The 56,281-nt window shown below is 64.2% G+C and carries 54 protein-coding genes, 1 tRNA gene and 1 pseudogene (1 of these 56 cut by a window edge); 29 read left to right on the plus strand and 27 right to left on the minus strand.

Going from position 1 to position 56,281, the window contains the following annotated elements; all coding sequences use genetic code 11:
* Positions 1-137: 137 nt before the first annotated feature.
* Together glpD and GR158_RS17550 are read right to left on the minus strand one after the other, a co-directional pair.
* Positions 138-1,628 carry a glycerol-3-phosphate dehydrogenase gene (glpD, locus tag GR158_RS17545; protein ID WP_371731738.1) on the minus strand — a complete coding sequence of 497 codons (1,491 nt, stop codon included), beginning with the start codon at positions 1,626-1,628 and terminating at the stop codon, positions 138-140.
* 124 nt (positions 1,629-1,752) lie between these two features.
* Positions 1,753-2,523 (minus strand): DeoR/GlpR family DNA-binding transcription regulator, encoded by a 771-nt coding sequence (locus GR158_RS17550; protein ID WP_160872007.1) that lies wholly within the window; start codon positions 2,521-2,523, stop codon positions 1,753-1,755.
* A gap of 137 nt (positions 2,524-2,660) precedes the next feature.
* Here GR158_RS17550 and GR158_RS17555 point away from each other — a divergent pair, with 137 nt between their 5' ends.
* Positions 2,661-3,431: an SDR family NAD(P)-dependent oxidoreductase gene (locus GR158_RS17555; RefSeq protein WP_134651413.1), complete on the plus strand. Its 771-nt coding sequence runs from the start codon at positions 2,661-2,663 to the stop codon at positions 3,429-3,431.
* A 12-nt stretch (positions 3,432-3,443) separates the two neighbouring features.
* Here the strand turns inward: GR158_RS17555 and GR158_RS17560 are convergent, their stop codons facing one another.
* Positions 3,444-4,439, minus strand: coding sequence for an MDR family oxidoreductase (locus GR158_RS17560; protein ID WP_134651411.1), 996 nt, complete (start codon positions 4,437-4,439; stop codon positions 3,444-3,446).
* Between the two features lie 101 nt (positions 4,440-4,540).
* Here GR158_RS17560 and GR158_RS17565 point away from each other — a divergent pair, with 101 nt between their 5' ends.
* The 6 genes from GR158_RS17565 (at position 4,541) to GR158_RS17590 (ending at position 11,652) form a co-directional block, all read left to right on the plus strand.
* Positions 4,541-5,434, plus strand: a complete 894-nt coding sequence (locus GR158_RS17565; protein WP_160872008.1) for a LysR family transcriptional regulator — start codon at positions 4,541-4,543, stop codon at positions 5,432-5,434.
* A 183-nt stretch (positions 5,435-5,617) separates the two neighbouring features.
* Positions 5,618-6,097, plus strand: coding sequence for a formate dehydrogenase subunit gamma (locus GR158_RS17570; RefSeq protein ID WP_134651407.1), 480 nt, complete (start codon positions 5,618-5,620; stop codon positions 6,095-6,097).
* The gene (locus tag GR158_RS17575) at positions 6,094-7,650 is read left to right on the plus strand and encodes an NADH-quinone oxidoreductase subunit NuoF (protein ID WP_160872009.1); all 1,557 of its coding nucleotides are present in this window, start codon (positions 6,094-6,096) and stop codon (positions 7,648-7,650) included. Before GR158_RS17570 ends, GR158_RS17575 begins: the two co-directional genes overlap by 4 nt.
* Positions 7,651-7,654: 4 nt before the next feature.
* Positions 7,655-10,534 (plus strand): formate dehydrogenase subunit alpha, encoded by a 2,880-nt coding sequence (gene fdhF / locus GR158_RS17580; RefSeq protein ID WP_160872010.1) that lies wholly within the window; start codon positions 7,655-7,657, stop codon positions 10,532-10,534.
* A gap of 8 nt (positions 10,535-10,542) precedes the next feature.
* Positions 10,543-11,376 (plus strand): formate dehydrogenase accessory sulfurtransferase FdhD, encoded by an 834-nt coding sequence (gene fdhD / locus GR158_RS17585; RefSeq protein WP_160872011.1) that lies wholly within the window; start codon positions 10,543-10,545, stop codon positions 11,374-11,376.
* Positions 11,377-11,385: 9 nt separating this feature from the next.
* On the plus strand, positions 11,386-11,652 hold the full coding sequence (locus GR158_RS17590) for a formate dehydrogenase subunit delta (protein ID WP_160872012.1): 267 nt from the start codon (positions 11,386-11,388) through the stop codon (positions 11,650-11,652).
* A 49-nt stretch (positions 11,653-11,701) separates the two neighbouring features.
* On the opposite strand, the gene GR158_RS17595 is transcribed toward GR158_RS17590, so the two are convergent.
* The 4 genes from GR158_RS17595 to rocF form a co-directional block, all read right to left on the minus strand.
* A complete protein-coding gene (locus GR158_RS17595) occupies positions 11,702-13,468 on the minus strand; it encodes a PAS domain-containing methyl-accepting chemotaxis protein (protein WP_160872013.1) in 1,767 nt (588 codons plus the stop codon).
* Between the two features lie 380 nt (positions 13,469-13,848).
* Complete coding sequence (locus GR158_RS17600; protein WP_134651395.1) at positions 13,849-14,325, minus strand: chemotaxis protein CheW; 477 nt, start codon at positions 14,323-14,325, stop codon at positions 13,849-13,851.
* Positions 14,326-14,459: 134 nt separating this feature from the next.
* On the minus strand, positions 14,460-15,665 hold the full coding sequence (gene rocD, locus GR158_RS17605; RefSeq protein ID WP_160872014.1) for an ornithine--oxo-acid transaminase: 1,206 nt from the start codon (positions 15,663-15,665) through the stop codon (positions 14,460-14,462).
* 15 nt (positions 15,666-15,680) lie between these two features.
* On the minus strand, positions 15,681-16,616 hold the full coding sequence (gene rocF, locus GR158_RS17610) for an arginase (RefSeq protein WP_160872015.1): 936 nt from the start codon (positions 16,614-16,616) through the stop codon (positions 15,681-15,683).
* Positions 16,617-16,751: 135 nt separating this feature from the next.
* Between rocF and GR158_RS17615 the strand changes: the two genes are divergently transcribed.
* A complete protein-coding gene (locus GR158_RS17615; RefSeq protein ID WP_134651389.1) occupies positions 16,752-17,192 on the plus strand; it encodes an Lrp/AsnC family transcriptional regulator in 441 nt (146 codons plus the stop codon).
* A gap of 9 nt (positions 17,193-17,201) precedes the next feature.
* Here GR158_RS17615 and GR158_RS17620 read toward each other — a convergent pair whose 3' ends face one another.
* The 3 genes from GR158_RS17620 to GR158_RS17630 form a co-directional block, all read right to left on the minus strand.
* Positions 17,202-21,371, minus strand: a complete 4,170-nt coding sequence (locus tag GR158_RS17620) for a translocation/assembly module TamB domain-containing protein (protein ID WP_160872016.1) — start codon at positions 21,369-21,371, stop codon at positions 17,202-17,204.
* 103 nt (positions 21,372-21,474) lie between these two features.
* On the minus strand, positions 21,475-23,397 hold the full coding sequence (locus tag GR158_RS17625) for an autotransporter assembly complex family protein (RefSeq protein ID WP_160872017.1): 1,923 nt from the start codon (positions 23,395-23,397) through the stop codon (positions 21,475-21,477).
* A 257-nt stretch (positions 23,398-23,654) separates the two neighbouring features.
* Positions 23,655-23,918, minus strand: a complete 264-nt coding sequence (locus GR158_RS17630) for a YMGG-like glycine zipper-containing protein (protein WP_064331830.1) — start codon at positions 23,916-23,918, stop codon at positions 23,655-23,657.
* Between GR158_RS17630 and GR158_RS17635 the strand changes: the two genes are divergently transcribed.
* Positions 23,905-24,171 carry a hypothetical protein gene (locus tag GR158_RS17635; RefSeq protein ID WP_160872018.1) on the plus strand — a complete coding sequence of 89 codons (267 nt, stop codon included), beginning with the start codon at positions 23,905-23,907 and terminating at the stop codon, positions 24,169-24,171. The two genes, GR158_RS17630 and GR158_RS17635, sit on opposite strands and share 14 nt — an antisense overlap.
* Positions 24,172-24,384: 213 nt before the next feature.
* Complete coding sequence (gene hemA, locus GR158_RS17640; RefSeq protein ID WP_160872019.1) at positions 24,385-25,599, plus strand: 5-aminolevulinate synthase; 1,215 nt, start codon at positions 24,385-24,387, stop codon at positions 25,597-25,599.
* Positions 25,600-25,615: 16 nt separating this feature from the next.
* Here the strand turns inward: hemA and dxr are convergent, their stop codons facing one another.
* Entirely contained in the window at positions 25,616-26,791 is a 1,176-nt protein-coding gene (gene dxr, locus GR158_RS17645) for a 1-deoxy-D-xylulose-5-phosphate reductoisomerase (RefSeq protein WP_160872020.1), read from the minus strand.
* A gap of 190 nt (positions 26,792-26,981) precedes the next feature.
* Here dxr and GR158_RS17650 point away from each other — a divergent pair, with 190 nt between their 5' ends.
* A complete protein-coding gene (locus GR158_RS17650; RefSeq protein WP_134651379.1) occupies positions 26,982-27,698 on the plus strand; it encodes an META domain-containing protein in 717 nt (238 codons plus the stop codon).
* Positions 27,699-27,718: 20 nt separating this feature from the next.
* Positions 27,719-28,102: a CAP-Gly domain protein gene (locus tag GR158_RS17655; protein ID WP_134651377.1), complete on the plus strand. Its 384-nt coding sequence runs from the start codon at positions 27,719-27,721 to the stop codon at positions 28,100-28,102.
* A gap of 12 nt (positions 28,103-28,114) precedes the next feature.
* On the opposite strand, the gene GR158_RS17660 is transcribed toward GR158_RS17655, so the two are convergent.
* A tRNA-Arg gene (locus tag GR158_RS17660) sits at positions 28,115-28,191 on the minus strand.
* A gap of 75 nt (positions 28,192-28,266) precedes the next feature.
* On the minus strand, positions 28,267-29,439 hold the full coding sequence (locus GR158_RS17665) for a M20 aminoacylase family protein (protein ID WP_160872021.1): 1,173 nt from the start codon (positions 29,437-29,439) through the stop codon (positions 28,267-28,269).
* 131 nt (positions 29,440-29,570) lie between these two features.
* Here GR158_RS17665 and GR158_RS17670 point away from each other — a divergent pair, with 131 nt between their 5' ends.
* Complete coding sequence (locus GR158_RS17670) at positions 29,571-30,686, plus strand: D-alanyl-D-alanine carboxypeptidase family protein (RefSeq protein WP_134649416.1); 1,116 nt, start codon at positions 29,571-29,573, stop codon at positions 30,684-30,686.
* Between the two features lie 30 nt (positions 30,687-30,716).
* On the plus strand, positions 30,717-31,889 hold the full coding sequence (locus GR158_RS17675) for a GTP-binding protein (RefSeq protein WP_160872022.1): 1,173 nt from the start codon (positions 30,717-30,719) through the stop codon (positions 31,887-31,889).
* A gap of 127 nt (positions 31,890-32,016) precedes the next feature.
* Here the strand turns inward: GR158_RS17675 and GR158_RS17680 are convergent, their stop codons facing one another.
* The 5 genes from GR158_RS17680 to GR158_RS25190 form a co-directional block, all read right to left on the minus strand.
* Complete coding sequence (locus GR158_RS17680) at positions 32,017-32,265, minus strand: sulfurtransferase TusA family protein (protein WP_134649414.1); 249 nt, start codon at positions 32,263-32,265, stop codon at positions 32,017-32,019.
* Positions 32,262-33,737 carry a murein L,D-transpeptidase family protein gene (locus GR158_RS17685; RefSeq protein ID WP_160872023.1) on the minus strand — a complete coding sequence of 492 codons (1,476 nt, stop codon included), beginning with the start codon at positions 33,735-33,737 and terminating at the stop codon, positions 32,262-32,264. Before GR158_RS17685 ends, GR158_RS17680 begins: the two co-directional genes overlap by 4 nt.
* A gap of 192 nt (positions 33,738-33,929) precedes the next feature.
* Positions 33,930-34,883 carry an acetyl-CoA carboxylase carboxyltransferase subunit alpha gene (locus GR158_RS17690; protein ID WP_134649412.1) on the minus strand — a complete coding sequence of 318 codons (954 nt, stop codon included), beginning with the start codon at positions 34,881-34,883 and terminating at the stop codon, positions 33,930-33,932.
* Between the two features lie 78 nt (positions 34,884-34,961).
* Positions 34,962-35,909 carry a site-specific tyrosine recombinase XerD gene (gene xerD, locus GR158_RS17695; RefSeq protein ID WP_160872024.1) on the minus strand — a complete coding sequence of 316 codons (948 nt, stop codon included), beginning with the start codon at positions 35,907-35,909 and terminating at the stop codon, positions 34,962-34,964.
* A complete protein-coding gene (locus GR158_RS25190) occupies positions 35,906-36,055 on the minus strand; it encodes a hypothetical protein (RefSeq protein WP_134649410.1) in 150 nt (49 codons plus the stop codon). Before GR158_RS25190 ends, xerD begins: the two co-directional genes overlap by 4 nt.
* A 129-nt stretch (positions 36,056-36,184) precedes the next feature.
* Here GR158_RS25190 and GR158_RS17700 point away from each other — a divergent pair, with 129 nt between their 5' ends.
* From GR158_RS17700 to GR158_RS17710, 3 genes and pseudogenes are all read left to right on the plus strand, one after another.
* On the plus strand, positions 36,185-36,763 hold the full coding sequence (locus GR158_RS17700; RefSeq protein ID WP_134649409.1) for a shikimate kinase: 579 nt from the start codon (positions 36,185-36,187) through the stop codon (positions 36,761-36,763).
* Between the two features lie 10 nt (positions 36,764-36,773).
* Positions 36,774-37,901: a 3-dehydroquinate synthase gene (gene aroB / locus GR158_RS17705; RefSeq protein ID WP_134649408.1), complete on the plus strand. Its 1,128-nt coding sequence runs from the start codon at positions 36,774-36,776 to the stop codon at positions 37,899-37,901.
* A pseudogene (locus GR158_RS17710) lies at positions 37,859-38,782 on the plus strand (transporter associated domain-containing protein); the annotation flags it as partial. The gene aroB and the pseudogene GR158_RS17710, both read left to right, overlap by 43 nt.
* 1 nt (position 38,783) lies before the next feature.
* Here the strand turns inward: GR158_RS17710 and GR158_RS17715 are convergent.
* A complete protein-coding gene (locus tag GR158_RS17715) occupies positions 38,784-39,062 on the minus strand; it encodes a BolA family transcriptional regulator (RefSeq protein ID WP_160872026.1) in 279 nt (92 codons plus the stop codon).
* 113 nt (positions 39,063-39,175) lie between these two features.
* On the opposite strand from GR158_RS17715, the gene GR158_RS17720 reads away from it, so the two are divergent.
* The 4 genes from GR158_RS17720 to GR158_RS17735 all read left to right on the plus strand — a co-directional run bounded on the left by GR158_RS17720 (position 39,176) and on the right by GR158_RS17735 (position 43,862).
* Complete coding sequence (locus GR158_RS17720) at positions 39,176-39,808, plus strand: DnaJ domain-containing protein (protein ID WP_134649405.1); 633 nt, start codon at positions 39,176-39,178, stop codon at positions 39,806-39,808.
* Positions 39,809-39,924: 116 nt separating this feature from the next.
* Entirely contained in the window at positions 39,925-40,923 is a 999-nt protein-coding gene (cobS, locus tag GR158_RS17725; RefSeq protein ID WP_134649404.1) for a cobaltochelatase subunit CobS, read from the plus strand.
* A gap of 16 nt (positions 40,924-40,939) precedes the next feature.
* The gene (cobT, locus tag GR158_RS17730; RefSeq protein ID WP_160872027.1) at positions 40,940-42,838 is read left to right on the plus strand and encodes a cobaltochelatase subunit CobT; all 1,899 of its coding nucleotides are present in this window, start codon (positions 40,940-40,942) and stop codon (positions 42,836-42,838) included.
* Positions 42,828-43,862: an esterase-like activity of phytase family protein gene (locus GR158_RS17735; RefSeq protein ID WP_371731740.1), complete on the plus strand. Its 1,035-nt coding sequence runs from the start codon at positions 42,828-42,830 to the stop codon at positions 43,860-43,862. Before cobT ends, GR158_RS17735 begins: the two co-directional genes overlap by 11 nt.
* A 53-nt stretch (positions 43,863-43,915) precedes the next feature.
* On the opposite strand, the gene GR158_RS17740 is transcribed toward GR158_RS17735, so the two are convergent.
* Entirely contained in the window at positions 43,916-44,554 is a 639-nt protein-coding gene (locus GR158_RS17740; protein ID WP_160872028.1) for a VUT family protein, read from the minus strand.
* Positions 44,555-44,669: 115 nt separating this feature from the next.
* On the minus strand, positions 44,670-44,960 hold the full coding sequence (gene rpmB / locus GR158_RS17745; RefSeq protein ID WP_064331573.1) for a 50S ribosomal protein L28: 291 nt from the start codon (positions 44,958-44,960) through the stop codon (positions 44,670-44,672).
* A gap of 253 nt (positions 44,961-45,213) precedes the next feature.
* Here rpmB and GR158_RS17750 point away from each other — a divergent pair, with 253 nt between their 5' ends.
* Together GR158_RS17750 and GR158_RS17755 are read left to right on the plus strand one after the other, a co-directional pair.
* Positions 45,214-45,990, plus strand: coding sequence for a DUF3108 domain-containing protein (locus GR158_RS17750; protein WP_160872029.1), 777 nt, complete (start codon positions 45,214-45,216; stop codon positions 45,988-45,990).
* 46 nt (positions 45,991-46,036) lie between these two features.
* Positions 46,037-46,918, plus strand: coding sequence for a DMT family transporter (locus tag GR158_RS17755; RefSeq protein ID WP_160872030.1), 882 nt, complete (start codon positions 46,037-46,039; stop codon positions 46,916-46,918).
* Positions 46,919-46,920: 2 nt separating this feature from the next.
* Here the strand turns inward: GR158_RS17755 and gloB are convergent, their stop codons facing one another.
* A complete protein-coding gene (gloB, locus tag GR158_RS17760) occupies positions 46,921-47,685 on the minus strand; it encodes a hydroxyacylglutathione hydrolase (RefSeq protein ID WP_160872031.1) in 765 nt (254 codons plus the stop codon).
* Between the two features lie 104 nt (positions 47,686-47,789).
* Here gloB and GR158_RS17765 point away from each other — a divergent pair, with 104 nt between their 5' ends.
* Together GR158_RS17765 and GR158_RS17770 are read left to right on the plus strand one after the other, a co-directional pair.
* The gene (locus tag GR158_RS17765; protein ID WP_134649398.1) at positions 47,790-48,539 is read left to right on the plus strand and encodes a class I SAM-dependent methyltransferase; all 750 of its coding nucleotides are present in this window, start codon (positions 47,790-47,792) and stop codon (positions 48,537-48,539) included.
* 64 nt (positions 48,540-48,603) lie between these two features.
* Positions 48,604-49,533 (plus strand): prephenate/arogenate dehydrogenase family protein, encoded by a 930-nt coding sequence (locus GR158_RS17770; protein WP_134649397.1) that lies wholly within the window; start codon positions 48,604-48,606, stop codon positions 49,531-49,533.
* On the opposite strand, the gene GR158_RS17775 is transcribed toward GR158_RS17770, so the two are convergent.
* Positions 49,534-50,541, minus strand: a complete 1,008-nt coding sequence (locus GR158_RS17775) for a DUF2125 domain-containing protein (RefSeq protein WP_160872032.1) — start codon at positions 50,539-50,541, stop codon at positions 49,534-49,536. It abuts the gene before it with no gap.
* A gap of 85 nt (positions 50,542-50,626) precedes the next feature.
* On the opposite strand from GR158_RS17775, the gene GR158_RS17780 reads away from it, so the two are divergent.
* Entirely contained in the window at positions 50,627-51,178 is a 552-nt protein-coding gene (locus tag GR158_RS17780; RefSeq protein ID WP_160872033.1) for a gamma-glutamylcyclotransferase, read from the plus strand.
* Here the strand turns inward: GR158_RS17780 and GR158_RS17785 are convergent.
* From GR158_RS17785 to ftsE, 4 genes are all read right to left on the minus strand, one after another.
* Positions 51,157-51,966, minus strand: coding sequence for a 1-acyl-sn-glycerol-3-phosphate acyltransferase (locus GR158_RS17785; protein ID WP_160872034.1), 810 nt, complete (start codon positions 51,964-51,966; stop codon positions 51,157-51,159). The genes GR158_RS17780 and GR158_RS17785 overlap by 22 nt on opposite strands.
* A 74-nt stretch (positions 51,967-52,040) precedes the next feature.
* Positions 52,041-52,742: a YdcF family protein gene (locus tag GR158_RS17790; RefSeq protein WP_371731741.1), complete on the minus strand. Its 702-nt coding sequence runs from the start codon at positions 52,740-52,742 to the stop codon at positions 52,041-52,043.
* 70 nt (positions 52,743-52,812) lie between these two features.
* Positions 52,813-53,808, minus strand: a complete 996-nt coding sequence (locus tag GR158_RS17795; protein WP_370340536.1) for a cell division protein FtsX — start codon at positions 53,806-53,808, stop codon at positions 52,813-52,815.
* A 13-nt stretch (positions 53,809-53,821) separates the two neighbouring features.
* The gene (gene ftsE, locus GR158_RS17800; RefSeq protein WP_134649392.1) at positions 53,822-54,481 is read right to left on the minus strand and encodes a cell division ATP-binding protein FtsE; all 660 of its coding nucleotides are present in this window, start codon (positions 54,479-54,481) and stop codon (positions 53,822-53,824) included.
* Between the two features lie 183 nt (positions 54,482-54,664).
* On the opposite strand from ftsE, the gene GR158_RS17805 reads away from it, so the two are divergent.
* From GR158_RS17805 to GR158_RS17815, 3 genes are all read left to right on the plus strand, one after another.
* Positions 54,665-55,330, plus strand: a complete 666-nt coding sequence (locus GR158_RS17805) for a hypothetical protein (RefSeq protein ID WP_160872035.1) — start codon at positions 54,665-54,667, stop codon at positions 55,328-55,330.
* Between the two features lie 46 nt (positions 55,331-55,376).
* On the plus strand, positions 55,377-55,922 hold the full coding sequence (gene hpt / locus GR158_RS17810) for a hypoxanthine phosphoribosyltransferase (protein WP_160872036.1): 546 nt from the start codon (positions 55,377-55,379) through the stop codon (positions 55,920-55,922).
* A 103-nt stretch (positions 55,923-56,025) separates the two neighbouring features.
* Positions 56,026-56,281: the 5' portion of a response regulator gene (locus tag GR158_RS17815; protein WP_134649389.1), read on the plus strand. It continues 104 nt past the right edge of the window; 256 of the gene's 360 nt are visible here — the first part of the coding sequence; it begins with the start codon at positions 56,026-56,028; the stop codon falls past the right edge of the window.

Genomic DNA, 56,281 nt, shown 5'->3' on the forward strand with positions numbered 1-56,281 from the left:
AAGAGCCGCGTTCGAGCACGAGATCGGTCGGGTGGATGTGCGTCTCCCCTCCCACAATCTTCGTGATGTTTTTCAGTTCAAGCATTCCTGTCTCCGTAGCTCTTCCCAGACACCGGATTAGGCGCTATCGCCGGGCGTTACCGCCCTTGCATATAGTCCTCCAGCACGGCCGCCTCGGCGGCCGAAATATGCAATCCTCTCTTCGTTCGACGCCACAGCACGTCCTCGGCGTGGCGCGCCCATTCCTCCCGCATCAACCAGCGCACTTCGGCCTCGTAGAGATCGCTGCCGAAATGCCGCCCCATGTCCTCCGTCGTCCGCGCATCGCCAAGCAGAGCCGATGCGCGCGTACCATACAACCGCACCAGCCGGCGCGCATGGGCGGGTTGCAGGAACGGAAAGCGCGCGGAAAGCGTCTTCACCTCGGCCTCGAAACCATCGACGTTAAAGTCGCCGCCGGGCAGGCGCGAATGCGCGGTCCAGCGTGCACCCTTGACGCCGATGGCCTCTCCGATCTTGTCCAGCGCGGCCTCCGCGAGCCGGCGGTATGTGGTAAGCTTTCCGCCGAAGATATTGAGTAGCGGCGCCTGTCCGTCCGCGCCCTCCACCTTCAGCACATAGTCGCGGGTTGCCTCCTGCGCCTTGTTCGCGCCGTCGTCGAAGAGAGGGCGCACACCCGAATAGGTCCAGACGATATCGTCGCGCACCACGGGCTCCGCGAAATACTCGCTTGCCGAGGCGCAGAGGTAATCGATCTCCTCGTCCGCGATGCGCACATCGCGCGGATCGCCCTGGTAATCCCGGTCCGTCGTCCCGATCAGGGTGAACTCTTCCTGATAGGGAATGGCGAACATGATACGCCCATCCGGGTTCTGGAAGAAGTAGGCGCGAGGATCGGAGAATTTCTTCTTCACGACGATGTGGCTGCCCTGGACGAGGCGGACATTGTGCACGTCGTTGCGGCCGACGGCAGAAGACAGGACCCTGTCCACCCAGGGGCCGGCGGCATTGACCAGCATGCGCGCCTGCATCGTCTCGCGCGCGCCCGTCTCGGCATTCTCCGTCTCGACGACCCAGTGCCCGTTTTCCCGCCGCGCATTGACCACCGCGGTGGCCGTGCGGATATCGGCGCCACGATCGGCGGCGTCGCGGGCGTTCAGCACGACGAGCCGGGCATCGTCCACCCAGCCGTCGGAATATTCGAAAGCCTTGCGGAAAAGCGCCTTCAGCGGCCGGCCGGCCGGATCCTTGGCGAGATCGAGCGTGCGCGTGGCCGGCAGTAGCTTGCGGCCGCCGATATAGTCATAGAGGAAAAGCCCGAGGCGGATGAGCCAGGCCGGACGCAGGCCGCCCTTCTGGAACGGCAGCACGAAGCGCATGGGCCAGATGACGTGCGGCGCCATGGCCCACAACACCTCGCGCTCCATGAGCGCCTCGCGCACCAGGCGGAATTCGTAGTGCTCGAGATACCGCAGCCCGCCATGAATGAGCTTGGTGGAGGCCGAAGACGTGCCCGACGCAAAATCCTTCATCTCCGCGAGCACGACCGAGTAGCCGCGGCCGGCAGCGTCGCGCGCGATGCCGCAGCCGTTGATACCGCCGCCGATAACGAAAATATCGTGGATCACGTCGCCCTGCAAAACACCCTCCCATTTCGCATTGCACAAATTTGCGCATCTGCGAAAGCGTGAAGAGTAGAAACGAAAATATTTCGAATGTCAAACGAATGCGGACTGAAATCGCCGGCCGCCGTCACTCCACGGCGGATGTCTCGATGAGACGCACGTCGTTTTCCTGGCAGATCGCCCGTATATCCTCGATGGGACAGCTGTCGGTGATAAAGGTGTTGACCTGCGAAAGATGGCCGATCCTCACCGGCGCCGTTCGTTCGAACTTCATCGCGTCCGAAACGAGGATGACATGGCGGGCATTGGCGATGATCGCCTGCGCGACCTTCACCTCGCGGTAGTCGAAGTCCAGCAGCGCCCCGTCCTGGTCGATTGCCGAGGCGCCGATGACGGCATAATCCACCTTGAACTGGCGGATGAAGTCGACCGCCGCCTCCCCGACGATGCCGCCATCCGCGCCGCGCACGACGCCGCCGGCAATCACCACCTCGATCGAGGGATAGACGCGCAAGCGGTTGGCGACATTGATGTTGTTGGTGATGACCATCAGCTCCTTGTGGTCGAGCAAGGCCTCGCCAACGGCTTCCGTCGTGGTGCCGATATTGATGAACAGCGAGGAATTGTTCGGGATCATCGCCGCGGCGGCGCGGCCGATCGCCTGCTTTTCCGGCGCGGCGATGGAACGGCGCGCCTCGTATTTCACATTCTCGTTGCCGCTGGGAAACAGCGCGCCGCCATGAATGCGCGTCAGCACCTTGTCGTCGCACAGATCGTTGAGGTCTTTGCGGATCGTCTGCGGCGTCACCGAAAAGCGCGCGGCCAGGTCCTCCACGAGCACACGTCCCTCGGCCTTGGCGAGATCCACGATCTCCGCCTGTCGCCCTGTCAGAAACATGATGCTCCTCCCGATGCTTTCGTTTTCTTTCATCATATGCAAAAACGAACCCACATCAATTGACCCGCAATGCCTTCTTGGTCCGCGCGTCGCTTTTTGTGATACTGCCGGCACGCGTGATATCGGGAGGAAAGCGCATGTTTCATCCAGCCTTGTTCAAGGGAGCCAATGTCGTCGTCACCGGCGCGGGCCGTGGCATCGGGCTGGAGATCGCCCGGCAGTTCCTCGACTGCGGCGCGCGCGTGCTGCTGCATGGCGGCCGGGCCGCCGCCGGTCCGCTGCCCGATTTCCTGGAAAACGCCGTTGCGGAAGCACGCGCCCATATCGTCTATGCGGATTTCCTGGAGGAAGGCGGCATCGGTGCCCTTCTGGAGCGAACCGACAGCCTGTTTCCTCACATCGATGTGCTGATCAACAATGCCGGTACGATGGTGGGCCGCTTCCCCGCCGCCGACCTCACCGATGAGCAATACGAAACCGTGGTGCGCCTCAACCAGACGTCCGTCGTCGAAGTGACCCGCGCACTCCTGCGCTCGCTGCGCCGCGCGCAGCATGCCGCGATCGTCAACACGGTGTCCATTTCAGCGCTGACCGGCGGCAGCCCGGGTTCGGCGATCTACTCCGCCACCAAGGCTTTCGTTTCCACTTACTCCAAGGCGCTGGCCCGCGAGCTTGCGCCCGATGGCATCCGCGTCAATTGCGTCTCGCCGGGCACCATCACCACCGACTTCCATTCGCGCTATTCGTCCACCGAGAAGCTGGAGGCGACGCGCAAGACGATCCCCCTGCAGCGGCTCGGCACGCCGGAAGATTGCGCGCCCGCCTACCTCTTCCTGGCGTCCAATGCCCTTTCGGGCTACGTCACCGGCCAGGTGCTGGAGGTGAACGGCGGCCAGCTCATCTGCTGACCGCAACGGCGATCACGCGTTGACGTCGATGACAACGCGGCCCTTCACCTTGCCGTCGAGTATCTGGTTTGCCAGTTCCGGCAGGTCGGAGAGCCTTCGCTCGACCACCATCGCTTCCAGCATCTCCATCGGCAGGTCGGTGGCGATGCGGTTCCAGGCCTCGACCCGCTGGTCATAGGGGCGCATGACGGAATCGATGCCGAGCAGGCTGACCCCGCGCAGCAGGAACGGAATGACGGTGAAGGAGGGCACGCCGGCACCGGCCGCCAGGCCGACCGCGGCAACCGCACCGTCATATTTCATCTGCTTGAGGACGCGCGCCAGCATGTCCCCACCCACGGCGTCGATGGCGCCGGCCCAGCGCTCCGATTCGAGCGGCTTGCTGTTTGCCTCTGCAAGCTCCGCCCGCTCGACGATGGTTTCCGCGCCGAGCGATTTCAGATAACCCGCCGTTTCGGGCCGGCCGGTGACGGCGGCGACCGAGTAACCGAGCCTCGCCAGCAGCGCGACGCCGACCGAGCCGACCCCGCCCGCGGCGCCGGTGACGAGCACCTCGCCCTTCAGCGGCGAGACGCCCGCCTTTTCCAGCGCGATGACGGACAGCATGGAGGTCAGCCCCGCCGTGCCGATCGCCATGGCCTGCCGTGTCGAAAGCGCGTCCGGCAGCGGCACCAGCCAGTCGGCCTTCACCCGCGCCCGCGTCGCATAGCCGCCCCACCAGACCTCACCGACCCGCCAGCCGGTCAGCACGACCCGGTCGCCTGGCCGGTAACGCGGATCGTCGGACGTCTCGACCGTTCCGGCAAAATCCACGCCCGGCACATGCGGGAAGGTGCGCACGAGCCCGCCCTTGCCGTTGATGCACAGGCCGTCCTTGTAATTGAGTGTCGAATATTCCACCGCGACGGTCACGTCGCCGTCGGGAAGCCGCGAATCGTCGAGTTCCTGGACCGAGGCGGTGACCGCGCCGTCACCGGCCTTCTCTACCAACAGTGCCTGAAACGTCATCGCATGCTCCTCCTGTTCGGTGCGTCATCGAGATATAGGACGCAGGGCATTGGTGCCGCCACTGTTCTTTTGTATCAAGGGGCGGGAGGCGCCGTTCGGACATGATCGACAAGCTCGAATATTTCATAGCGCTGGCACGCGAACGACACTTCGCCCGGGCTGCCGACGAAATCGGCATCTCGCAGCCGACGCTTTCGGCCGCGATCCGCCAGCTGGAGGATCAGCTGGGCGTGATGCTCGTTGTGCGCGGCTCGCGTTTCCAGGGCCTGACGCCCGAGGGGCAACGCGTGCTGGAATGGGCGCGCCGCATCGTCGGCGACACGCGGACCATGCGCGAGGAAATGCGCGCGGCGCGAAAGGGCCTCTCCGGCCATATCCGCCTTGCGGCCATTCCCACGACGCTGTCGATGGTGCCGCGCATTACGGCGCCCTTCCAGGAGAAACATCCCGACGTCACCTTCTCCATCGTCTCGACCACCTCGATCAAGATCCTCGGGCTCCTGGAAAACCTCGAGATCGACGCCGGCCTCACCTATCTGGAGAACGAGCCGCTGGGTCGCGTGACGAGCGTGCCGCTGCTGCACGAGCACTATTGCCTCATCACGGCCAAGGGCAATCCGTTCTCGGATCGCGAAACTGTGACCTGGCAGGAGGCTGGCAGCGTTAGGCTTTGCCTATTGACTGCGGACATGCAGAATCGCCGCATTATCAACCGTCACTTCGCCGAAGCGGGGGTCACGGTCGAACCTTCGCTTGAGGCGAATTCGATGATCGTGCTGTTCTCCCATGTGCGCACCGGCCGATGGTCGAGCATCATGCCGCGAAATGTCGCAAAATCGTTTGGATTTCCTGACGAAATCAGTATAGTTTCTCTCACCGATCCTGATCCGCACCACACGATCGGCCTGGTGGCCACGCATCGCGAGCCGTTCACACCGCTCGTTTCCGCCTTGCTCCACGAAGCGCGCACGCTGGCCGAGAACGGCATGGATTGATAGAAATTTCCTATCGCTCAACGGCTTTGCTTTATTGACCACTCGCGTCACGGCTGAGAAGCTGTCAAAATAGTCCGCGGGGATCGACAGGGTTCCGGTTCTCGTCGAGCAGTTTCATGAGCATCGGCGCGCAGGAACCCCATATCTTCCGTGGTTCATTCGTGTCGGTTGGGAGGCCTGACCATGAATGTACATGTCCTCGGCAGCGATGTCGAAACAAGAACGCTGGCTATTGTCGGCGACCTGAAGGGGCTTGAGGGGCCGCTTCTCCCCATCCTGCATGAGATCCAGGCGGAGTTCGGCTACGTCCCGCAGGAAAGCCTGCCGGTCATCGCGCGGGAGCTGAACCTTTCGCGCGCCGAGGTGCATGGCGTCGTCACCTTCTATCACGATTATCGCGACCACCCCACCGGCAGGCACGTGCTGAAGCTCTGTCGCGCCGAAGCCTGTCAGTCGATGGGCGGCGACGCGCTCGCCGAGCGCGTCAAGGCGCTGCTCGGCATCGATTTCCACCAGACGACGCTGGATGGCGCGGTGACGCTCGAGCCAGTCTACTGTCTCGGGCTCTGTTCCTGCGCACCCGCCGCCATGCTCGACGGCGAGGTGCACGGAAGGGTCGACGCCGAGCTTGCCAGGGAACTTGTCGCGGAGGCACGCCGATGACCATCACCATCTTCGTACCGCGGGACGCCGCCGCCCTGGCGCTGGGCGCAGACCGTGTGGCCACGGCAATCGCGCGCGAAATCGAAACCCGCGGCCTCGATGCCCGCATCGTACGCAACGGCTCGCGCGGCATGCACTGGCTGGAGCCGCTGGTCGAGGTGCGCACGGAGAAAGGGCGCATCGCCTACGGACCGGTCAAGCCTTCGGACGTGCCATCGCTTTTCGAGGCGGGCTTCCTGCAAGGGGCCGATCATCCGCTCTGTCGCGGGCGGACGAAGGAGATACCGTTCCTCGCCCGCCAGACAAGGTTGACCTTCGCCCGCTGCGGCGTCACCGATCCGCTCTCGCTGGAGGACTACCGGCACTATCAAGGCATGAAGGGCCTGGAGAAGGCCGTGACCATGCAGCCGGCCGACATCGTCCAGCAGGTCACTGACTCGGGCCTGCGCGGGCGCGGCGGCGCGGGCTTCCCGACCGGCATCAAGTGGAAGACGGTTTTCGAAGCGCCGGGCGCGCAGAAATACATCGTCTGCAACGCCGACGAGGGCGATAGCGGCACCTTCGCCGACCGCATGATCATGGAAGGCGACCCCTTCGTTCTGATCGAGGGCATGGCGATCGCCGGCCTGGCGACCGGCGCGACGAAGGGCTTCATCTACACCCGTTCGGAATATCCGCACGCCATCGAGACCATGACCGCCGCCGTCGAGATCGCCCGCAAGGCCGGCATCCTCGGCCCGTCCGTGCTGGGCTCCGGCAAGGCCTTCGACATGGAAGTGCGCGTTGGCGCGGGTGCCTATGTCTGCGGCGAGGAAACCGCGCTGCTCAACAGCCTCGAAGGCAAGCGCGGCATCGTGCGCGCCAAGCCGCCGCTGCCCGCCTTGCAGGGCTTCCTCGGTCGTCCCACCGTCGTCAACAACGTCATCTCGCTCGCCTCCGTGCCTGTGATCATGGATCGCGGCGCCGCGTTCTATCGTGATTTCGGCATGGGCCGCTCGCGCGGCACGATCCCGATCCAGATCGCGGGCAACATCAGGTATGGCGGCCTCTTCGAGACGGCCTTCGGCCTGACGCTCGGCGAGATCGTCGACGATATCGGCGGCGGCACCGCTTCCGGCCGGCCGGTCCGGGCCGTGCAGGTCGGCGGCCCGCTCGGCGCCTATTTCCCGCGCGCGCTGTTCGATACGCCCTTCGACTACGAAGCCTTCGCGGCCAGGGACGGCCTCATCGGGCATGCCGGCATCACCGTCTTCGACGACACCGTCGACATGCTGAAGCAGGCACGCTTCGCCATGGAGTTCTGCGCCGTGGAAAGCTGCGGCAAGTGCACGCCCTGTCGCATCGGCTCGACGCGTGGCGTCGAGACGGCCGACAAGATCGCGCAGGGCATCGAGCCCCAGAAGAACCGCGAACTGCTGGCCGATCTCTGCAACACGATGAAGTTCGGTTCGCTCTGCGCGCTCGGCGGGTTCACGCCCTACCCCGTGCTCAGCGCGATGAACCATTTCCCGGAAGACTTTTCGCCGGCGCCGATCGCCGAAGCAGCGGAGTAAGCCCATGCCTCTCGTTCCCGAAATCGATTACGGCACCCCCGCCTCCCGCTCGGAAAAGATGGTGACGCTCACCATCGACGGCAACGAAATCACCGTCCCCGAGGGCACGTCCATCATGCGCGCCTCGATGGAGGCCGGCATCCAGGTGCCCAAGCTCTGCGCCACCGACATGGTGGATGCCTTCGGCTCCTGCCGCCTCTGTCTTGTCGAAATCGAGGGCCGCAACGGCACGCCGGCCTCCTGCACGACGCCGGTCGCACCCGGCCTCGTCGTCCACACCCAGACCGGCCGCCTGAAGGACATCCGCAAGGGCGTGATGGAGCTCTATATCTCCGATCACCCGCTCGACTGTCTCACCTGTGCGGCGAACGGCGACTGCGAGTTGCAGGACATGGCCGGCGCCGTTGGCCTGCGCGACGTTCGCTACGGCTACGAGGGCGACAACCACGTCAAGGCGCGCAACAATGGCGAAGCAAACGCCCGCTGGATGCCGAAGGACGAATCCAACCCCTATTTCACCTACGACCCGTCCAAATGCATCGTCTGTTCGCGCTGCGTGCGCGCCTGCGAGGAGGTCCAGGGCACCTTTGCGCTGACCATCGAAGGCCGCGGTTTCGACAGCCGCGTTTCGCCCGGTATGCACGAGCATTTCCTCGAATCCGAATGCGTTTCCTGCGGCGCCTGCGTGCAGGCCTGCCCGACGGCAACGCTGACCGAAAAGTCGGTGATCGAGATCGGCCAGCCGGAGCATTCGGTGGTCACGACCTGCGCCTATTGCGGCGTCGGCTGCTCCTTCAAGGCGGAAATGCGCGGCGAAGAACTGGTGCGCATGGTGCCGTGGAAGGACGGACAGGCCAATCGCGGCCATTCCTGCGTCAAGGGCCGCTTCGCCTATGGCTACTCGACCCACCGCGAGCGCATCCTCAACCCGATGATCCGCGAGAAGATCTCCGATCCCTGGCGCGAAGTGACCTGGGAAGAGGCCTACGCGCATGTCGCTTCCGAGTTCCGCCGCATCCAGTACCAGTACGGCCGTGATTCCATCGGCGGCATCACCTCCTCGCGCTGCACGAACGAGGAAACCTTCCTCGTCCAGAAACTCATCCGCGCCGGCTTCGGCAACAACAACGTCGATACCTGCGCCCGCGTCTGCCATTCGCCCACGGGCTATGGCCTCGGCCAGGCATTCGGTACGTCCGCCGGCACGCAGAATTTCGACAGCGTCGAGTTCACCGACGTCGTCATCGTCATCGGCGCAAACCCCACCGATGCCCATCCGGTCTTCGGCTCGCGCCTCAAAAAGCGCCTGCGCCAGGGCGCCAAGCTCATCGTCATCGATCCGCGCCGCACGGAACTCGTGTCGTCGCCGCATATCAAGGCATCCTACCACCTGCCGCTGAAACCCGGCACGAACGTTGCCGTCGTCACCGCGCTCGCCCATGTCATCGTGACGGAAGGCCTCTGCGACGAGGCGTTCATCCGCGAGCGGTGCGACTGGTCGGAATTCGAGGACTGGGCGTCCTTCATCGCCGAACCGCGCCACAGCCCCGAGGAGACGGAAGCCTTCACCGGCGTTCCGGCCGAAGCGCTGCGCGGCGCCGCCCGCCTCTTCGCCACCGGCGGCAACGGCTCGATCTATTACGGTCTCGGCGTCACCGAACACAGCCAGGGCTCGACCACGGTCATGGCCATCGCCAACCTCGCCATGGCGACCGGCAATATCGGCCGTCCCGGCGTGGGCGTGAACCCGCTGCGCGGTCAGAACAACGTGCAGGGCTCGTGCGACATGGGCTCGTTCCCGCACGAACTGCCCGGCTATCGCCACATCTCCGACGACGCGACGCGTGATATCTTCGAAAAGCTGTGGGGCGTGAAGCTCAACAACGAACCGGGCCTGCGCATTCCCAACATGCTGGATGCCGCCGTCGAAGGCACGTTCAAGGGCATCTACATTCAGGGCGAGGATATCCTCCAGTCCGACCCGGACACCAAGCACGTTTCTGCCGGACTGGCTGCGATGGAATGCGTCGTCGTGCAGGACCTGTTCCTCAACGAGACTGCCAACTACGCCCATGTCTTCCTGCCGGGCTCCACCTTCCTCGAAAAGGACGGCACCTTTACCAATGCGGAGCGCCGCATCAACCGCGTGCGCCGCGCCATGACGCCGAAGAACGGCTATGCCGACTGGGAGGTCACGCAGAACCTCGCCAAGGCGATGGGCCTCGACTGGACCTACACACATCCTTCCGAGATCATGGACGAGATCGCCGCAACGACACCGAGCTTCGCGCTGGTGTCCTATGACTATCTCGACAAGGTCGGCTCCGTGCAGTGGCCCTGCAACGAAAAGAACCCGCTCGGCTCGCCGATCATGCATACCAACGGCTTCGTCCGCGGCAAGGGTAAGTTCATCCGCACGGAATATGTCGCCACCGATGAAAAGACCGGTCCGCGCTTCCCGCTGCTGCTCACCACCGGCCGCATTCTCAGCCAGTACAATGTCGGCGCCCAGACACGGCGGACCGACAACGTCATCTGGCATGAGGAGGACCGGCTGGAAATCCATCCGCACGATGCCGAGAACCGCGGCATCCGCGAGGGTGACTGGGTGCGGCTCTCCAGCCGCGCCGGCGACACGACGCTTCGCGCACTCATCACCGATCGCGTCGCACCGGGCGTCGTCTACACGACCTTCCACCACCCGACGACGCAGGCAAACGTCATCACCACCGATTTCTCGGACTGGGCGACGAACTGTCCCGAGTATAAGGTGACGGCCGTGCAGATCTCGCCGTCGAACGGACCGTCCGACTGGCAGGTCGAATATGACGAGCTCGCCCGCCGGTCGCGCCGCATCAAGGGCAAGCTGGAGGCAGCGGAATAGGATCGAGCGTGCCCGACTTCCCAACCACCACGAAGGTCCGCGAGACCGCCCGGCGCAACGGGCGGCTCTCTGACGGCGAGCGTTTCGTTCCCGAGGAGACGCCGATCGCCTTCTCCTATGCCGGCTCGACCCACGCCGTCATGATGGCGACCCCGGCGGACCTTGAGGATTTTGCCGTCGGCTTCAGCCTGACCGAAGGCATCATCACCGACCCGGCGGAGATCGAAACGATCGACGTGGAGGCCGAAGACAAGGGCATCGACCTGCAGATCCGTCTTGCGGACGAACAGAACGACGCGCTCGTCGCCCGCCGCCGGCACATGGCAGGCCCTGTGGGTTGTGGCCTCTGCGGCATCGAATCGATCGAACAGGCCGTTCGCACGACGCCGTCCGTGCGTGCGTCTACACTTACGCTTTCGGAAGACGACGTGGTGGAGGCCGTGCGGCTGCTCAACGGCCAGCAACCGCTGCACATGGCGACGCGCGCCGTTCACGGCGCAGGCTTTTATGTGCCCGGCCAGGGGCTCATCGCCGTCAGGGAGGATGTCGGCCGCCACAATGCGCTCGACAAGCTGGTCGGCGCGGCGCGACGGGCGGGCCATGCCGGCCATGCGGGCGCGGTCGTCGTGACGAGCCGCGTGTCCGTGGAGATGGTGCAGAAGACGGCGATCATCGGCAGCCCCTTCATCATCGCCATCTCCGCCCCGACGGCGCTCGCCATCCGCACGGCGGAGGACGCGGGCATGACGCTGATCGCATTGGTGCGCGGCGACGAATTCGAGATTTTCACCGGTGCGGACCGCATCGGAACCGGCGCCGAGCGGCGCCTGGGCAATGGCTAGGAGACGGACATGTCGGAAGGCAACAAGATCGTGCGCATGGCGAACCAGATCGCCACCTTCTTCCACTCCCAGCCGGCGAGCGAAGGCCCGAACGGCGTGGCGACCCACATCAACAAGTTCTGGGAACCGCGCATGCGCCGGCAGCTCTTCGATCTCATCGACAACCATGGCGGTGGAGGCCTCGACAGCCTCGTGCTGGAGGCCGCGCCGCTGATCCGTCGTCCGCCGCCGGCCGAAGTGCCGCCCGCGCAGGCCGCGGCAACGGCAGCGCCCTGATATCAAGCGCAACGCCCGGCGCTTCGGCCGGGCGTCCCCTGCATAGCGATTAGAACTCTTCCCAATCGGCGGCCGCCTGAGCCGCCGAGCTTTGTGGTGCCCGCATCGTCCGCGCGACCGCATGGAGCTGGGCGACAGGCGTCGGCGATGCCGTGCGTTGCGTCTGGCTTACGGTTTCCGCCAGGCGGAAGCGGCGGATGAGGCCATGAAGCGCATCCGCCTCGCGCGCCATGGCGTGGCTGGCGGCTGTGCTTTCCTCCACCATCGCGGCGTTCTGCTGCGTCGCCTGGTCCATCGCGTTGACGGCCTGGTTGATCTCGCGAAGCCCCGTCGACTGCTCGCGCGATGCTTCCACAATGGCGACGACGTTCGTGTGGACCTCGAGCACCTGTGTCAGGATCTCGCGCAGGGTCCGCCCCGTCTCGTCGACAAGCGACACACCGTTCTTCACCTGCTCGCCCGACGTCGTGATCAGTGCCTTGATGTCCTTTGCGGCACTGGCCGAACGCTGCGCGAGTTCACGCACTTCCTGTGCGACGACGGCAAAGCCCTTGCCGGCCTCGCCTGCCCGCGCCGCCTCCACCCCGGCGTTGAGCGCCAGCAGGTTGGTCTGGAAGGCGATATCGTCGATGACGCCGATGATGCTGGAAATCTCACGCGAGGACTGCTCGATCTGGCCCATGGCGTCGATCGCGCGCTTGACGACCTCGCCTGATTTTTCGGCGCCCGCCCGGGTCTGTCCCACCAGACTGCCGGCTTCATCGGCCCGCTTGCTCGAATCGCTCACCGTCGTCGTGATCTGGTCGAGCGCCGCAGCGGTTTCCTCGACGGAGGCCGCCTGTCGTTCCGTGCGCTTGGCCAGGTCGTCCGCTGCCGAACGGATCTGCTGCGCGCCCGAGGCGATGGCGTTCGCATTGGTTTCGACCGTCCGCATTGCGGCGTGGAGACCGGCAACGGCCGAATTGAAGTCGCTGCGCACCTTTTCCATCGAGGGAACGAAGGGCATCGCGAGATGTTGCGTGAGGTCGCCTTCCGCAAGCGCCTTGAGCGCGCCGCCAAGCGCGTTGATCGCCGACATGCGTTCCGTGACGTCGGTTGCGAACTTGACGACCTTGTAGACCCGGCCGTTCAGGTCCCGGATCGGGTTATAGGCCGCCTGGATCCAGATCTCCTTGCCGCCCTTGCCGTAACGCACGAACTCGCTGGAGATGAAATTTCCCGCCGCGAGGCTCTTCCAGAAATCGGCATAGGCGGGCGTCTGCGCATAAGCGGGATCGCAGAACATGCGGTGATGTTTCCCGACGATCTCCGCCAAGTCATAGCCGAGCCCGGCACAAAAGTTTTCGTTGGCATGCAGGATTTCGCCGGTCGGCGTGAATTCGATGACCGCCTGGGAGCGCGAGATCGCATCGAGCTTGCTCGCGTCCTCCGCAGCACGGATTTTTGCAAGCGTGATGTCCGTCGCGAACTTGACCACCTTGTAGGGCTTTCCGCCCCGAAAGACCGGATTGTACGATGCCTGGATCCAGATTTCGCTGCCATCCTTGCGCAGACGCTTGTAGCTGCCGGAATCATATTCTCCACGCCCAAGCCGCATCCAGAACTGCCGGTAGTCGTCGCTGGCCGTATGCGCGGCGTCGCAGAACATCCGGTGATGCTGCCCGACGATCTCTGCCAGATCGTAGCCGAGCGCCGTGCAGAAGTTTTCGTTGGCAGTCAGAACATTGCCGGCGAGATCGAACTGTATCACCGCCTGCGAACGCGACAGGGCGTCGATGATATGGCCCGAATCCGTAAACCTTGCGAAAGAAATCATGACCTGTCCCCATATGTGACGGCCACGGCCTTTGGTGATTGCCGCGTGGCGATCGTCGGTTGCGGGAGTGGTGGCATGATCTCCGCCATGCATTGGCCTCCCTGAACGCAGTCCTCGCAGAGAACCCTCATCGCAAGCAAAGACTGCACAATCAAAGATAGAGTTGCTTCATTAAAAATTGATAAAAATGGAAATGACTGTTTTTTGGGGCCATATATTACAGTGACTTAATCAAGCAATCATAAGCGCTGACTGACGTTACGTGAGTAGACGTCGCCGAAAATGATGCGATACTATCTCATAGGTTGTATTGCCGGAGCATAAAAAAGACCGTCACACCAAGTGTGACGGCCTTCACGATTGTGGGGATGTGCCGCCGGTCAGGCTGCCATATCGTCCATGTCGCGTTCCTTGAACATGCGCGCAAGGTTCAGGAAGCAGATCATGCCGTTCTCATGGGCGATGATGCCTTCCGCATAGACCTTGTCGAAGGAGGTCGTCACTTCCGGCACCGGCTGGATCTGCTCGCTGCGAATGGTGAGGATATCGGAGACACGGTCGACGACGAGGCCGACGACCATATTGTGCACTTCGGCAACGACGATCGCGCTGCGCTCATTGGCTTCCGTGCTCTTCATGCCGAGCTTGTGGGCGAGATCGATGATCGGGATAACCGTGCCGCGCAGGTTCATCACGCCGATGACATCCGGCGGCGAATGCGGGATCGGCGTGGACGGCGCCCAGCCGCGGATTTCGCGGATCGTGGTCGTCTTCACGCAGAATTCCTGGTCATGCAGACGGAATGCGATGATTTCGAGCGTATCGCCGGTAAAGCCGGTCGTCTTGATGGAGGTCATCGGGATCTTCCCAGTTGGAGCGACGAATTGACCGATCCTATGCACACCCTGGTTAAAATCTTTCCAACATCCGTCGCGACCAGCAAAAAGGCCCCGCGTCGCAGGGCCTTTCTTTCGTCTATCGAGTTGGGTGCTCAGGTGCGCAGCACGGCCTCGAACTGCTCCAGCGCCCAATCGACCTGATCGCCGGTGATGACGAGCGGCGGCGCAATGCGGATCGTGTCGCCATGCGTATCCTTGGCAAGAATGCCGCGCTCCTTCAGCGCCTCGCAATATTTGCGCGCGCCGCCGGCCGCGGGATCGAGCTCGACCGCCAGCATCAGGCCGCGGCCGCGCACCTCCTTGATGATATTGGAGCGGATGCCCTTGAGCCCGGCCTGGAAGCGTTCGCCCATGCGCGCGGAATTGCCGATCATGTCTTCCTCGACAAGCACCTTCAAAGCCGCGCGTGCGATGGCGCAGGCGAGTGGATTGCCGCCGAAGGTCGAGCCGTGCTGCCCGGGCTTGAGCACACCCAGCACCTCGCTGTTCGAGAGCACCGCCGAGACCGGATAGAAACCGCCGGACAGCGCCTTGCCGACCAGCGTGACATCCGCCTCGATGCCCTCATGCTCTTCCGCCAGCAGCTTGCCGGTGCGACCAAGCCCCGTCTGGATCTCATCCAGGATGAGCGTGATGCCGTGCTCCGTGCAAAGGTCACGAACCGACGTGAAATAGCCGACCGGCGGGATCAGCACACCCGCCTCGCCCTGGATGGGCTCGATAAGGAAGGCCACCGTGTTTTCGGTGATCGCGTTGCGGAAGGCATCGATATCGCCGAAGGGCACATGGCGGAAGCCTGGCGCGAAGGGGCCGAAGCCGACGCGCGCATCCGGATCCGTGGAGAAGCCGACAATGCCCATGGTCCGGCCATGGAAGTTGTTGGCGCAGACGATGATCTCGGCCTGGCCCTCCGGCACGCCCTTTACCTCATAGCCCCATTTGCGCACTGCCTTGACGGCGGTCTCGACCGCTTCCGCACCCGAATTCATCGGCAGCACCTTGTGCGAACCGGTGAGTGCGGCGATCTCTTCGTAGAAATGCGCAAGCTGGTCGTTGCGGAAGGCGCGGGAGGTCAAGGTGAGCTTCTGCGCCTGCTCCACCATCGCCGCCAGGATCTTCGGGTGGCAATGCCCCTGGTTGACCGCCGAATAGGCCGAAAGGCAATCCAGATACCGGTTGCCGTCGACATCCCAGACATGCACGCCCTCGCCCCGCGACAGCACCACGTCGAGCGGCTTGTAGTTATGGGCGCCGAGGCGATGCTCGGTTTCGATCAGGCTGGCGGTCGACGGTGACATTGTATCCCTCCGGTTTCAGGCGCTGCGGGTCGGCCGGTCGAGAATCCGGCGGCCGAAAAGACTTGCGGTCAGCTCGACGAGAATGCGGGCGCTCTTGCCGCGGTCGTCGAGGAAGGGGTTGAGCTCGACGAGATCGAGCGAGGAGACGAGCCCGCTGTCGCAGAGCATCTCCATGATCAGATGGGCCTCGCGGAAGGTCGCGCCACCGGGCACCGTCGTGCCGACGCCGGGCGCGAGATCGGGATCGAGAAAATCGACGTCGAGGCTCACATGCAAGAGGCCGTTTGCCGCGCGGATGCGGGCGATGATGTCGTGCATGATATGCGCCATGCCGATCTCGTCGACCGCCCGCATGTCGAAGACATTGACGCCATGCTCGGAGATTTCCTCGCGCTCGCGCGCATCGACGGAGCGGATACCGACCTGGAAGACATTCTTCGGATCGACCAGCGGGCGTCCAGCCTCAAGGATGGGCGCAAACTCCGCCTCACCGCAGAAGAAGGCAACCGGCATGCCGTGCATGTTGCCGGAGGGCGAGCTCGCCGGAGAATTGAAGTCGGCATGCGCATCCAGCCAGAGCACGAACAGCGGACGGCCGAGATCGGCGGCGTGACGGGCCATGCCGGAGACGGACCCCATGGACAGCGCATGATCGCCGCCGAGGATCAGCGGAAACCGGCCGCTATGCGCGGCATCGTAGACGGCGGTATCGAGCGCACGCGCGAAAGCGGCGACGACCTGCAGGTTGTTGGCCTTCGGATGGTTCGCGAGGTCGCGCGCCGGAACGGGCCGCAGGTCGCCCTCGTCTATGACCGTATGTCCGAGGTCGCGCAGGGTCGAATCGACGCCTGCGATGCGCAGGGCCGTCGGGCCCATGGAAGCGCCGCGCCGGCCGGAACCTTCTTCAAGAGGCGCGCCGATCAGCGCGATATGCGTGTTGTTGTCAGCCATGATTTCCCCGCGAATGCGTGAAGCCGGTTTGCCCCGGTTTTGGGTGATTATTACCGGTCACGCTGTTGGCAAAAAGGGGGAAAACTGACAAATAGAATCGCTGAATCAGCATTTTGCCAAGCATGGATCGACATAATGATAAGTCTCGATGATCTCGACCACGCCCTGATCAGCGCCTTGCGCCACAATGCGCGCACACCGGTCTCCTCGCTCGCCGCGATGACCGGCGCCTCGCGTGCAACGGTTGCCGCGCGGATCGAACGGCTCGTCTCTTCCGGCACGATCGCCGCCTTCACCATCAAGACCGGTGCGGAGCTGACGGGCAGCGGCGTGCGCGCCATCGTGATGATCGAGGTCCACGGCAAGATGGCCGACCGCGTGGCGGCGCAGCTGCGCGGCCTGCCTCAGGTCCGCGCGCTTCACTCGACCAATGGCCGCTGGGATTTCATCGCCGAACTCGAAGATCGCGACCTCGGCACCTTCGACGAAACGCTGCACCGCATCCGTCTGATCGACGGCATCAACGGGACCGAAACCAACATTCTCCTCAAGACGACGAAGAATGCCTTTGCCTGAGCGGCGGGCTCAGTATTCCTTTTCGTAGAAGATACCGGCGCCCGCACTGCCGCCGCTGCCGGCTTCCCCGCGCAGCTTGACGCCACGGCCGACATCCAGATTGATGACGGCCTTGGCGCCGTTCGTCTCCGGATCCTGCTTCAGCTCGATATAGGTGCGGTCGTTGAGATACTTGCCGGCCGAAACCGCCGCGCGGCCCTCCGCATCCGTCGTGATATCGAGGTCGTCGACGCCGAGCTTGCTGCGCAGGCTGTCGAGCAGGCCGGTGGAACTGCCGCCGGCCAGCTGGCTTGCGGCAGCGGCAAGCTGCGCGATCTGCACCGCCGACAGGTTGGACATGGAGCGGTTGAAGATGAGCTGCGCCAGGATCTCATCCTGCGGCAGCGCAGGCGAGGAGGCGAAGGTCACCGTCGGGTTGCTGGCGACGCCGGCCACGGTCACGGTGATTTCCGTCGTGCCGGCCGTGCTTCCAGCGACGAGGTTGACGGTCGGCACCAGGCCTCCTGTAAAGCCGATATGCGCGCTGGAGAAATCGAGCCGGCGCGCCAGGATTTCCATGCGGCCGCGCTCAAGCTCGAAACCGCCCGACACGACCGGCGACGACGACGTCCCCGTCACGGTGAGGCTGCCGCCCAGCTCTGCATTGATGCCGCGGCCACGCACGAAAAGCTGGCCCGGTGCCTCGATGGTCAGGTTGAGGCCGATGCCGCGTGAGGCGCCGCTCGCCCCCTGGTCACGTTGCACGTCGGCGTTCATGCGCTTCACGTCTGCCGGCGCGTTGCGATGCTTGATATCGATCTCCGACAGCGAAGCCGGCAGTTTTTGCGGAATGGTGATGTTCGCCTTGTTGATGCGCACCCGGCCAGCCAGAACGATATCGGCCAACGGTCCCTTGACGGTGAGGTCGCCGGTCACATTGGCGGTGACCAGCGTACCGTCGACATAGGTGACATCGCCCAGCTTGATCGCCACATCGACCGGGAAGCCGCTCGCCGGATCGATGCCGATACGGCCGGTGGCCGAAAGCTGCCCGCCGCTCGCCAGCCTGCCGGACAGCGTCTCGATAACGGCCTGCCGGCCGTCCATGGTGATGCGCACCGTCAGGTCGTCCACGGCGAGATTGCGCCGGACATCGACCAGACGCGCACCGCCGGCCGTTATGCTGCCGGTCACCGAGGGCGCTGCCGCCGTGCCGCCGATCGAGACATCGGCATTGGCATTGCCGGTCAACACGAAACCCTGCGACGAAAGCTGGCCCTGCAGCAATCCGAACGGCACCGTGCCATTGAACTTCAGGCCAAGCGGCGTCGCGCCGCCGATCCCGACCGTGCCACCACCCCGGAAAGACAGCCCGCCTGCGCCCGAAAGCACCGTGTCGAGCCGGACCTGGTTGTTGGCGAATTCGCCCTTGGCGTTGATATCGATGGCCCCGATGCCCGCGCCACGGGTCTGGCTGGTAACGGCGCCCTTCCAGTCGAGGGCGTAATTGACGACAGGCGCGGCCGCCCTGCCCTTGACCGTCACAGTGCCGCCGATCGCGCCTTCCGCACCCAGGCCTGGAGAGAAATTATTGATGAGCGCCGCCGGCACGGCATTGAGAGCGAGCGACAGGTCCAGCGTCTCGCCGGCCCGACCCGATATCGCAACCGACCCGGTTCCGGCCTGGATGGTGAGCTTGTCGAGAACCGCAACGCCGTTGTCGACAGCAATCGTGGACGGGCTTGCGAGCTTCAGGGCAATGCCGCGCGGTGCGCCTTCGAACGTCTGCAAGGCGATGTCCAAACCCCTGGCACGTTGGACGACCTGCCCCTTCGCGACCAGCGGCGCATTGTCGAGACGACCGCCGAGATCGAACCGGGTCGCCTGCCCTTCCCGCGAGAAATCAAGGCTGAGGGCATCGACGCGGTTCCCGCCCGAAACGATGCGCTCGGCGCGAACCGTGCCGTTGATCGCAAGTGTGGCGAGATCGGTAATGGTGAGGTCCACGGTCGGCTTGGCAATGCTGATCGCATCACGGCTTATGCCGGAACCGCTCGCCTGAACGATTGCCGACGTCCTGCCGTTGGTCGTCGCGATCTCCACCTGACCGGAAAGATCGCCGGCCGCCTTTTGGCCGGCCATGGCCGCAAGCAGGCCGAGATCGGGAAAGTTGAAGCGGACCGTGCCGTCAGGCATGAAATCCGGCGTCAGCGCCAGCGAGCCCTTCAACGTGTTCGCACCGATCTCCGCCTCCAGCACCGGCACCGAAATGCGCCCGCCTTCCGAGGTGATGCTGGAACGCACATTGATCGCCTGTCCATCCAGCGCGCCCGTCGCCGTCAGTTCCCCGGAGGGCCTGTCCGCAACGGCCTTCCCGTTGAGCGTGACAACGAGATCGCTCAGCGTGCGCCCCGAAAGCGTCGCGCCACTGGATGTGACCTTGGCCGCAACGTCGAGCCCATCGACCGGCCCCTTGGCCGAGAGGTCGAAGGCCGCCTCGCCGGAGGCATCGCCCAGCAGCTTGCCGAGGTTCAAGACCTTGCCAGCAAGCGTCGCATCGAGATTGCCCTCGGCGAGCGCGACATCACCGGCCGCCTCGGCCGTCCCCGACTTGAGCTGCAGACCGGTGACCTGGAGCGCACCGTTGCCGGCCAGCTGAAGACGCCCTTCCATCGCAATCGTCGTATCGAACTTGCCGGACAAGGCCGGCGGCAGAACAGCGGGCAGCGCGAAAAGACGGAAATTGACGTCAGCCTCGCGGCTTTCGAGCCCGTAGCGGCCCGAAAGCGTTCCGCCGATGCTGGCGCTTTCCAGTGTTGCGGGATCGAAGGCGATCTCTGTCGGCGACACGTTCAGGGTTGCGACGACCTTGGCCGGCCCCTTCACCATGCGGTCGATATCCGCATTGGCGAAAGCCATGTCGCCGGTCTCGACCGTCACATCGACCCGGCCGGACTGGCTGGACACGTTGAACGCATCGCTACGGGCGGAAAGGCGGATGTTCTCGATCCGGCCCGCCGGCAGCGCCGCGGATACCACGGCGACATCTGCCCGCAAGGCGGCGGCGCTTGCCTCGCCGGTCAGGGAAATGTCGGCGCCGTCGATCAGGATACGGGCATCGCCATCGGCGAGCGGCCAGCGGAAATCGATCGGGCCATCGCGCCCGTCGAGCTTCACATTGAAATCGTTGGACCCCGTCGCGCTCACGGCGCCGGAGGCGGCAAGCGCCATCGCACCGGTCGCGATGTTGCCCTTCTCGACGCGCACCATGTCGGAACCGTCGAAGGCGGCGACGAGATCGATGTTCGTCTCGCCGGCGAAAAGCGGCCGTAACTGCGGCGGCATCAACGCATCGAACGTGCCGCCGCCCTTGACCGACAGGGTATGAAGCCCATTGGCCGAAAGATCGTGGCGGCCATCGACACGCAGCATCTCCGTGCCATCGAGCGCGGCGGACAGACGGCCCTTCCACTGCGACAACGGCCCGTCACCCGTCAGGCGGATGGAGACGGCGGGCTCGTTCGGCAGTTTGAGCAGATTGGCGAGCAGGCCGCCCTTCGGTTCGGCGACATCGGTTTCAAGACGCAGAACGTTCTCGGCCGGATTGAAGACGATATCGGCAGCCAGTCGTGCGTCCGGGCGCTCCACTTCATTGGCGGAAAGCTTGATGGCCACACTCTCTGCGGTCGCATCGCCACGGCCGGAGACGACGATGCGCTGATCACGACCGGCCACGGCGCCCGAGACGAAGAGTTCCGGGATCGCCAGCGAATCGACATGAACTTCGACGGGCAGCTTGAACGGCGTGTCGGAGGGTTGTGCATCCGCCTTGGATTCCGGCAGGCGCAGCAGCGAGATCGAGGATGCCGAGACACGAGATGCATCGAAGCTGAAGAACAAGAGTTCCAGCGGCGACCAATCCACGGCAAGGTCGCGGATTTCCGCATAGGTGCCCTTGTCGTCGCCAAGGGTGACGGAACCTGCGCGCAGCCGGCCCGTCAGGAGCCCGGACGGCTCGCTGATGGAAATGACCTGCCCGCTTGCGGCGGCAAGCTTCTCCACATAGGAAACGGCCATGCGGGCGCCCGCATCCGTGAAGCCGACGAAGCCCAGAACCGCGACCAGAATGACAAGCAGCACCGCAAGGCCGTAACCGGCATAGCGGAGAATGGCGCGGAGAATTCGAGACAACCTCGTCATGCTTCATCCATTTCACGTGCGCGGGAGCGCGGAATCGCTCCCTACCGTCTAGAATCTCAATCGCACGCGGGATCAAGAGCCTAGCGGAAAATTGCGGCGCCAGTCAGAACGACTGGCCGATGCCGGCGTAGACCCCGAAGGACGTTCCGCCCTCATATTTCTTGAGCGGCACCGCGACATCGAGCCGGAGCGGCCCGAACGGCGTCGCGTAGCGCAGGCCGATACCGGCACCGGCGCGGATATCCTTGAAATCGGGAACCTCGTCCGTCGAGACGGTGCCGACATCGATGAACGGCACGACGCCGATGGTTTCGGTGACGCCGATGCGCACCTCCGCCGAGCCCGCCACATAGGAGCGCCCGCCGAGCAGCTTGTTGTCGGCATTGCGGGGCGAAATCTCCTGATAGCCGTAGCCGCGCACCGTGCCGCCGCCGCCCAGGAAGAAGCGGCGCGTCGCCGGGATATCCGCAAGCTCGTCGCCGCCGATGATCGTGCCCGCAGAAAGCTTGCCGGCCAGCACGAAGCGCTCCTCCGCGCCCAGCGCCTGATAACCGGTGATGGCGCCTTCGAAACTGGAGAAGAACGTTTTGTTATAGGTCTCGTAGCTCGGCTTCGCATTGATCAGGAAGCGGTAGCCTTCCGTCGGGTTCAGCTTGTCGTTGCGGGTATCGCGCACATACTCGATCGGCAGGCTCACCGTCAGATATTTGTTCTTGCCGAACACGTCCTCGATATTGCTCCACGCCACCTCGCCGCCGGCGCTCACCGTGTCGCGGTCGGAAAGCTCGACGCTCACCCCCGCCGCCGCCGTCGTGGTGAAGGCCTTGTAGGCGTCGGGATCGACGATCGCCGCCTTGAGGCTGGCGTTGAAGGTGGTTGCCGGGCCGAAGGCCCCGGGCTTGGAAAAGAGGATGGCCGTCGAGTAGTCCAAATCGCCGATGTCGGACTCGCCGATGCGATTGACCGAACCCTCGATACGCAGCGATTCCGCCTGGCCGAACAGGTTGCGATGCCCCCAGTACCCCTGCAGGCCGAAACCGTCCGTATTCGAATATTGCGCACCGACGCCGAAATAGCGGTGCTTGCCTTCGGAGACCTCGATGGTCATTGGCAGCGAACCATCCGGCGCGAGCTGGCTGGCCTCGCGGATCGTCACGCTGGAGAAAACACCGAGCGTGCGCAGCCGCTCTGCAGCCTTGTTGAGCGCCTCGGGCGAATAGGGCTGGCCGGCATTGATGCGCGAATAGCGCTGCACGAAGCCCGCATCGACCGTTTTCGTGCCCGTTACGCCCACCTCGCCGACCGGTGCGACCGGACCGCCCTCCGCCGCGATGACAACATCCACCGTGCGGGTCTTGTGATCGGCGGTCGCGTTTCTCTCCACAAGCTTGGCCAGCGGCCGGCCCTCGGCCTTGAGATCGACGACGACCTTCTCGCCGGCCTTCAGGATGACGGTGGAATCCGCACGCGCACCGGCCACGAGGCCGTAATCCGCAGGATTGAACCTGTCGGCATCGCCGGAAAAGGCGACATCGCCGAATGTGAAGACGGGCCCCGGATCGACACGGATCGTCACCGGAATGGCGGCGCGGTCGTTGAACTCAGGATTGGGCGGCAGCGAATCGAGATCCTGCCCGTTGACGGTGACATTCACCACGCCGCCATAGCGGGCGTTCTCGTAGAGGGCGGCGAGGATGCGGTCACGGTCGTCGCGCGCCTTGATGACGAGGCCAAGGTCGCCGGACACCGGCTGGCCCTCGTCCTGCTTGAGCCGCGTCGTGTTCTCGATGGCTTCCTTGAGATCGCTGTCATCCGTGCCTGGATCGAGCGTCAGCGTATAATTGACGGGATCGATGACAGCCGCAGCCTCTTCGTCACTTTCGAAGAACTTCATCCCGAAAAGCTTGAACGCCATGGCAGGACGGACGGAAACGGGCGCGCAGGCCAGCGCCGCAGCGACCGCGAGTGCGGTGCCAGCCTTCAGAAACGCAAAACTCTTTTCCGGCCGGTTCACTTTATCCCGCATCCGCAGCTATCCGTCGCCTTTTCCTCGAAGTGCGGCATGCGCATCAGCTTCCGACACAGACCAGGCGCGCTCCGATTCATTCGGAGCATTTAGGCAAGAAAAGACCCTAACGCGTTAGGTTTTCCGTAATGTTAACGCCGGTTCTACACGCAGGCACCGCGGATTTGAAGCGCAGAACGTGATTTTGTGCCTTTTCCGGACAAGCAAAAGCCCCGGGGGATGCCCCGGGGCTTCGCAAAAGTTGCATCTGTCTGATATCAGTAACCGGACGGGCAACGGTCGATGTAACGGCGGCCGTAACGGTCACGGTAGTAGCACTGACCGGGCTGCTCGGACACGCTGCCGATGACAGCGCCGGAAACGCCACCAATGGCCGCGCCAACGGCAGCACCGCGGACGTTACCGGTGACGGCGCCACCGATGATCGCGCCGGAGACGGCGCCGATACCCGCACCCTTTTCCGTCTGCGTGCAGCTGGCGACAGCAAGGCCGACCAGGACGAGCGCAATGACTTTCTTCATGAAGGTGTTCTCCAAAGTTGAGTTGCGTCCCGGTTTTCCAGGTCCGAACTATCCCCTTCTGTTGAGCCAACATACGCGCCCGCCTCACGACGGGCATGTCTGTTCAGAGATGAAAATATACCGCGAAACGGGGAAGTCTATGGTGGCGAACTATTTTTTTAGACTCCGAATAAATATGCCTGCGATTCCGTTTATTACGCCCTCGTTCGGCCATCGCCGCATTGCGATGAAAAAGCTGAAACTGGTTCGATGAAACGAAGGGTTCAGCCCGTTCCTTTTTTCGTGCAGACTTGACATGCATCAACAGGAAGTGGCCTTTGGGGACCTAACATACATTGGAATGGTTCAAAGGTGGCGCCGATTTGCCGCAGCGGAATGCGTTGCAGCGCAACGGCGCCTGGTATAGCCGGATGAACGACCGTCAATGACGATAATGCCCGGGACGATGCCGGGCTGGAGACTCTGGATGGACTTCGAGACTTTCTTCAAGAACGAGCTGGACAGCCTGCATCAGGAAGGCCGCTACCGCGTCTTCGCCGACCTCGAGCGCCAGAAGGGCAGCTTTCCGAAGGCCACCCGCTATACGGCCGAAGGCCCGACGGATGTCACCGTCTGGTGTTCCAACGATTATCTCGGCATGGGCCAGAACCCGAAGGTGACCGAGGCGATGAAGCTCGCCATCGACCAGTGTGGCGCCGGTGCCGGCGGCACCCGCAACATCTCCGGCACCAACCACTACCATGTGCTGCTCGAACAGGAGCTTGCCGACCTGCATGGCAAGGAAGCGGCCCTGCTCTTCACCTCGGGCTACGTGTCCAACTGGGCCGCCCTCGGTACGCTCTGTTCCAAGATCCCCGGCCTCATCTGTTTCTCCGATGCCGGGAACCATGCGTCGATGATCGAGGGCATTCGCCACTCCAAGTGCGAGCGCGTGATCTGGAAGCACAATGACCTGAAGGACCTCGAAGCAAAGCTTGCGGCGGCCGACCCGAAGGCGCCGAAGCTGATCGCCTTCGAATCCGTCTACTCGATGGATGGCGACATCGCGCCCATCAAGGAAATCTGCGACCTCGCCGACAAGTACGGCGCGATGACCTATCTCGACGAAGTGCATGCCGTCGGCATGTACGGCCCGCGCGGCGGCGGCATTGCCGAACGCGACGGCCTGATGGATCGCCTCACCGTCATCGAGGGTACGCTTGCCAAGGCCTTCGGCGTGATGGGCGGCTATATCGCCGCCTCGACCGCACTGTGCGATTTCGTACGCTCCTTCGCGTCCGGCTTCATTTTCACCACGTCGCTGCCGCCGTCGCTCGCCGCCGGTGCGCTCGCCTCGATCCGCCACCTCAAGGAAAGCCAGATCGAACGTTTCGGCCATCAGGACCGCGTTCGCAAGCTGCGCGCCGCGCTCGATCGCGCCGGCATTCCGCACATGCCCAATCCGAGCCATATCGTGCCCGTGATGGTGGGCGATGCGTCCAAGTGCAAATGGATTTCGGACCTGCTGCTCGACAATTTCGGCATCTATGTCCAGCCGATCAACTACCCGACCGTGCCGCGCAAGACGGAACGCCTGCGCATCACGCCGACGCCGCTGCACACGGATGCCGATATCGAGCACCTCGTCGGCGCGCTGCATTCGCTGTGGTCGCGTTGCGCGCTGGCCCGCGCCGTCGCCTGATAAAGGCGACCCAGATTTATCGGATGAGCCCGGCAGCCACCTGCCGGGCTTCTTCGTCTGCGGCGAAGACATCGTCCATGGACGACGCCGGCGGAAGATGCGCCAGCTTGTCCATCACCTGCTCGGCGATGTCGGCCATCGACAGGAAGCCGATGCGCCCGCCAACGAAGGCGTGGAACGCCACCTCCTCCGCCGCATTCATGATCGCGCCCTGAAGCCCGCCACGCGTGAGCGCCGTGCGCGCCAGCCTAAGCGCCGGAAACCGCGTCTCGTCAGGCGCTTCGAAATCGAGGCGGGACAGCCTGGCGAAATCCAGCCGCTCGACATCGAGCGGTGAGCGCTGCGGATAGGTCAGCGCATAGCCGATTGCCGTGCGCATGTCGGGCGCACCGAGCTGCGCCAGCACCGATCCGTCGACATAACCCACCATCGAATGAATGATCGATTGCGGATGCACCACCACCTCGATCTGGTCCGGCCGCACATCGAAGAGATGTTTCGCCTCGATCATCTCCAGCGCCTTGTTGAACATGGACGCGCTGCCGATGGAAATCTTGAGGCCCATGGACCAGTTGGGATGCGCGCGCGCGATATCGGCCGTGACACCCGCCATCTGCTCGCGGCTCCAGGTGCGGAACGGGCCGCCGGAGGCCGTCAGCACGATGCGCTCCACCGCATGGCGCTGGTCGTCCTCCAGCGCCTGGAAGATCGCGCTGTGTTCGCTGTCGACGGGGATGAGCCGCCCGCCGCCCTCCGAGACGGCCTGAACGAAGAGGTCGCCCGCCGAAACGAGGCACTCCTTGTTGGCGAGCGCGATATCGGCGCCGCGCTTTGCCGCAGCCAGTGTCGGCGCAAGGCCCGCCGTGCCGACGATCGCCGCCATCACCCAGTCCGCATCGCCCGACGCCGCCTCCAGAAGCGCCGCGCGCCCGGCCGCAACCGCAATCCCGCTGCCGGCAAGCGCATCCTTGAGCGCGCCGTAGCGGTTCTCGTCAGCCGTCACGGCCAGTCGCGCCCCGCATTCCCTGGCCTGCGCGGCAAGCAGGTCGACATTGCCGTTGCCGGTGACGGCCAGAACGTCGAAACGGTCGCGACCGCCGAGCTGCCGCAGCACGTCCAGCGTGCTGGTGCCAATCGAGCCGGTAGAGCCGAGAATGGTGATGCGTCGCTTTTGCCGCGCGTCGAGAGCCATGAGGGGGATCCGCAGTTTTCTTCTTGTCAGAAGAGGCTCTACAGGCGAAAGACGCCTGCAACAAGTCATGGAAATGCTGTAAAGCAAAGGCTTGGGCGGACTTATGACACCCGCCGCTTGACCTTTTCGCCCGGACGGCCATAACGTCCCCGCAAACGGTCTGCCGCCCTGGACGCGATTGGAGAAACCTGTGCACCGACGCCTGAGAGTATGGACCCTCGCTTGCCTTGCCATTCTGGCGGCAGCTCCGGCCTGTGCCGACGAGCCGGTCCCCGGTGGTCTCGGTGGAACGTGGCTCGCCGAGGACATCGCCGGCAACGGCGTGATCGACAATCTCCAGACGACGCTGGAGATCAAGCCGGACGGCTCCTATGGCGGCAATGGCGGCTGTAACACCTATCGCGGCAAGCTGAAGGTGCAGAACGGCAACATCGCCTTCGCGCCGGCCGCAGCCACCCGCAAGATGTGCGCGCCCGCCATCATGGATCAGGAGCAGAAGTTCTTCGACGCGCTTGGCACCGTCACGTCGTGGAAGCTCGAAAACGGCATCCTGCACCTCACCGCCAAGGAAGGCGCGCCGGCGATTCGCCTCGCTGCGATGAAGAACAACACCGACATCGTCATCCGCCTGCCCGGCCCGGAGCAGAGCGTGGCGCGCGAGACCATCAGCTACCAGTGTGACGACGACCTGCGGATCGTCGTGGAATATATCAATGTCGGCGACAATTCGCTGGCCGTGATCCGCCGCGGCGAGGAAACGTTCATCGCATCCAACGTGATGGCGGCATCGGGCGCGAAATATGCCGGCGGCCAGTTCGAATGGTGGACGAAGGGCGACGAAGCGACGCTCTACGACCTGACGAAGGGCGAAAACGCCCCCGGCGTCATCTGCCGCAAGACCGGCTGACGGACGGAAGGAAGAGCGCCATGCCCACGTTCCAGGTCGGACAGAAAGTCGTCTGCATCAACGACCGCTTCAAGAACGTCTCGATCGATCAGGGCATCCGCAAGGGGCAGGTCTATACGGTGCGCTGGGCCGGCCACTACAGGCACTATGTCGATGGCGACTTCTACGGCATCAAGCTGATGGAACTGTACCGCGGCAAGGATGATGGCCCGGAGGGCTACGGCGCCGTCGACATGCCCTTCCGCGCCAGCCGGTTCCGTCCGCTGGTCTCCGACCGCATCCGCAACATGCTCGGCATGAAGGCCCCGCAGCCGAAGACGGTCGTCGCCAAACCCTCCATCGTGCCCGCCATACGCCCCAAGCCACGCGTCGTCACGCCGGAGCGTGAAAAGGAAGACGTCTGATCTTTCGGGAAATGGTGATCCCGCCGCGATTCGAACGCGGGACCCCCAGATTAGGAATCTGGTGCTCTATCCTGCTGAGCTACGGGACCACTGACTGCACCCATACAAAAGCCTTGGCGTGAAGCCAAGCGATTTTCGGTGGATCGAAGACGCGTTCGCTTTCGTCAGGCGGCGAGGCGGCTTTCCGCGAGCTTGACCCAGTAGGTCACGCCATGGGGAATGGCGTCGTCGTTGAAGTCGTAGGCGGGATGGTGCAATCCGGCCGTATCGCCGTTGCCGACGAAGATGAAGGCGCCGGGGCGGGACAGTAGCATGTAGGAGAAATCCTCGCCGCCCATCATCGGCGCGATCGCGGGTTCGACCGACGCGTCGCCGGCGATCTCGCGCGCCACGGCCACCGCATGGCCGGCCTCCTCCGCATGATTGACCGTAACCGGATAGTTACGGTGGTAATTCACGACGATCTCCGCACCGTGGGCAGCGGCAAGGCCGGCGCAGATCTGCCGGATGCGGGCTTCGGCCCCCTCGCGCATATCGGGGCTCAGCGTACGCACGGTGCCCGCGAGCTGTGCGGTTTCAGGGATCACGTTGTGGGCAAAGCCCGCATTGAACTTCGTCACGGACACGACGAGCGAATCGACGGGATCGGCGACGCGCGACACGATGGTCTGCAGCGCCGTCACGACCTGCGCGCCGATGACGATGGGATCGACGGTCTTGTGCGGCAGCGCCGCATGGCCGCCGCGTCCCTTCACCGCGATGGTGAACTCATCGGTCGCCGCCATGATGGGGCCCGGGCGCGTCCCGAAAGCGCCGACCGGCATGCCGGGCAGGTTGTGCATGCCGTAGACCTCGGCGATGCCGAAGCGCTCCATCATGCCGTCCTTGACCATTTCGTTGCCGCCGCCGCCGCCCTCTTCCGCCGGCTGGAAGATCACCGCGACGCTGCCGGTGAAGTTTCGGGTTTCGGCGAGATATTTGGCCGCCCCCAGCAGCATGGCGGTGTGGCCGTCATGGCCGCAGGCATGCATCTTGCCCCTGACGGTCGAGGCCCAGGGCTTGCCGGTCGCTTCCTCGATGGGCAGCGCGTCCATATCGGCGCGAAGGCCGATGGTGCGCCCCGCGCCGGCAGGCGCGCCCTTACCACGGATGATGCCGACGACGCCCGTCCGGCCGATGCCGGTCACGACCTCGTCGACGCCGAATTCGCGCAGTTTTTCGGCCACGAAGGCCGCCGTCTTCTCCACCGCGAAGAGCAGTTCCGGTTCCCGGTGCAGGTGCCGGCGCCATCCGGCGATTTCATCCTGCATTTCTGCGGCACGGTTCAGAATCGGCATGCAACACGTCCTGTCATTTCGGCCTGAAATTCGGCCATCGGCTCTCGATGGCTTTGCCATCACGGTGCCATATAGGTTAAATAGGGCGACGGTTCGAGACAACTCCCGATTTCGAGGACAGATCTTTGCAGATGAACGGACGTACGACGCGCATGGGCGCGCGCCTTCTGGGCTCCGCCCTGTTGCTTGCAGCCACCTTCTCCGCAACGGCGACCATGGCCGGCCCGCGCATGCTGGTGGATGTCAACACGCTCCAGGTCATCGAACACGAGGATGCCTTCCAACGCTGGTATCCGGCCTCGCTCACCAAGCTCATGACCGCCTATACGGTTTTCCGCGCCGTCAAGGCGGGCGAGATCACGCTGGACAGCCCGGTCACGATGAGCAAGCACGCCGCCGCCGAACCGCCGAGCAAGATGTATTTCAAGCCGGGCCAACGGATGACGCTGGACAGTGCGTTGAAGATCATCCTCGTCAAGTCCGCCAATGATGTGTCCGTCGCCATCGCCGAATCGATTTCCGGGTCCGAACCGGCCTTCGTCGAGCGCATGAACGCCGAGGCCAGGCGCATCGGCATGAGTTCCTCGCGCTTCATCAATCCGAACGGCCTGCCCGGCAAGGGCCAGTACACGACCGCCCGTGACCTCGCGGTGCTCGCCGTCACGCTGAAGCGGGAATTCCCGCAATACGCTTCCTACTTCGCGCTGGAAGGCTTCACGACGGGCAAGAAGCAATATCCCAATTTCAACATGCTGATTGGCCGCTTCGATGGCGCGGATGGCATGAAGACCGGCTTCATCTGCGCCTCGGGCTTCAACCAGGTTTCGTCCGCCACGCGCAATGGCCGCAGCGTCGTTTCGGTCGTGCTCGGCTCCGAAAGCCTCGGCGCGCGCGCCGACATCTCCGCCGGCATGCTGCAGAAGGGCCTGACGGGGCGCCCCGGCAATGTTCCCACGCTCGGCCAGCTGAGACCCTACGGTGAAACGCGCGACGTCGTCGCCGACATCTCGCAGGAAATCTGCTCCAAGCACGCCGCCAAGGTTCGCAGCGAAGGCCGCGACGAGGCCGGACGCCAGAAACTGGCTTCGCCCTACATTCACGAGCTGGACCGCCCTCTGCGGTTCGTTTTCGCCGGCCTCCTGGGAGGCGGCGATACGGCCAAGCCCGACGGTGTCGAGACGGTCGCGTCCAATGGCGTGGGCGATATCGCCAATGTCCCCGTCCCCATCCCGCGCCCCACCTTCTGATTGGCCCATAGTTTCTGAACTGGAGCGACCATGACCATCGCTGAACGGCGGGTGCCGGTTTCCGTGCTGACCGGCTTCCTGGGCGCCGGCAAGACGACCCTGCTCAACCGCCTGCTGAAGGATCCCGCGCTCACCGATACGGCCGTCATCATCAACGAGTTCGGCGAGGTCGGCATCGACCATCTGCTGGTCGAGCAATCGGGCGACGGCATCATCGAGCTTTCGGACGGATGCCTGTGCTGCACCATCCGCGGCGAGCTGGTCGATACGCTGGCCGATCTGATGGATCGCATGCAGACGGGCAAGATCCAGCCGCTGAAACGGGTCGTGATCGAGACGACGGGCCTCGCCGATCCCGCACCTGTGCTGCAGGCCGTGATGGGCAATCCTGTCCTCTCGCAATCCTTCAGCCTTGATGGCGTGATCACCGTCGTCGATGCCGTCAATGGCCTTTCGACGCTTGCCAACCATCCGGAAGCCGTCAAGCAGGTGGCCGTGGCCGACCGTGTGCTGATCAGCAAGGCCTCGCTTGCCGACACGGCGACGCTCGACGCCGTGCGCCGGGAAATCGCCGCGCTCAATCCGCGCGCAGCCGTATCCGACGTCGATGCTCCCGGCCTGGCCAGCCCTGACCTGTTGGCCAATGGCCTCTACGACCCCGGCAGCAAGATCCCGGACGTCCGCCGCTGGCTGCATGACGAGGCGCACGACCACCATCATCATCATGCGCATGATCATCACCACCATGAGCATTGCGACCACGGTTGCGATCATGGGCACCACCACGACCACGGCCACCAGCACGCCCATGACGTCACGCGCCATGACGCGACGATCCGCTCGTTCAGCATCGTGCACGACCGCCCGATCGATCCGATGGCGCTGGAAATGTTCATCGATCTCCTGCGCTCCGCCCATGGCGAAAATCTGCTGCGCATGAAGGGCATCGTGCTGATGGAAAACAGCCCGGAACGGCCCCTGGTGCTGCATGGCGTGCAGAGCGTGTTCCACCCGCCCGAGCGGCTGCCCGCCTGGCCGGAGGGCGCCGAGCGCCGCACGCGCCTGGTGCTGATCACGAAGGATCTGCCGGAGGCTTTCGTACGCGACCTCTTCGACGCCTTCACCGGCACGCCGAAGATCGACCGCCCGGACCGCGCCGCCCTTGCCGACAACCCGCTCGCCATTCCCGGCCTGAAGCTCTAGCAGCGGTCTCGAAGGCCGGAGCAGGGCGGCCAAGCCGCCCTGCCGATGCCCTAGGCTTTCAAGCGCATCATGGCATTCTCCAAAGGCAGCCCTTCCGGACGGACGGATAATCCAAGCGCGCCAGGGCTCAGGTCTTCTTGCGGATCAGGAAGCGGTGACCGTTCTCGACGCGCTCGCTTGCCTCAAGCGCATGGCCGTCCTCGTTGCAGAAATGCGGAATGTCGATGACGGCGAGCGGATCCGTCGTCTCGACCCAGAGGGCTGCGCCGCCGCGCATGGTCGACAGCCGCTTGCGGGCTTTCATGACCGGAAGCGGGCATTTCAGGCCACGCAGGTCATAGACCTCGGCGTCGTCCTGCGCCGCGATGTCGGTCATTTCTGCCAGAACTTCCAGAACGGCTTTTTCTGCGTCTGCTCGACCACCTGCTGGCCCGCTTCGCCGCCGGCGACAGGAAGGGTGGCCACGGCGTCCGTCTCTTGCGCGACAGCCGCGGTCCTTGCGGTCTTGCCGGCCTCTCCAGAGCCCTGATCGGCCTGAAGAGCAGCGCTTTCGTTGACGACCGGCTGGACCTGCTGGGCTTCGCGCAGCTCGCTATCCTGGCTGAAGAGCTTCCAGAAGGGCTTCTTTTCCTTCTTCTCGACGGCAGAGGCGATCCCCGGATTGTGTTCCGGAACCGGCAGGGAGCCTACGCCCCTCGCCTGCTTTTCCGCCTTGGTGGCGGCGACGTCGGCGGCGAAATCGGCGGCCGCCTTGTTCTTGGCTTCCTCGGCTTCGCGCACCGCACGTTCGGCAGCCTCGACCTTGCGCCGCTCGGCCTCTTCGGCCTTGCGCTTCTGTTCGGCGATCTCGCGCTCGGTCATCAGCTTGCCGGCATCGAGAGAATTGCCCGTCGGCGCATAAGCCAGCTCGCGGCCCTTGCGCTGATCGGCCACGATGGCCTTCCGCTGGGCCTCCGACGGCTCGATCCAGACGGTGCCGGCATATTTGCTCATCGCCTTGGCATAGGCGGTCGCATAGGTCTTGTTGTAGCTCGCAAGCGCCGTTTGGAGCGCACCGGGCGTGCTCATCGCTGGGCAGGAACCGGTCGGCGAAAAGGGCTTGTCGGCCTGCTGGTTGAAGACATATTTGCCTTCGCAGACATTCACCTCTGGCGGACGCTTCGTCACCTCGAAATGGTCATAGCCGACCTTCAGCATCTTCCAGAATTCGATATTGGGATTGTCGCGATGACGCGCCATGTTCTCGGCCGTCATGCGAAACGGAAACGCCTGGAGCTGAACGGACTTCTGTCCGCCGTCGAAGGCATCGCGCGCGAAGGCGAAAATCTCCAGCATCTGCTCGTCGGTCATCGAGTAGCAGCCCGACGAAGAGCATGCGCCATGGATCATGAGGTTGGTGCCGCTCGCCTTGTTGGCGCGGTCATAGGTATTCGGGAAGCCCGTGTTGATTGCCAGGAAATAGCTCGAATTCGGATTCATGTTCGCGCGTGAGAGCGGGTAGAATCCTTCCGGCGCCTGGCGGTCGCCTTCCTTCATCTTCGGGCCGAGCTTGCCGGACCAGGCGCAGATCTTGTAGTTGCGCACCAGCTGGAAACGGTTGGTGCGGTCGGCCTTCCAAAGTTCGAGCCGGCCCTCTTCCTTGAAGATGCGCAGCATGATGGGCGAGGAACGGTCGATCTTCATCGACGCGAGCTTGCTCACGATGGACGGCGACAGCTGATAGCTGGTCTTGGACGAGACCTTGGAGATGTCCACATCGACCTTGTCGAAGGAATCGAGGGTCTCGTTGGTGCATCCCGCGGCAGCCACGGCGAGAAATGAAACAGCGGCGAGAACAGACAGGCGCATGCAGGGGTCCGTGAGCTATCGTCAGATCGCAAGCCGTCGTACCGGCAGGGCGGGACGGACTGTCGTTACCGGCTTATACTTCATAAATGCTTAACCGGGAATTCCTTCGCGCAGCCGAACGCCGGCTGCAACCGTTTCAGACACAAGGAATATGGCCGAGATGCGGCAAAGGCGGCGCGGGCGCCGCCCCGATCAGAGCTGCCGGCCGATATTGAGGTAGCGCTGGCGGCGGTCCTTGCGCAGCTGGTCGCCCGTCTTTGCCGAGAGATCCTTCAGCGAGGAGGCGATCACGTCGCCCGTGCGGGCGATGACGGCCTGCGGATCGCGGTGCGCGCCGCCCATCGGCTCGGGGATGATGCCGTCGATGATGCCGAAGGCCTTCAGGTCTTCGGCCGTGATCTTCATGTTGCTCGCCGCTTCCTTGGCGCGGGTCGAATCGCGCCACAGGATCGAGGCCGCACCTTCCGGCGAAATGACGCTGTAGATCGCATGCTCCAGCATGTAGACACGGTCGCCGGTGGCGATCGCGATGGCGCCGCCCGAACCGCCCTCGCCCAGCACGACCGAGACGATCGGCACGCGGACGTTGAGGCACATCTCCGTCGAGCGGGCGATGGCTTCCGCCTGACCGCGCTCTTCCGCGCCGATGCCCGGATAGGCGCCGGCGGTGTCGATGAGCGTGATGACCGGCAGGCCGAAACGGTCGGCCATTTCCATGACGCGGATGGCCTTGCGGTAGCCTTCCGGGCGCGCGCTGCCGAAATTGTGCTTCAGGCGCGACTTGGTGTCGTTGCCCTTTTCCTGGCCGATGACGGCGACGGCCTCGCCGCGAAAGCGGCCGAGGCCCGCCAGGATCGCCTCGTCTTCGGCGAACTTCCGGTCGCCGGCAAGCGGGGTGAACTCTTCGAACAGCTGGGCAGCATAATCGACGAAATGCGGACGCTGCGGGTGGCGTGCGACCTGCGTCTTCTGCCAGGGCGTCAGCTTGGCGTAGATATCGGCCATGGCCTCGCGGGCGCGGATTTCCAGCCGACCGATTTCGTCGCTCGTGTCGATGCTCTCATCTTCTTCGGCGAGCTTGCGCAGCTCGTGGATCTTGCCTTCGAGATCCGAGATGGGCTTTTCGAAATCGAGGTAATTGTGCATGAGATGCGTTTCCGATCGTTTGCTCAAACCGCGCCAGGCTGCCGTCGGCCAGAGGGCCAGTCGCCAGCGATGGGGGTCCTAATCCGTTTTTTTCGCCTGTTTGGCAAGAGGGTGATGGTTTTGAACGAGCGCGTGCAGCCGTTCTTCCAGCACATGCGTATAGATTTGTGTCGTCGAAATGTCCTGATGGCCCAGCAGTTCCTGCACGGCGCGCAGGTCCGCGCCGTTCTGAAGCAGATGGCTGGCAAAAGCATGGCGAAGCACATGCGGCGACAGCGTCGCGGCACGTATGCCCGCCCGTCCGGCCAGTGCCTTCAGATCGCGCGCGAAGACCTGCCGGGGCAGATGCCCCTCCTTGCTCTGCGCCGGAAACAGGAAATCGCCCGTCGCCGGATCGTCGCCGATCTCGGCCGCCAGCGCCTCGCCATAGGCCTCCATCGCGGTGACGGCGGCGCGCGACAGCGGCACCAGCCGCTCCTTGTTGCCCTTGCCCTTCACCACGAGGAACCGCCCGGTTTGCGCCAGCACGCTGCCCGGCAGGGAGACGAGCTCGCTGACACGCATGCCCGTGGCATAGAGCAGTTCGACGAGCAGATGCATGCGCCGCTTCAGGAGGAGATTGCCGCCCGGCTCGCCTGCTTCCGTCTCGGCCTGCGTGATGAGACGCGTGACATCGTCGACGGACAGCGTCTTGGGCAGCGAACGCGCCTTCTTCGGCGCATCGAGGATGGCGGTGGGATCGTCGCCGCGCAGCCCCTCGCCGTAGAGAAACTTGAAGAACTGCCGCAACGCCGAAAGCCGCCGCGCCTGCGAAGACGCTGCAAAGCCCTGCTTGGCGAGATGGCCGAGATAGGCGCGCAGGTCGTCCGGCGCCGCGTCCGTCAGGCGCACGCCGCGCGCATTGAGGAACGATTTCACGTCTTCCAGATCGCGCTCGTAGGATTGCAGCGTGTTCGTCGCGGCCCCGCGCTCGGCGCTCATCATTTCGAGGAAGGATTCGACCTGAAGCGCTGACAGATCCCTCATTGCGGTGGATTGACCCGTTCGGACGGGATCCGGATCGTGACCTCGCGCTCACTGGGCTCGACGAAGGTCACCAGCGCCACCATGATCCCGTAGATCGATCCGGCGATCACGGCGCAGATGAACAGGAATCGGAACAGGGTGGGCATGGCGGTCTCCGGGGCAACGCCCTCTATATCGCCCCGCCCTGCCGCCAGTGCAAGGGATGGATGGTCACGCAGGCTTGACGCTTCCGGCGCTTTGTCGATACGGAAAGGGACGAAAACCCGGAAAACGCAATGACCGAGCTGATCGAACAGCCCCCCCTTACGCTTGCCGCAGAGGCCCGTGCCGCCCTCGGCAAACGCAACCTCGTGCTGATCGGCCTTATGGGCGCCGGCAAGTCGGCCATCGGGCGCATGAGCGCGCAGGCGCTCGGTATTCCCTTCGTCGATTCCGATCACGAGATCGAGCGCGTTTCGCGCATGTCGATCCCCGACCTGTTCGCCACCTATGGCGAGGCCGAGTTCCGCGCGCTCGAGACCCGCGTCATCAAGCGGCTCCTGCGCTCGGGACCGCGCGTCGTCTCCACCGGCGGCGGAGCCTATATCAACGAGAATACGCGCCGTCACATCAAGCGCGGCGGGCTGACCGTCTGGTTGAAGGCCGATCTCGACGTGCTGTGGGAGCGGGTCAGCAAGCGCGACACCCGCCCGCTGCTGAAGACGGAAAATCCGCGCCAGACGCTCGAAAACCTCATGAACGCCCGCTATCCGATCTATGCGGAAGCCGAGGTTACGGTCATTTCGCGGGATGTGAGAAAAGAAACCATGGTGGACGAGGTGCTTGCCGCGATCGCCGCCACCCGCAAGATATGACGAGATAGCCATGACCGTTTCAGCTACCGCGCGCCGTACCGTGCGGGTCGACCTCGGCGACCGCTCCTACGATATCCTCATCGGCCCGGGATTGATCGCCGCCGCGGGACGCGAGATCGCGCTTCGCCTGAAGGGCCGCAAGATCGCCGTCATCACCGACGAACACGTCGCCCCGCTCTATCTCGACGGCTTCATGGCGGCCCTCAAGGCCGAAGGCATCGACGCCGTCTCGCTGGTGCTGCCCGCCGGCGAGAAGACCAAGAGCTTCGAACATCTCATCAGCGTCTGCGACAGCGTGCTGGCCGCGCGCATCGAGCGCAACGACGCGGTCGTGGCGCTCGGCGGCGGCGTGATCGGCGACCTCACCGGCTTTGCCGCCGGCATCGTGCGCCGCGGCTCGCGCTTCATCCAGGTCCCGACGTCGCTTCTGGCACAGGTCGATTCCTCCGTCGGCGGCAAGACCGGCATCAACTCCCCGCACGGCAAGAATCTGATCGGCGTCTTCCATCAGCCCGACCTCGTGCTCGCCGATACCGACGTGCTCGATACGCTCTCGCCCCGCGAATTCCGCGCCGGCTATGCCGAAGTCGCCAAATACGGCCTCATCGACAAGCCGGACTTCTTCGCCTGGCTCGAAGGGAACTGGCAGGCCGTCTTTGCCGGCGGCGAGGCCCGTATCGAAGCGATCGCCACGAGCTGCCAGGCGAAAGCCGACGTGGTCGCGGCCGACGAACGGGAAAACGGCCAGCGCGCGCTGCTCAATCTCGGCCACACCTTCGGCCACGCGCTGGAGGCGGCGACACGCTACGACAGCGCCCGCCTCGTCCATGGTGAAGGCGTGTCCATCGGCATGGTGCTGGCGCACCAGTTTTCCGCCCGCATGAACCTGTGCAGCCCCGACGACGGCAAGCGCGTCGAGGCGCATCTGCGCGCGGTCGGCCTTCCCACCACCATGGGCGAAATTCCCGGTAGCCTGCCGCCGGCGGAGGTTCTCATGGACGCCATCGCGCAGGACAAGAAGGTCAAGGCCGGCAAGCTCACCTTCATCCTCACGCGCGGCGTCGGCCAGTCCTTCGTCGCCGATGACGTGCCGCAATCCGAAGTCATCGCCTTCCTCAAGGAAAAGCTGCCGACATGAACAGCGAAACGCCCGTCGCGCTCGCTCCCTTCTCCTGGCCGGTGATCGTCGTTGTCCTCGGCTTCATCCTTCTCGTCATCCTGCTGTTCCGGTGGCGCAACCATCAGGATGCGCGCGAGGCGGAGGGCGAACGCCGCCAGGGCGACGGCGCGCCGGCAAGGCCCGACCGGGAAAGGCTCCTGAGCGCGCTCGATCTCGATTCGCTCGAAGTGTCCGACATCATGATCCACCGCACGACCATGCGCGGGCTCGATGCCGGCGATCCTCCGGAAGAAGTCGTCAGGGCCGTGCTGGAAAGCCCGTATACGCGCATGCCGCTCTGGTCCGGTTCGGTCGACAACATCGTGGGCGTCGTGCACGCCAAGGACCTCCTGCGCGCGCTGGCCGAGCCGGGCATCGAGCCGAAGAACCTCGATATCACCAAGGTCGCGCAGAAACCGTGGTTCGTACCGGACACGACGACGCTGAAGGAACAGCTCACCGCCTTCCTGCGCCGCAAGGAGCATTTCGCCACCGTCGTGGACGAGTACGGCGAGGTGCAGGGCCTCGTCACGCTTCAGGATATTTTGAAGGTCATCGTCGGGGACCTCTCCGATGAAAAGGATGTCGACGTCCAGGGCGTGCGGCGCGAAGCCGATGGCTCGCTGGTCGTCGATGGCAGCGTCCCGATCCGCGACCTCAACCGTGCCTTCGGCTGGAACCTGCCGGATGAGGAAGCAACGACGATTGCCGGCCTCGTCATCCACGAATCGAAGTCCATTCCAAAGGAACGGCAGGCCTTCACCTTCTACGGCAAGCGGTTCATCGTCATGAAGCGGGTGAAGAACCGCGTGACCCGACTGCGCATCCGCCCGGCCGACGCTGATCAGCCCGCGGCCTGACCTACCAGCGCGTCGGCTCTCCCGGCGCCGCAGCCTCGACGGCCAGGGCATGTAAACCAGCCTCGAACTCCGCCGCCACGAGATCGTTGATCGCCCTGTGGCGTGCCACGCGGCCCATGCCGGCAAACGCGGCCGAGACGATTCGCACGCGCATATGCGTCTCGCCCTCGCCGTCATGGCCATGGTGGCCGGCATGCAGATGGCTCTCGTTGATGACCTCGAGGCGTTCGGGCGAAAAGGCCGCTTCGAGCTTCCCGGCGATACTGGATTTTACGGACATTGGAGAACCTTGGCGTTGGAAAAGGCGCTTGTCGCAACGCAACAAAATAGTTTCACAAAGCCAGCAACAATCCGCTTTGTCAATTCTTGTTGCGGGCCCACTGCAACCCCATAATGAGCGCCATGAAACTCGATTCCAAATACTTCGACCGCATTCGCACGAAGCGGCGCGTGGAGCGTCCGGAACGCTCCGCGCCGATCTGTCAGTGGGACGGCTGCGAAGAGAATGCCGTGCATCGCGCGCCCGTGGGCCGCAATGCTGAAGGCCAGTATTTCATGTTCTGCTTCGAGCATGTGAAGGAATACAACAAGGGCTACAACTACTTCTCCGGCCTCTCGGACGGCGAGATCGCGCGCTACCAGAAGGAAGCCATCACCGGCCACCGTCCGACCTGGACCATCGGCGTCAACAAGGCGTCCAAGAACGGGCCGGCGCAGGGCAATGTGCGCTCGGGCTCGGCCGGGGCAAATCAGCGCATTCGCGATCCCTTCGGCTTCTTCAACGAGAACAAGGGCCGCCGCCCGCAGATGGAGCCGCGCGCCAGGAAGCTGAAGACGCTGGAGGCCAAGGCTTTCGATACGCTCGGTCTTTCCGCGAATGCGACGAGCGAGGACATCAAGTCGGCCTACAAATCGCTTGTCAAAAAGCATCACCCGGATGCAAATGGCGGTGATAGGGGCTCGGAAGAGCGTTTTCGGGCGGTCATCCAAGCATATCAATTGTTAAAGCAGGCCGGCTTCTGCTAGAGCATTTTGCGGCCGGGCGGATTGACGCCCGGCATCGCATGAATGCGGTCGAAACAGACGAGCATCGCCGGCAACAGACATTGGGTGGAGGAAAGCCCGCCGCCCGCGGAGACGTGATGAGCAAGATGGATCTCGATATTTCCAACCTCCCGGACACCACGGTTTCCGTAAGGGAGGTTTTCGGCATTGATACGGACCTGCGGGTTCCGGCCTATTCCAAGGCGGACGCCTATGTGCCGGACCTCGATCCGGACTACCTGTTCGACCGCGAAACCACGCTGGCAATCCTCGCGGGCTTTGCCCATAACCGCCGCGTCATGGTGTCCGGCTACCACGGCACCGGCAAGTCGACCCATATCGAGCAGGTCGCCGCCCGCCTCAACTGGCCGTGCGTGCGCGTCAACCTCGACAGCCATGTCAGCCGTATCGACCTCGTCGGCAAGGACGCCATCGTCGTCAAGGACGGGCTTCAGGTCACCGAATTCAAGGATGGCATCCTGCCCTGGGCCTACCAGCACAATGTCGCGCTCGTCTTCGACGAATACGATGCCGGCCGCCCGGACGTGATGTTCGTCATCCAGCGCGTTCTGGAGTCTTCGGGCCGCCTGACCCTGCTCGACCAGAGCCGCGTCATCCGCCCGCATCCCGCCTTCCGCCTGTTCGCCACCGCCAACACGGTGGGCCTCGGCGACACGACGGGCCTCTACCACGGCACGCAGCAGATCAACCAGGCGCAGATGGACCGCTGGTCGATCGTCACCACGCTGAACTACCTGCCGCACGACAACGAAGTGAACATCGTCGCCGCCAAGGTGAAGCGCCTTGCCGCAGGAAAGGACGGTCGCGAGACGATCTCGCGCATGGTGCGCGTCGCCGATCTCACCCGTGCGGCCTTCATCAATGGCGACCTGTCGACGGTCATGAGCCCGCGTACCGTCATCACTTGGGCAGAGAATGCCGAAATCTTCGGTGATATCGCCTTCGCCTTCCGCGTCACCTTCCTCAACAAGTGCGACGAACTCGAACGCACGCTGGTTGCCGAACTTTACCAGCGCGCCTTCGGCATCGAGCTGAAGGAGAGTGCGGCCAATATCGTGCTGGAGGCCACGGCCTGAGGCCCGGTAGAAGCGCATGGCAGCTCGCGGAGACAATTCGAAACCGAGGCCCGGCGGCGTGGTCGACATGGAACCGTTCCGCCGCGCGGTGACGGGCTGTGTGCGCGCCGTCTCCGGCGATGCGGAGGTGGAGGTCACCTTCGCCAACGAACGCCCCGGCATGACGGGCGAGCGCATCCGCCTGCCGGAACTCAGCAAGCGTCCCTCGCCGGCCGAAGTCGCGCTCACCCGCGGCCTCGGCGATTCCATGGCGCTGCGCAAGGCCTGCCATGACGCCCGCGTTCACGCCACCATGTCGCCGCAGGGTGCGGATGCCCGCGCCATCTTCGATGCCGTCGAGCAGGCGCGCGTCGAGGCCATCGGCTCCAATCGCATGCAGGGCATGGCGCAGAACCTGAACGTCGTGCTGTCGGAAAAATACGCCAAGGCCAATTTCGGCGCGATCACCCGTCAGGCCGATGCGCCGCTCGAGGAGGCCGTGGCGCTTCTGGTGCGCGAAAAGCTGACGGGGCAGGCCCCGCCCGCATCCGCCGGCCAGGTGGTCGATCTCTGGCGCGATTTCATCACCGACAAGGCCGGCAAGGACATGGAGGGCCTGTCGGCCGCCATCAACGACCAGCAGGCCTTCTCCCGCGTCGTGCGCAGCATGCTCGCATCGATGAACGTCGCCGAGCAGTACGGCGACGACGAGACCGAGCCCGACGACAGCCAGACGCCCGAGGACGAGAACCAGCCGCGCAGCGACGAGCAGGAGGACAGCGAGAGCCAGGAAGACGCCGGCGACGACAGCGCCCCTGCCGACGAGAACGAGACGTCCGACGAGCAGATGGAAGAAGGCGAGATGGACGGCGCGGAAATCTCCGACGACGATCTCGCTGACGATGACGGCGACGAAACGGACAAGCCCGGTGAAGTCCGCCGCCCCAACCAGCCGTTCTCCGATTTCAACGAGAAGGTCGACTACACGGTCTTCACGCAGGAATTCGACGAGACCATCACCGCGGAGGAGCTGTGCGACGAGGCGGAGCTCGACCGCCTGCGCGCCTTCCTCGACAAGCAGCTCGCCCATCTCCAGGGCGCCGTCGGCCGCCTCGCCAACCGCCTGCAACGCCGACTGATGGCGCAGCAGAACCGTGCCTGGGAATTCGACCTCGAGGAAGGCTATCTCGACAGCGCCCGCCTGCAGCGCATCATCATCGATCCGATGCAGCCGCTCTCCTTCAAGCGCGAGAAGGACACGACCTTCCGCGATACGGTCGTGACGCTGCTCATCGACAATTCCGGCTCCATGCGCGGCCGGCCCATCACCGTTGCCGCCACCTGCGCCGATATCCTCGCGCGCACGCTGGAGCGCTGCGGCGTGAAGGTCGAGATCCTCGGCTTCACCACCAAGGCCTGGAAGGGCGGCCAGTCGCGCGAGAAGTGGCTCGGCAGCGGCAAGCCGCAATCGCCTGGCCGCCTCAACGACCTGCGCCACATCGTCTACAAGGCTGCCGACGCGCCGTGGCGGCGCGCCCGCCGCAACCTCGGCCTGATGATGCGCGAGGGCCTGCTCAAGGAAAACATCGACGGCGAAGCGCTGATCTGGGCCCATGATCGCCTTCTGGCGCGGCCCGAGCAGCGCCGTATCCTGATGATGATTTCCGACGGCGCGCCGGTCGATGATTCCACGCTTTCGGTGAACCCCGGCAATTATCTCGAACGGCACCTGCGCGCCGTCATCGAGCAGATCGAAACCCGCTCGCCGGTCGAGCTTCTGGCCATCGGCATCGGCCATGACGTCACGCGCTACTACCGCCGCGCCGTCACGATCGTCGATGCCGACGAACTGGCCGGCGCGATGACGGAGCAGCTTGCCTCCCTCTTCGCCGACGAGACGACGAGCAGCCGCCCGGCCCGCCGCCGTGCGGGCTAGTCCGGCGCCCGCCCGGCAATCCCTGCTGCAACGGCTTGCAGGTGCGGCGCTCTGCGCCGCCCTTTGCCTGCCCGCCGCGCACCCGGCCGCAGCCGACGTCATCGATGTCCCCGTTGTCAACCGCGCCTTCTCGCAGTTCATGCTCGGATCGGACCGGCGCGTCTTCGGCAAGCTCGAATTCCTCGGCGGCATCAGCTACACCTCGAGCACCAACCTGCTCGGCTCCATCTCGGCTATCCGTTTTCGCGGGGATCGCGAACATTTCGTCACCGTGCTCGATACCGGCCACTGGCTGACCGGCCGCATCGAACGCGATGCCGAGGGACGGTTGAGCGGCATCACCGACGTGAAAACGCGCTCCATGTTCGACCGCAACGGCCAGGACGAGCGCGTCAAGAACAGGATGGATGCCGAAGGACTCGCACTCGTCGATGGGGAGGCACTGGTTTCCTTCGAGGTCTATCACCGGATCGACGCCTATCCCGATCCCGGCTTCATGGAGGCGCGGCCGAAGCGCCGCATCCCCTTCCTGATCGGCCCGAAGGAGTTGCGCTTCAACCGCGGCATGGAGACGCTTGCCCTGTCGCCTGCGGCCGGGCCGCTGGCTGGCGCGCTCGTCACCGTCACCGAACGCAGCCTCGATCCCGACGGCAATGTCTTCGCCGCCGTGCTCTCCGGACCGCGCGCCGGCATCTTCTTCGTCAAGCGCAACGATCCCTGGGACATCACCGACGGCGCTTTCCTGCCCAACGGCGACCTGATCCTCCTGGAGCGGCGGTTCCGCCTGGCGGACGGCATGGGCATGCGCATCCGCCGTATCGACGGCGATACGATCCGGCCCGGCGCGGTCGTCGATGGCGAAGTGCTGATCGACGCCGATCTCAGCCAGCAGATCGACAATATGGAAGGGCTGGACGTGGTGGTGATGGGGCCGGACGATATCCGGATCATTGTCGTGTCCGACGACAACCACTCCATTCTCCAGCGCAACCTGATGCTGGAATTCCGGCTGCTTCCCGATTGAAAAAGCCGCCCGCTTTCGGGCGGGCGGCTATCATCCGGTAGCTAAAGATGTTCTCAGGCGACTTTTTCGACGCTGGGCATCGGCTTCAGCTTGGTCATCAGCGCGCCATAGGGCAGCAGCATGACCACGCCGACGAGCACCTTCACCGAGAAGTCGCCCATGGCCCATGAAATCCAGCGCGGCGCCTCGGCCTGGAAGATGCCGAGGATCGGCGCCCAGGCGATGGCGAAATCATCATTCGGCCCGAAGATCGAGAAGACCGGCGCGAAGGCGAAGGAAAAGAAGATCACCGTGTCCAGAACCGAACCGATCAGCGAGGCGATTAGCGGCGCGCGCCACCAGCTCTGCCGGCGCAACCGGTTGAAGACCGCGATATCGAGCAGCTGGCCGGCGAGGAACGCCGAGCCGGAGGCAATCGCGATGCGCGGCATCGACACGGCAAACGAGAAGGCCACCGCCACCACAAAACCCGCCGCGACGACCCGGCGCGCGACGCGCGGGCCGAACTGCCGGTTGGTCAGGTCCGTGATGAGAAAGGCGACGGGATAGGTGAACGCGCCGTAGGTCAGAAGATCGCCAAGCGCGATGCCGAAGAGCTCTCCCGACAGCGGGTATTGCACCAGCACGTTGGAGGCGACGACCACGGCGGTCATCAGGAGGACATAGATAAGGGTAATGCGGTTCGCCTGCATTTTTTTATCCTGGGTGATGCCACCAGTTGGATTGAGAATGATTTGCTCAACGCATTGAGGCCTGCCCGATGACCGGTCAAGCCTCAATGAGAATGCGTTGGCTCAGTGCCTGAAATCAGGCAGCAGCAGCGGTCTTCTTGGCGATCTGGCGGCGCAGCAGACGAGCGCGCATCGACAGTTCGTTCTCTTCAGCCTTCAGAAGGAAGGCATCGAGGCCACCGCGGTGCTCGACGGAGCGCAGGGCAGCAGCCGAAACGCGAAGACGGAAACGCTGGCCGAGGGCGTCGGAAATCAGCGTGACATTGCACAGGTTCGGCAGGAACTTGCGCTTCGTCTTGTTGTTTGCGTGGCTCACATTGTTGCCCGACTGGACGCCCTTGCCGGTCAATTCGCAACTACGGGACATGGTACACCTATTTGTTCTTGTTCAGGACAACACGTTTCCGGCAGCGAAACCGGCCGCAGTCCGTCTGGCCTTTTTGGAAAGTTGCGGTTCTATAGTCACACTGGCCGGCGACGTCAAGCCAAACCTGCGCGCAGGCTGGAAATCAGTTGCCAAGCCGCCCGATTCGCGGGAATAGCAGAACACGCTGAAATTCTCCACGGCCTATAATCGCCGCAATGGCAGGCTAGGCGAAGCGTTTGAACGGGAGCGCCAGATGAACAAGCAGGGTTGGATTGCCGGTGCGGTCGCGTCGCTTGCCTTGATGGCGGGTGCTGCACCCGTTTCGGCGGAAGAAATCCTGCATCGCACGGAGTACAGCATCCGCCTTTCCGGCCTTCCGGTGGCGACGGCGAGCTTCCGTTCCGCCTTCGACGGACGGCGCTATTCCATTTCCGGCAGCATGAGCTCCGCCGGTCTGGCGGATATCTTTGCCAGGACGAAGGGCACGACCACGGTCTCGGGCATCGTCAGCCGCGACCGGCTGCGCGCCACGTCCTATTCGGTGAACTACCAGAGCGGAAAGCGCGGCCGGGCCATCGACGTCACCTTCCGCAACGGCAATGTCGTCAATGCCAGCATGGTGCCGCCGCGCAAGAAGCCGGAAAACTGGGTGCCGGTCTCCACGGCCGACATGCGTTCCGTGCTCGATCCGATCTCGGGGCTCATCATTCCCGCAGGCAACCGCATCTGCCCCAAGACCCTGCCGATCTTCGACGGCGAATCGCGTCTCGACCTGCGCCTGACCTCCAAGGGCACCCGGTCCTATACCACCAAGGGCTTCGCGGGCGAGGTCACGGTCTGCGGTATTCGCTTCATCCCGAAATCCGGCTACAAGAAAGGCCGCGAGGACGTGGAGTACCTGCGTCGGCTGAGCACGATGGAAATCTGGTTTGCCAAGGCCGAGGCGGCGAATGTATATGCTCCCGTTTATGTGAAGATCCCGACAAAGCTCGGTCCCGTCACCGTATCGGCCACGCGCTTCGGCGATTGAGCCTTCGGTCGGCCGGGCCCCGCTCGGCAGACCGGAGACATCGGCCTTGAAGACGCGCGCAACCCTGATCGGCTTCACCGCGATCCTGATGTGGGCGCTGCTGGCGCTGTTCACCGCCGCATCCGGGACGATGCCGCCTTTCCAGCTGTCGGCGATCTGCTTCCTGATCGGCAGCCTGCCCGGCATCGTGGTCCTGCTGGCCCGGCCGGAGCGCATGCGCCTGCTCAGGCAGCCGGCGAAGGTGTGGATCACCGGCATCCTCGGCCTGTTCGGCTATCATTTCCTCTACTTCACCGCCCTGCGCAACGCGCCGGCCGTCGAGGCAAGCCTGATCGCCTATCTCTGGCCGCTCCTCATCGTCACCGGCTCCGCGCTGCTGCCGGGTGAGCGGCTGAAGTGGAACCATATCCTCGGTACCCTGCTGGGACTGGGCGGCACGGCGCTCATCGTCGGACGCAACGGCGTTTCCTTCGACAGCGCCTATCTCGTCGGCTACGGCGCCGCCTTCCTCTGCGCCTTCACCTGGGCGGGCTATTCGCTCGCCACCCGCCGTTTCGAGGCGGTCTCGACCGATGTGGTGACCGGCTTCTGCATCGCGACCTCCATCCTGTCCCTGTTGTGCCATCTCGCACTCGAAACGACGGTCTGGCCGCAGAGCGGGTCCGAATGGCTGGCCGTCGCCGGCCTCGGCCTGCTGCCCGTGGGCGCGGCCTTCTATGCCTGGGATTTCGGCGTGAAGAACGGTGATATCCAGATCCTCGGCGCGGCCAGCTACAGCGCGCCGCTTCTCTCCACGCTGGTGCTCATCCTGTCCGGCTTTGCCGAACCATCGCTTAGCATCGGCATCGCCTGCCTGCTGGTGACAGGCGGCGCGATGCTCGCCGCCAAGGACATGATCTTCCGCAAGGCAGCCTCCAGCCCGGCCTGATCTCAGAACCGGTCCTTGCGCGCGCGGATTTCAGCGAAGACCTCCGCGTCGCTCGCCGTCTTCATGCCGAGATGCTGCCGGATCGCGGGATCGGAAGCGCGCAGGAAGGGGTTCGTCGCCTTTTCCAGACCAATCGTCGTCGGCGCCGTGAAGGCCCCCCTCGCCCGCAAAGCCTCGATCTCTTCGGCTCTGGCCCGCAAAGCGGCATTGTCAGGATCGATTGTCAGGGCGAAACGCGCATTGGACAGCGTGTATTCGTGACCGAAATAGACCACCGTTTCATCCGGCAGGGCGGCGAGCTTGGAAAGCGAATCCCACATCTGCGCCGGCGTTCCCTCGAAGAGCCGGCCGCAGCCGAGCGCAAAGAGAGTATCGGCAGCAAACAGCAGCTTGTCCTGCGGCAGGTGGAAGCAGATGTGGCCGAGCGTGTGGCCGGGCGTCAGGATAACGTCGACCGGCCGGCCGGCGAAGGTGAAGCTGTCGCCGCCATCCACCTTGCGGTCGAGACCCGGTATGGCTTCGTGCGCCGGGCCGATGATCGTCGCGCCGAAACGCGCCTTGAGCGCGGCGTTCGCCTCCACATGATCCTGGTGATGATGGGTCGTGAAGATGTGGCTCAGCGTCCAGCCGCGCCGGACCAGCGCGTCGAGGATCGCCTGCTCCTCCGGCGCATCGATGCTTGCCGTTTCCCCCGTCGCCGGATCGTGCAGGAGAACGCCGAAATTGTCGCTGCGGCAGGCGAAGAGTTCGATTTCGAGCGGGGTCATGGCGCAGTCCTTTTCATTCACCGGGTCATTCGCGGGGCGTCGGTCGGGGCGAATGTAAGGCAATCGCCCTTGAAGTCTACCGGGCCATCGCTAACATCCTTGCCATGCATGCAGATATCGTCGACCTCCGTGAGTTCTACCATTCGTCGCTTGGCCGCCTCGCCGACCATTCCATTTCCATGGCGCTCGCCTCGCTCTGGGCGCGCCTGCCGGACGAGCGGCTGGTCGGCCTCGGCTATGCCGTGCCCTATCTCGACCGGTTCCGCGCCGATACCGAACGCACCTTCGCCTTCATGCCTGCCGGTCAAGGTGCCGTGAACTGGCCCGCCGGAGAGATGTCGGCCACCGCGCTGGTCTTCGACGAGGAGCTGCCCCTGCCGGATTCCTCGGTCGACCGAATCTTGATGGTGCATTCGCTGGAATTCGCCGAAAACCCCCGCGAGACCATGAAGGAGCTGTGGCGCGTCCTGTCGCCCGGCGGGCGCCTCGTCATCGTGGTGCCCAACCGGCGCGGCGTGTGGGCCCGCATGGAGCACACGCCTTTCGGCTCCGGGCGCCCCTATTCGCGCGGCCAGCTGACGGCGCTTCTGCGCGAAACCAATTTCACCCCCGGCGCCTCCGCGGAAGCGTTGTTCTTCCCCCCGTCCAAGCTGCGCAGCGTGCAGAAGCTGCGCGGCGCCTTCGAGCGGGTGGGCCGCATGCTGTGGCCGATGTTCTCCGGCGTCATCGTGGTGGAGGCCCAGAAGCGGCTCTACCAGGGCCTGCCGGTCGCCGCCCGCGCATCGCGCCGCGTCTTCGTTCCCGTCCTCGCACCCCAGGGCGTGCCGACGACACGCGATCGCCTGCCGCGCTGATCCTCTCGACAAAAGCGGGCCTGCCCGTTAGAGCGGGCGGGAAAAAGCTAAAGGGCGAGACACCATGACGGACGGACATTTCGACAAGATCGCATTGATCGGCATCGGCCTCATCGGCTCGTCCATCGCACGCGCCGTCAAGCTCAAGGGCCTTGCCAAATCCGTCATCATTTCGAGCCGCAGCCAGGAGACGCTGGACCGCGCCCGGGCGCTTGACCTCGGCACCGACTACGTGCTCGACGCCGGCGAGGCCGTCGAGGATGCCGATCTCGTCATCGTCTCGGTGCCCGTCGGCGCATCCGGCAAGGTCGCCGAGGCGATCGCACCGCACCTGAAGCCGGGCGCCATCGTCACCGATGTCGGCTCCACCAAGGGCTCCGTCGTGGCGCAGATGCTGCCGCATATCCCCAAGGGCGTGCATTTCATTCCCGGCCACCCGCTGGCAGGCACGGAGCATTCCGGCCCCGATGCCGGCTTTGCCGAGCTGTTCCAGGGTCGCTGGTGCATCCTCACCCCCGTGCATGGCACCGACAAGGAGGCCAAGCGCCGGCTCGCCGCCTTCTGGGAGGCGCTCGGCTCGAAGGTGGACGAGATGGACATGGAGCACCACGACAAGGTGCTCGCCATCGTCTCGCACCTGCCGCATATCATCGCCTACAATATCGTCGGCACCGCCGACGACCTGGAGACGGTCACGGAATCGGAAGTCATCAAATATTCCGCATCCGGCTTTCGCGATTTCACGCGCCTTGCCGCTTCCGACCCCACCATGTGGCGCGACGTGTGCCTGCACAACAAGGATGCGATCCTCGAAATGCTCGCCCGCTTCTCGGAGGACCTGGCCTACTTGCAGCGCGCCATCCGCTGGGGCGACGGGGAAAAGCTCTTCGATCTCTTCACCCGCACCCGCGCCATCCGCCGATCGATCATCGACGCGGGTCAGGATACGTCTGCACCGAACTTCGGACGCCCGGTTCCCGACGAAAAGGCCTGATCAGAGCGGCGGAATTTCCGCGACGGCGAACGGCCCGAGATAGACGGTGCCCTGCTGCACGTTGAGCTTGACTACGGCCCGGTCCTGCCCGCCCGAAAGGGCACGCAGCCCGCTCGCCACACGCTGCACCGTCTTGGCCGCATCGGGAAACGTCTCGGAGATCCGGTCCCGCCACAGGTCGATGCCCTCGATGGTGAGATCGACCGTACCGGAGACGTAACCGTCATTCCCGATGGAAACCGGCCCCGAAAGCGTCATCGTGCGGCCCTCGCCGAGATCGAATGTCAGGGCACGCAGCTCCGCGTTCGTCCCGAGCGGCACGCCGGCCGGCGGACCTTCCTTCGAAAGCCAACTGGCGGCATTGGCGATGGTCATGTCGACGGCCATGTTGAACGGCGGAAGCGTCTTGTTGCCGAGATCGAGCGAAAGCCCGTCCAGCGACGCCGCGACATCGAGCGCATCGCCCGACTGCCGCACATGCTTTTCGCCATGCGTCACCGAAATGCCCACGGAAACGCCCTGCGACGGGGCGTTCAGCCGGCCCTTCAGGCCGTCATAGGCGATGGAAGCCCGGTCGAGGCCGGTCGTCCAGGCGACGACGCTCGCGCGCATCAGGTCCCAATTGGCGTCGAAGGCGAGATCCGGCGTCACACGGACTTGCGCGGGCCCGTCGAGTTCGATGATCCCATGCCCCGGCCGGTAGACCTGGGCGGCGGAACGCAGCGCGCCGAAACTGGCCGAAAGCCCCGCCGGACGATCATCGAGGCCGACCGAATCACAGAAGACGCCGATACGGAACGGATAGCCCCGCACCGACAGGTCCGTGCAGGACGCCGCATGCATGCCCTGTTGCGACGCGGCAAGCTCCTGTGCCACACGCTCTTTCAATTGGCTTGCGGCATAAAACCATCCGCCCGTATAGAGCGCGACGGCGACGACGATGGCAACGGCGAGCAGGATCAGCTTGCGCGTAACCCCGGATGTGTCGGCGCGGCTTGACGATGCCATACTGTTCTCCAATGGTAGCGGACGCGACGTGTCCGAATGCGCGTCAAAGCCGGCAATTGCGGCGGCTTTTAGAGAGATGGTCCCGGTGACAGTGGATATGAACGAATTCTGGGTGTTTGGCTACGGATCGCTGATGTGGAATCCGGGTTTCGAGTATGAGGAGCGGCAACCGGCCCATCTTTTCGGCTTCCGCCGTTCGCTGTGCGTGCGCTCCTGGGTCCATCGCGGCACCGAGGAAAAACCCGGCCTGGTGCTCGGCCTCGACCGGGGCGGGTCCTGCCGCGGCGTGGCGTTCCGCGTGGCGCCGCAGGCCCGGGATGCCGTCGTGGATTATCTGCGCGAGCGCGAACTCGTGACCCATGTCTACAAGGAGCGCACGCTGCCTGCCACGCTCGGCGACGGGCGTCGCGTTTCCACGCTCACCTATATCTGCGACCGCGCCCATCACCAGTTTGCCGGATCGCTCTCCGTCGATGAGGCGGCGCGGACCATCAGCACCGCGGTCGGCAAGTCAGGGCACAACATGGATTACGTGCGCAACACGCTGTCGCATCTGCGCGAAATGGGCATCCGCGACCATTGGTTGGAGGATGTCGGCCGGACGGCGGAAGGCCTTTACACGCGCATTTCCGCCTGACCGGGCGTTCCCGCCTTCAGTTCCGCCAGCCGCTTGACGGCTGTCGGCGGCAGTATGAGATGCGGATTGGCCTCGACGGTCTCGACGAGCAGCTTGTCGCTGGCCGTCTCCATAACGTCGACGAGATGGGCAAGGAACGCATCGGGATTCATGCCCGGCGCGATGGCCGGCAGGATCTGTACCTTGAAATGGCCCGGCTGGCGGAGGAACTTGCGGCGCGGCCAGAACAGGCCCGGATGCATCACCACGGGCACGACCGGCACCTGCAGATCACGATAGAGCCGCGCGATGCCGTACTTGTATTCCGGCGGCGCACCCGGCGGGCGGCGCGTGCCTTCCGGATAGATGATCAGCTGGCGCCCGGCATTCATTTCCGCCTTGGTGCGCTCCATGACGGCCGTCATCACCTTGCCGCGCGCGCCGCGGTTCACCGGCACCATGCGCTGCTTCTTGATGTACCAGCCGAACAGCGGGATCCAGGTCAGCTCGCGCTTGAGAATGTAGAACGGGTCGCTGAGCCAGGGCAGCAGAGCATAGGCATCCCAGAAGGACTGGTGCTTCGGCGCGAAGATGTAGCCGCCCGCCGGAATGTTCTCCAGCCCTTCGATCTCGAATGTCGCGCCGACGATGACCTTGAAAAGCCAATGGTTGCTGCGTGCCCAGAACTTGGGGACGAAGTAGGCCTTCTTGCGCGGCAGCAGGAAGTAGATCGGCGTGAAGATGATCATCTGCACGATGAGATTGAGATAGAAGACGGCGTTGAAAAGCACGGAGCGGAAAGCGATCATCGGGCGGCCTGTGAACGGAACATGCTCCGCCCTACACGATATTGCCGGACGGGGAAACTCCCGCCCGATCGATGTCAGCCGCCTTCGATATCGCCCCGAAGCCCCGACCAGCTGCGCGCACCCGCAAATGCCCTTATCTGCGCGAGGCTGTACTTCACATATTCGGAAAGCATCGCCTTCAGCACGCCCGGCTGGCGCAGCCAGTTGCCGTTCTTGAGATCCGTGTTGACGACGGGATAGGCAATGAACTCGGTCTGCGGATCGCTGGCCTTCAGCTCGAGCAGGCTGCGCGGCATGTGATAGTTGTTGGTGACGACAAGAACGCGCCGGAACCGGTGATCGTTGATCCAGCGCGCCGCCTCGTTGGCGTTGCCCACCGTGTCGATGGCATCATAGCCCATGTCGACGCAGCATTCGAACAGTGTCGAGGAGCTCTGGGTCAGCTTGCGCAACTGGTTGCCGCTTGTCGACGGGTTGGCCCCGGAAATCAGCAGACGCCCGCCGGCGCCTTTCTTCAGAAGGTCGATGGCATGGTCGATGCGCTGGTAGCCGCCCGTCAGCACGACGATGGCGTCGGCCTTGGGATCATCGGGCGTTTCGAGGCTTGCCACCGTTTCGGCGAAATACAGGAAACCCGCGCTTCCCAGAATGACGGCCAGCAGGATCACCGCAAGAATGGCGCGCACGAGAAGCCGCACGGGGCCCTTGCGCCTCCGTCGCCCGTCCTGCAGCAGCCCGTTGGGCATGCCGGCCTTTGCCTGATCCAGCATGTTCATGATTCTGTCCATAGAACCGGATTAAGGCAAGCCCTAGTCCGTTTCACGACGGTGATAGACTGCGCCCACATCATGAGTCGGGCAGTTGATCGGTACGGGATGGATCCGAGCGGATCTGGTCGATTTCATGGATCGTGCGCATCACCGTGAAGCGGGCCGTCAGCGTGGTCAGGAGCGCGATAACAGCGATGGTTCCGGCAATGCCGAGATAGCCCGTGAGCCCCATGGAGAAGCTGCCGAACAGCGCGGTCGCCTGGTCGCTCTGGGGTGTGGCGATCGCCCGTCCCTGCCAGAAACCCGCAACGGCGAAGAAAAGGGCGGCCAGCAATCCCCCGGCAAGCGAACCCTTGAGGCTGATCTTCAGGAAGTGTTTCTGAAATTCGGACGCGACGAAACCCGCTTCCGCGCCCACGAAATGCAGCACTTCCACGATATGCCTGTTGCCGGACAGCGCGCCGCGCGTCGCAAACACCACCGTCAGCACCATGGCAGAGAAGACCAGCACGAGAACGCCGGTGCCAATGAAGGCGGTCGTGCGCGCCATGGCCACGAGGCGATCGACCCAGGTGCGGTGATCGTCAAGGAAGGCCTGGGGGATCTTCTGCGACAGCGCCGCCCGCATCGCGGTGAAATCCGGCGGGCTCTGCTCGTCGATGGTGACGATGACGAGGCGCGGCACCGGCAGCTCGTCGATGTCAAGTCCGTCTCCGAGCCAGGGTTGCAGAAGGCGCGCGGTCGCTGCCTTGTCGACGATCGTGCCGTCCCGCGTCCCGGTGAAGGTCAGCGCGAGGTCGCGCGCATCCTTCAGCGCCTGCTCCATGTCGAGATTGTCGTCCGGCTTGATCTGGATTGTGATCTCGCGGGAAATCTCGCTCTGCCAGCTCGCCGCCGTCGCCCGCACCATGCTGACGGCGCCGAAGGTGAGGCAGGCGAGAAAGGCCATGATGGCGATGACGAGCATCAGCGCATTGCCGGACACGTTCGACGGCGGCACGATGGGTGCGGTGGGCCGCACGCGCATTTCCGGCCGGCGGGCCGGCTGCTCGGTCTCGGCGGTGTCGCGCATATCTCTCTGCAAGTCACTCATAGATGTCGAGCCGTCCCTGCGAGAGGATCATGCGCCGCGCCTCGACCTGATCCATCAAGGAGAGGTCGTGCGTGGCGATCACCACGGCGGTCCCCAGTCGGTTGAGTTCGAGGAAGAGGCTGAGCAGCCGGCGCGCCATCGGCGGATCGACGTTACCGGTCGGCTCGTCGGCCAGAAGCAATTCCGGCCGGTCGATGAGCGCGCGCGCGATAGCCGCGCGCTGCTTTTCCCCGCCCGACAGGACAGGCGGCAGCACGTTGATTCGCTCACCGAGCCCGACCCATTTCAGGAGTTCCAGCACGTCGGCGCGGTAACTGATCTCTTCCTTGCCGCGCACGCGCAGCGGCAGCGCGACGTTCTCGTAGGTCGTCAGGTGATCAAGCAGGCGGAAATCCTGGAAGACGATACCGATTCGCCGGCGCAGCATGGGCAGTTCGTCACGCGGGATGGTCGAGATTTCCCGGTCGAAGCTGCGGATGATGCCGCGGGTCGGCTGAAGCGACAGGAAAAGCAGACGCAGAAGCGTCGTCTTGCCGGCACCTGACGGCCCGGTGAGGAACTGGAAGGACCGGCGCGGAATATCGAAGGTCAGGTCACGGAGGATCTCCGGTCCCATTCCATAGCGCAGCCCGACATTCTCGAAATGAATCAATGGTCAATCCGGTTCTAGAGACGATCACCCAGCGGTACCGCGGTCGACGTCGCACAGGAAAGCGGCTCTTTCACGGTCAGGTTTCCGAAGCATTAACCAGTATGGTTTACGTTTCGTAAGGATTTCATTCAATGCCCGACTTTTCGCCTGGACTATGCGGGAAGGCGGCGACGGGAGGTGGCGATGAACGCCTTCAAAATCAAGCGTGAAGCGAAAAGCCGGGTCGATCTCCTGCCGCCCGAACCCGGGGCAAAGGGGGCAAGCCGCGCCGAGCGGTTTTCCAAAAGAACAGACGTCGTGGACGCCGATTTCGTGGTGATTCGCAGCGCCGCCGGCCGGACGTCGAACGACAATCACCGCAGGCGGCCCGCAACGCCCGCCCGCCCGATGTCGGACCATCCGCTGTTCCGGCTGGGTGCGGCCTGTGCCCGCCTTTGCGAAGCGGGGCTCCAGCGTCTTCCGGGCCGCGCCTTTGCCGGCCTCGTCGCGCTTGCCTTCCTCTTCGTCTTCGCTTTTGCCGGTGGGCTGACGGCACTCAAGGCGGCCATCCTGCCGACCCCGCAAGCGGATGTGCTGAACCTGACCGATATCGCCGCGATGGTGGACGACCGCAACGGCATGAAAGTGCTCACCGTCTATGGCCGCCTGGCGAACACGGGCAACAGCGTGAAGGGCGTGCCGCCGCTCGACGTCGTGCTGGAAGGCAGCGGCACGCGCCGGATCGTGCTCGATGCCGAAACGATCGCGCCCGGCGGCGCCGAGCACTTCGCGCTGCGCATCCCGCACAGCGGCGGAAAAGTACCGAAAGTCTCGGTTTCCCTCGCACGCGAGGGTGCACCGGCCACCTGACTGTGCTAATCGGCTCCTTCATATCCATCCAGGGAGCCGCCACGCGATGCAGATTGTCCGCGGAAAGAAGATCGAAACGCTCTATGATGCCGGGCAGATCGCCAAGCGCAACGAAGAGCTTGCCGCACAGATCGCCTCCGGCCCGACGCAGGATCTCCTCGTCATCGCCGTTCTGAAGGGCTCCTTCATCTTCGCGGCCGACCTCACCCGCGCGCTGCATGCTGCCGGCCTCGCGCCCGAAGTCGAGTTCATCACGCTGTCGAGCTACGGCACGGGCACCGTCTCGCAGGGCGTGAAGGTCATCAAGGACATCGACAGCGACGTGCATGGCCGCGATATCCTGCTCATCGACGATATCCTGGAATCCGGCCGCACGCTGAGCTTCGCCAAGGAGCTGATGTACGAGCGCGGCGCGCGCAATGTCACCATCGCCGTGCTGCTCGACAAGCGCGAGAAGCGCAAGACCGACCTGGAAGCGGACTATGTCGGTTTCGAATGCCCGGACCATTTCGTCGTCGGATACGGCATGGACGTCGCCTACGCTTTCCGCGAATTGCCCTTCGTCGGCGTCGTCACCGGCGAGGCTGACTAGGACAGCGGAAAACACGCCGCACGCTAATTCCCCCCGTCGTTCGTTTACCGATCGACAAGGAAAGTCTGGTCTTGTCGTGCCGGACTGACTGAAAGGGAATATGATGGCGAAGATCCTGATCACGGAAGACGAGGATTCGCTGCGTCTCTTCGTGGCGCGCGCATTGCGGCTGGACGGCCATGAGACCGTGGAGGCGCCCGATGGCGCCGCAGGGCTCGATGCCCTCACGGAAGGCGGCTTCGACCTCCTGCTGTCCGATATCCGCATGCCTGTGATGGACGGCATCGAACTGGCGCACAAGGCGTCTGCGGCGCATCCTGCCCTCAAGATTCTGCTGATGACCGGCTATGCCGAACAGC

Origin of the sequence: Shinella sp. AETb1-6 (assembly GCF_009826875.1) — a bacterium.
GTDB lineage: Bacteria > Pseudomonadota > Alphaproteobacteria > Rhizobiales > Rhizobiaceae > Shinella > Shinella sumterensis.

Bases quoted from the DNA above. Each gene is read 5' to 3' on its own strand.
- GR158_RS17550 (WP_160872007.1), bottom strand. From the start codon at position 2,523: ATGTTTCTGACAGGGCGACAGGCGGAGATCGTGGATCTCGCCAAGGCC.
- GR158_RS17555 (WP_134651413.1), top strand. From the start codon at position 2,661: ATGTTTCATCCAGCCTTGTTCAAGGGAGCCAATGTCGTCGTCACCGGC.
- GR158_RS17560 (WP_134651411.1), bottom strand. From the start codon at position 4,439: ATGACGTTTCAGGCACTGTTGGTAGAGAAGGCCGGTGACGGCGCGGTC.
- GR158_RS17565 (WP_160872008.1), top strand. From the start codon at position 4,541: ATGATCGACAAGCTCGAATATTTCATAGCGCTGGCACGCGAACGACAC.
- GR158_RS17570 (WP_134651407.1), top strand. From the start codon at position 5,618: ATGAATGTACATGTCCTCGGCAGCGATGTCGAAACAAGAACGCTGGCT.
- GR158_RS17575 (WP_160872009.1), top strand. From the start codon at position 6,094: ATGACCATCACCATCTTCGTACCGCGGGACGCCGCCGCCCTGGCGCTG.
- fdhF (WP_160872010.1), top strand. From the start codon at position 7,655: ATGCCTCTCGTTCCCGAAATCGATTACGGCACCCCCGCCTCCCGCTCG.
- GR158_RS17590 (WP_160872012.1), top strand. From the start codon at position 11,386: ATGTCGGAAGGCAACAAGATCGTGCGCATGGCGAACCAGATCGCCACC.
- GR158_RS17595 (WP_160872013.1), bottom strand. From the start codon at position 13,468: ATGATTTCTTTCGCAAGGTTTACGGATTCGGGCCATATCATCGACGCC.
- GR158_RS17600 (WP_134651395.1), bottom strand. From the start codon at position 14,325: ATGACCTCCATCAAGACGACCGGCTTTACCGGCGATACGCTCGAAATC.
- rocD (WP_160872014.1), bottom strand. From the start codon at position 15,665: ATGTCACCGTCGACCGCCAGCCTGATCGAAACCGAGCATCGCCTCGGC.
- rocF (WP_160872015.1), bottom strand. From the start codon at position 16,616: ATGGCTGACAACAACACGCATATCGCGCTGATCGGCGCGCCTCTTGAA.
- GR158_RS17615 (WP_134651389.1), top strand. From the start codon at position 16,752: ATGATAAGTCTCGATGATCTCGACCACGCCCTGATCAGCGCCTTGCGC.
- GR158_RS17620 (WP_160872016.1), bottom strand. From the start codon at position 21,371: ATGACGAGGTTGTCTCGAATTCTCCGCGCCATTCTCCGCTATGCCGGT.
- GR158_RS17625 (WP_160872017.1), bottom strand. From the start codon at position 23,397: ATGCGGGATAAAGTGAACCGGCCGGAAAAGAGTTTTGCGTTTCTGAAG.
- GR158_RS17635 (WP_160872018.1), top strand. From the start codon at position 23,905: ATGACTTTCTTCATGAAGGTGTTCTCCAAAGTTGAGTTGCGTCCCGGT.
- GR158_RS17630 (WP_064331830.1), bottom strand. From the start codon at position 23,918: ATGAAGAAAGTCATTGCGCTCGTCCTGGTCGGCCTTGCTGTCGCCAGC.
- hemA (WP_160872019.1), top strand. From the start codon at position 24,385: ATGGACTTCGAGACTTTCTTCAAGAACGAGCTGGACAGCCTGCATCAG.
- dxr (WP_160872020.1), bottom strand. From the start codon at position 26,791: ATGGCTCTCGACGCGCGGCAAAAGCGACGCATCACCATTCTCGGCTCT.
- GR158_RS17655 (WP_134651377.1), top strand. From the start codon at position 27,719: ATGCCCACGTTCCAGGTCGGACAGAAAGTCGTCTGCATCAACGACCGC.
- GR158_RS17665 (WP_160872021.1), bottom strand. From the start codon at position 29,439: ATGCCGATTCTGAACCGTGCCGCAGAAATGCAGGATGAAATCGCCGGA.
- GR158_RS17670 (WP_134649416.1), top strand. From the start codon at position 29,571: ATGAACGGACGTACGACGCGCATGGGCGCGCGCCTTCTGGGCTCCGCC.
- GR158_RS17675 (WP_160872022.1), top strand. From the start codon at position 30,717: ATGACCATCGCTGAACGGCGGGTGCCGGTTTCCGTGCTGACCGGCTTC.
- GR158_RS17680 (WP_134649414.1), bottom strand. From the start codon at position 32,265: ATGACCGACATCGCGGCGCAGGACGACGCCGAGGTCTATGACCTGCGT.
- GR158_RS17685 (WP_160872023.1), bottom strand. From the start codon at position 33,737: ATGCGCCTGTCTGTTCTCGCCGCTGTTTCATTTCTCGCCGTGGCTGCC.
- GR158_RS17690 (WP_134649412.1), bottom strand. From the start codon at position 34,883: ATGCACAATTACCTCGATTTCGAAAAGCCCATCTCGGATCTCGAAGGC.
- xerD (WP_160872024.1), bottom strand. From the start codon at position 35,909: ATGAGGGATCTGTCAGCGCTTCAGGTCGAATCCTTCCTCGAAATGATG.
- GR158_RS25190 (WP_134649410.1), bottom strand. From the start codon at position 36,055: ATGCCCACCCTGTTCCGATTCCTGTTCATCTGCGCCGTGATCGCCGGA.
- GR158_RS17700 (WP_134649409.1), top strand. From the start codon at position 36,185: ATGACCGAGCTGATCGAACAGCCCCCCCTTACGCTTGCCGCAGAGGCC.
- aroB (WP_134649408.1), top strand. From the start codon at position 36,774: ATGACCGTTTCAGCTACCGCGCGCCGTACCGTGCGGGTCGACCTCGGC.
- GR158_RS17715 (WP_160872026.1), bottom strand. From the start codon at position 39,062: ATGTCCGTAAAATCCAGTATCGCCGGGAAGCTCGAAGCGGCCTTTTCG.
- GR158_RS17720 (WP_134649405.1), top strand. From the start codon at position 39,176: ATGAGCGCCATGAAACTCGATTCCAAATACTTCGACCGCATTCGCACG.
- cobS (WP_134649404.1), top strand. From the start codon at position 39,925: ATGAGCAAGATGGATCTCGATATTTCCAACCTCCCGGACACCACGGTT.
- cobT (WP_160872027.1), top strand. From the start codon at position 40,940: ATGGCAGCTCGCGGAGACAATTCGAAACCGAGGCCCGGCGGCGTGGTC.
- GR158_RS17740 (WP_160872028.1), bottom strand. From the start codon at position 44,554: ATGCAGGCGAACCGCATTACCCTTATCTATGTCCTCCTGATGACCGCC.
- rpmB (WP_064331573.1), bottom strand. From the start codon at position 44,960: ATGTCCCGTAGTTGCGAATTGACCGGCAAGGGCGTCCAGTCGGGCAAC.
- GR158_RS17750 (WP_160872029.1), top strand. From the start codon at position 45,214: ATGAACAAGCAGGGTTGGATTGCCGGTGCGGTCGCGTCGCTTGCCTTG.
- gloB (WP_160872031.1), bottom strand. From the start codon at position 47,685: ATGACCCCGCTCGAAATCGAACTCTTCGCCTGCCGCAGCGACAATTTC.
- GR158_RS17765 (WP_134649398.1), top strand. From the start codon at position 47,790: ATGCATGCAGATATCGTCGACCTCCGTGAGTTCTACCATTCGTCGCTT.
- GR158_RS17770 (WP_134649397.1), top strand. From the start codon at position 48,604: ATGACGGACGGACATTTCGACAAGATCGCATTGATCGGCATCGGCCTC.
- GR158_RS17775 (WP_160872032.1), bottom strand. From the start codon at position 50,541: ATGGCATCGTCAAGCCGCGCCGACACATCCGGGGTTACGCGCAAGCTG.
- GR158_RS17785 (WP_160872034.1), bottom strand. From the start codon at position 51,966: ATGATCGCTTTCCGCTCCGTGCTTTTCAACGCCGTCTTCTATCTCAAT.
- GR158_RS17790 (WP_371731741.1), bottom strand. From the start codon at position 52,742: ATGAACATGCTGGATCAGGCAAAGGCCGGCATGCCCAACGGGCTGCTG.
- GR158_RS17795 (WP_370340536.1), bottom strand. From the start codon at position 53,808: ATGCGCGACACCGCCGAGACCGAGCAGCCGGCCCGCCGGCCGGAAATG.
- GR158_RS17805 (WP_160872035.1), top strand. From the start codon at position 54,665: ATGAACGCCTTCAAAATCAAGCGTGAAGCGAAAAGCCGGGTCGATCTC.
- hpt (WP_160872036.1), top strand. From the start codon at position 55,377: ATGCAGATTGTCCGCGGAAAGAAGATCGAAACGCTCTATGATGCCGGG.